The organism is Mycobacteriales bacterium, assembly GCA_035504215.1.
In the GTDB taxonomy this organism is placed as follows: domain Bacteria; phylum Actinomycetota; class Actinomycetes; order JAFAQI01; family JAFAQI01; genus DATAUK01.
The window spans coordinates 1-57,671 of sequence record DATJSI010000062.1 but is presented as its reverse complement, the minus strand read 5'-3'; the positions used below and the strand labels follow the sequence as shown (position 1 = coordinate 57,671).

Here is a 57,671-nt window from a genome sequence, read left to right as displayed (position 1 = left end):
GCCCAGCCATGGCTGGCGAGGCGACTGGTGCGGCCGATCACGTCCGCTTGAAGGATTCGCTCCCGCCGTTGCCAGTCGGTCTCGACCGTGTGGGTCCAGACCCAGTGCATCAGCTCGGCTGCCACCGGCGCGAGCCGAGCGGAGCGCATGGTGGTGGGCAACGGACGGCCCGCTGCCTCCTGCAGGTCCGCGCGCAGCTCGGCCTCCGGCATGCGCTCGACAGCGGCGATCTCGTCGTCAATACCCGCACCCGGTCGCTCGGGTGGAGCGCACAGGTAGTTCGCAAGCCAACCCGGCTGCCGGCCGCGAGGCGGCCGGGAGCTGTATCGGACGATCAATTCACTCCGCCGGTCGCGGGCCAGCATGGCGGCAAACGCCTCGTGGTGGGCGGCGTGGAACGCACGCTCGGTAGCGTCCGCCGGATTGACCAGCGCCGATAGCGCACAGATGATTTCGGCCTTCGCGGAGATCGTGAAACGGGCCTTCGCCAAGAGATCGGCCGGAATGTGCCAGGTGCCCATGTTTCGCCTCCAGGCGAAACAATAGACGGAGCCGTGAAGGCCCCACAGCATGATTCTTGTGCGTACCTACCGCGAGTTGTACGGCGTACCCGAGTTCCGCGTGCTGTTCGCCGCACAGTGCCTGGCGGTTGGTTCGTCGGCGGTCGGCAGCCTTGCGCTCGGCACGATCACCTACGCCGTAACCCACAACCCGGTGCTGACCGGGCTGTCGATGTTCGGCGGGCCGCTGGTGCGGCTGGTCGCGTCCTGGTTCCTGATCTCAGCCTCAGATCTGTTGCGGCCCCGGACCGCACTCGGGATCACCGCCGCCGTGGGCTGCGTCGCCGATGCGCTTCAGGCGATCCCCGGCATGCCGTGGTGGATGAGGTTCGTCATCCTCGCGCTGCCATGGGTCGCGATGTCCGCGACCGGCGGCTCCGCGCTCGCACTCGTCGCAGACATCCTTCCGCCCGGCAGCTTCGTGTTCGGCCGCGCCACTCTCAACATCGCGGTCGGCGGGATGCAGATCGTCGGCTACGGGCTCGCGGGCCTCCTCCTCCTCGAGCTCACGACCACGGATCTCTTCCTCGTCGCCGCCGGCGCATCCCTCATCGCACTCGTCATCACCGTAAGTGGAATCCGCGACCATCCGCCTCGGGCCACGAGCGATTCGGCAGTCCGTCGGGCGCACGCGGTCAACCTCGCTTTGCTGGGTTCCCGCATGCTTCGCCCCGTTTTTCTGGCCGGCTGGGTGCCGAACGGTCTGGTCGTCGGGTGCGAGTCGCTGTTCGTCCCGTTCGCCGGACGGCACGCCGGATACCTGTACGCCGCAACGGCTGCGGGCATGCTGCTCGGCGATGTCGTGATCGGCCGCTTCACCTCCGACCGGACCCGCGACCGGCTGCTCGAACCGTTGCGGTTCCTGCTCGCCATCCCCTACATCCTGTTCCTCGTGCACCCGTCGCTCGAGATCGGCATACCGCTCGGCTTCGCGGCATCATTCGGGTACGCCGCCAGCCTCCCGCTGCAAGAACGGTTGGTCACCTACACCGACCAGGGCGTCCGCGGGCAAGTGCTCGGCCTCAACTCCACCGGCATGATGGCGATGCAAGGCATCGGCGCCTTGCTCGCCGGGCTCGCTGCCCAGCACCTCGGCACCGGACCGTCAGCCGCAGCCACGGGAATCGGTGTCATGGGCTGCGCATCGCTGACGGTTACTGTCCTGCTCATCCCCGGGCTGCGTCGCACTCGCCTGGCGGCCGCTCACGCGGCCGGCGCACCAGCCCATCAACCCCAGCACGGCCATATCGACTCGCTGGTCACCTGAGTCACCGGTCGCCAGAGCCGCGATCTACTCCGAGCCACTCAAAGCGCTTCATTTCTTCACGGCGGTGGCGATGTTGGAGTGCATAACCGCCTCTACTGCCTCGCCCGCCATCACCGAGCTCAGGTGATGAGCGATCCGCTGGTCGAGAGCGGCTCGGTCTTCGGCGGGCATGCTCGCCACCTCGGCGGCCACCCCCGAGGCGGCGAGGCTGGCGCTCAGCTGGGCCACGCCACCCGGAAACACCGCCGTCAACGCTCGCTTGTCCACCTGCACCTCGGCGAAGCCGGCGGCGTGCAGCAGCTCCGCCAAGCTCGAGCCGTCCGACAGGCCCCACGGCCCGGATCGATACCGGTCGGCGATCTCGTCGCCGAGCTGGTCGCGCAGCGCGCGTTCGAGTGCCGCCATGCTCGGACACTGCTCGATCGTGGCCCACACGGCCACACCCAGCCGGCCGCCCGGACGAAGCACCCGGGACATCTCGTCGAGTGCAGCGACCCGATCAGGCATGAACTGAAGACCCTGCTGGCAGGTCACGATGTCGTGCGACTCCGTTGCGGCCGAGAGCGGCACCGCCGGTGACTCGACGTACTCGATCGGGGCAGCGTCCGGTTGGGGCGCCGTCGCTCGCGCGATCTCCAGCATGGCTGGGCTGATGTCGCAGGCGGTCACGCGTCCGGACGGTCCGAGCCGGACCGCTGCCGCCTGGGCGACCGTGCCCGGCCCGGTTGCGACGTCAAGCAGCTGCTCGCCCGGCTCCGGCTGGACCACATCGAGCATCAAGCGCGCCCATGGACGGAAGACCGCCTCTAACAACGTGTCGCGGTAGGCGCCCATCGCATCCGCGCTCCCGGCGCGAAACGCCTGTCCCCAGCCCGCGCCGGCAGTCATGGTGCGGACCTTAGTTGATCCGGCGTCGCCCGCGGCGACAGGCGGCGGGAATTTCTGGCATCCGACCGCTGTCAACGCGCGGCCCGTGCCAGGCGTCGGATAGACAGGTATGCAGGATCGGTCCACAACGGGGAGACACACGATGCGCCAGCGACGGCTCGGGACGACGGCCGCGGCAGCGGTAACAGCCGCCCTCACGGTATGCGACCTGATGCCGCCGGCGGTTGCAGCGAGCAACGCAACGCGCTCGCTCACACCGACCGGCGCCAGCACTCAGTCGGACGACGTACGAGCGCTGACCGGCTCCCCCGCGCTGCTGGTGTTCGACCGCCAGCACCGCCTGGCGCGCGACGTGAACCTCGGCGCGGCGACAGATCCCGATGGATCCGGCGACCATGTCCTCTACACGCGTACCGGCACCGGTACGACGAAGAAGCTCGCCACGGTGCCGACCACAGTCGAGTACTTCGTCAGCGGGTGGTCGCTGACCGGCTCCACCCTTGCGGCCGGCGAGAACAACGCCGACGACGGCTACCCGGTCTACACCGACGCGGTGGTCTGGACGGTCCCGAGCGGCAAGCGGACGACGATCCACCTCGCGGCCACCGACCAGTACCTGGCCGCCGCGCCCGGCGGGATCGTGTACTCGACGGAGCACGGAACGGTCAGAGAGCGCACCACGTCGGGCTCCACCGTCACGCTCGCCACCGCGCCGCTCGGTGTCACCCCGAGGCCGCTGGTGTTCGGCGGTGCGGGCCCGGACGGCGTCGTCGTCGGTGACACGACCGGCCAGGCCGCGTACATCCCGTTCGCCGCGCCGCATACCCCGGTCGTGCTCGACACCGGCTCGACCGACCCTGTCCGGTGCGCCGATGTCACCAGCACCTATGCCGCGTGCACCGGTGAGCCCGCGGAGGACGACGGCTACGGCGCGAGCGGCGCCTACCTGGTGCCGCTGGACGGGTCGGCTCCCACCGTCGCGCCCGAGCGCAGCGGCCAGCCGGCGGATGCGGCCGCGGTGGCCGGGTCCAGCCTGATTGCCGGATATCTCGATCAGGCCGACGCCGACCACGCCATCTACAGCCAGGACGTCTACACGCAGCCGGCCGGCTCGACCACGCAGACCAAGGCCGCGAGCGGGTTGTGGTCGGACCTGGTGTCCGCGACCGGTGTCGCTGTTGCCGGCACCGTCGACCACACCAGCCTCAGGGCGATCTCCTCGGCGGGCTCGGCGCAGACCGTCGTACCGAAGCGGGCGTCGCCGGTCAGCGTCGACACCTTCGCGCTGGCGTCCTCCCGGGTCGTCTACGCCGATGACCAGAAGGTCGGCTCGCGGCCCGGCAGGGTGGAGTCCGCGTTCGCGCGCACCCTGAGCACGAACAAGGGCCAGGCGCACGCGGGCAGCGCGACGTTGCTGAGCACCGGGACGGGCAAGGTCACCGGCAACCTGGTCGGGGCGTCCGACGCGATCACCGTCTACGCGACCTACGGCGGCAAGCCGGTCACCGTGACGCTGCACGTCCACAGCAAGTCCGGTGACACCGCGACCGTGCCGAACGTCCTCGGGCAAGGCATCCTGCAGGTGTCCGGCAGCGAGGTGCTGTTCCAGCGGACAGTCTCCGGAGGGTCACACGAGGACGTGTACGACGCGAACACTGGCAGGACCTACCTGGTCCGCAAGATCTCCGGCGGCATCGACTACACCGGGATCGCGCTTTGCAAGAACCACATCGCCTACGCCACCCGGCACGGCGCCATCTACCGCGAGAACTTCCGCACCCACCAGAAGGCGCAGCTCGCCAAGGCTCTCCCGCATGACGTTGGTGGTGTGCAGTTCTCGGTCTACATGCACGGCAGCTGGGTCGGCTGGAGCGCGCTGCCGGTGTCGCACGAGCTCTCGAAGCCGGAGAACAAGCTGCGCAACGCGCACACGATGAAGCCGGCGATCTCGCTGTCGCACCGGCTCTACTCGCTGACGTCGGCGGGTGCGCTGCTCGACACGACGGCGACATTCCGCGACGGGTTCTCGCAGCAGGGCCTGATCGTGAGTGCGACGTCGTTCTGGCTACGCAGCTACGACGGGCACACCAGGAAGCTGTTCGACCAGCGGACCTACCAGGCAGGCCCGGAGATCGCGGGCGGCCGGATCGCGTGGGCGGCCGACGACGGCGTACTCAAGGTGAAGCGCCTCCCGGGCTGATCGGCTAGAGAAGGACGGCGGCTCGGCCGGGCAGGAGCGGGAAGGACCGGTCGGCGCGCGACGGCATGATGTAGTTCGCGCGCCGGCGTACCTTGATGAACGCGTTGATGCCGTTGTGCTTGGTGGCCGTCACCTTCTTGTTGATGTTGTGGGCGCCGGTGGCGTTCATCGCGTTCCGGGTGACGACGAAGTCTTCGATCGAGTGCTGCACCGAGACGAAGTGCAGGCCCGCGTAGCCGTCGTCGGCGGTGTTGAAGTCGCGACGGATGATCAGCGGGCTGCCGTGCTTGCGGGCCTGGGCGGTGGCCTGGGAGTGCCCCACCTTGCCGTACTTCTTGATCGCCGTCACGATCTGCTTGGTGTCGGCGCTCGTGTCGGTCTTGTCCTCGATGATCTTCTGCACCCCGGCGGCGTCGGTCTGCGGCGAGTACATGAGCCCGATGCGGTCCTCCTGCGAGAGCTTGTCGTACCAGCCGTCGAGGGTCTCGCGCATGTAGCTGACGTGCATCGTGGTGCCGTCGGCGAACGGTCCGTGCTTGATCGTGACGGCGTCCTCGCTGGCCTGGTTCTTGCGCAGGCCGGACTTGAAGCCCATGAACAGCGGGGAGCTGTGCGGCACCGGGTGGCCGGACGGGATGCCTTTGGCGCCCTGGTGCGCGGCAGGAATGCCGACGCCGGTGAAGCCCGTCCGGGTCTCGCGCCAGTGCAGCGCGGTCTTGACCGAGAGCGAGCCGCTCACGCCGGGAAGCTTGTGCCCGTGCACCAGGGCGGCCTCGACCTGCTTGAGCCGCTTCTCATCGTCGCTGGCGAGGTGGATGCAGACGTCGTAGTTGTCGATCAGCGGGTGCTCGAAGCTGGACAGCTTGGTCGCCTCGGGAATCGGCGAGTGGACCCCGAGCAGCCGGAAGTAGCTCGGACCCCAGCTGACCGTGAAGAGAAGGCCCGTGTGGCCCCAGTGAAAGTGGCGTTCGAGAGTCCGCAGCCGCGACTCGAGCAGCCGGGCGTGGGCCGGCGTAGGAGTGCCTCGTACGTCGAAGAACAGCAGCCGGTCGTACTTCGGCGCATTCGCGTTGCCGTAGGGGTCCTTGGACAGGTAGTGGTGCCACGCGTGCTGGCGCTTGGGCAACCCGTGTGGCTGCTCACCGAGCGGCACCATCCGCGGTCGGGGCTCCGCGGACGCCTGCGTGGTCCCGAGCCCGACGGCGACCCCGCCGGCTGCCAACGCCGATGCCCCGACGACGAACCGCCGGCGGGTCAGGCCGGAGCCGTCCCCGTCCAAGATCTCTCGCATCCGCCGGACCATACACGAACCGGCGGTAGTCGATACGCTGCCGCCAGAGCCACAAGGACCGACCCTCAGGAGGCCGTCATGGAACGCCGCGCCACGCGCCGCGGAGCCGGAACACGCAGGCAGCTGGTGCTCGGACTGGCAGCGGCGGCCGCGCTCACGAGCACCGCCGTGTTCGCCGCCAGTGCGACGGCCGCAGCGGGCGGTCGGCCTTCGCACACCAAGCCCACCGTGCGGGTCGGCCACACCGACGTGGGACGGCTGGTGGTCAACGGTTCCGGCTACACGGTGTACATGTTCGTGCGCGACAAGCACGGCAAGGACGAGTGCCTGAAGATCAAGGGCTGTGAGAAGGACTGGCCGGCGGTCACGACCACGGGCAAGCCGGTGGCCGGCCCGGGGATCAAGAAGTCGCTGCTGGGCTCGATCCCGTACCGCGGCAAGCCCAAGGGCAAGCTGCGGGAGGTCACCTACAAGGGCCACCCGCTGCACACCTACCGGTTTGACACCACCAAGGGCTCGGTGATCAATATCGGAAACCGTCAGTTCGGCGGGGCGTGGTATGCGCTCAACCCCAACGGTGGCGTGGTCAAGTAGTCCCGATCGGATACGGCCCCGGACGAACAGCCGGAGCGGAGGGAGAACGTTGTGCCAGTGCGTCGGTTGAGGAGTCTTAGCTGGGCGGCGGTCGCGAGCTGCCTGGTGCTCGGGTTCGGGTTGACCGCATCGGCGGGCGCCACCGCGTTGCGGGGTGGCGGGTCAGCAGGCGCCACGGCACCGCGGGCGAGCGCGGCGCACGGCGTCCGCGTGCTGCGGGTCGGCACCTGGCACCACATCAAGGGGCAGTTCAAGACGATCCAGGCTGCGGTCGACCACGCCCGTCCCGGCGACTGGATCCTGGTCGCGCCGGGTGACTACAAGACGACGTCCAGCCGGGCCCCTAAGGGCCACTCCGACATTCCCTCCGGTGTCCTGATCACCAAGCCCGATCTCACGATCCGCGGGATGAACCGCCGGACGGTGGTCGTCGACGGCACGAAGCCGGGTTACGGCAAGTGCAGCAAGAAGGCGGCGGCGCAGAACTACGGCCCCAAGCAGGGCAGCTCGAACACCGGTCTCAACGGCATCGTGGTGTGGCATGCCAATGACGTCAATGTCGAGAACCTCACCGCGTGCAACTTCCTCAGCGGCTCGGGCGACACCGGCAACGAGATCTGGTGGGACGGCCTCAACAAGAAGAACAAGATCGACGGTTGGGGCTTCCTGGCGAACTACCTGACGGCGACCTCGACGTTCTATGACAGCGAGACCGACGCGGCGGCGTACGGACTGTTCTCCAGCGCGTGGCAAGGCGGCGTCTTCGCCCATGACTACGCGAGCAACTTCAACGACTCCGGCTTCTACATCGGCGCCTGCCACCAGCTGTGCACCCAGATCATCAGGGACAGCCGTTCGGAGTACAACGCGCTCGGCTACTCCGGCAGCAACTCCGGCGGCACGATGCTGATCGAGCACAACCTGTTCGACCACAACGAGGACGGCTTCGACACCAACAGCCAGAACGGCGACAACCCGCCGCCGCAGAACGGCGCCTGCCCGAAGGGAATCAAGCCGCCGATCAAGGGCGCGCACACCTGCTGGGTGCTCTACAAGAACCGTTTCATCAAGAACAACGACCCGAACGTGCCGAAGTCCGGATCAGCGGCGCAGGGACCGGTCGGGACCGGAGTTTCGCTCTCCGGCGCTCGCAACGACACCGTGATGGACAACACGTTCATCAGCAACGGCGCCTGGGGCACGATCGTGGTCCCCTACCCGGACAGCGGGCCGCCGTGCACGGGCGGCATTCGCAACGACCCGATCACCGGCCCCGGCAGCTGCCTGTACGACGAGTACGGCGACGCCCTGATCGACAACACCTACACGAACAACGGGTTCTTCGGCAACGCGACAAACGGGGCGTTCGACCAGCTCAACCTGGCCGGCCACGAGGCGACCGACTGCTACCACGGCAACAAGGGGAAGCTGAGCTCGGATGCGAAGTCGCTCGAGTCCTCGTACCCGAAGTGCAGCGGCAAGAAGGTGCCGGCCAACCTGAACATCACCTTCCTCAATGAGGTGCTGTGCGACACGCAGGTCTCGCTCTCGGGCTCGACGCCTCCCTGCGGGTCCGACGACCACTACCCGCGGCAGACCAAGGTCGTGATGCACCCGCTGCCGAAGCAGCTCCCGACGATGCCGCACCCCTGCGCAGGCGTCCCGAAGAACCCGTGGTGCCCGAAGGGGTAGCGCGAGCGGTTCGCTAACCCACGACCAGCTTGTACCTTCTGGTCGCGTCGTTCGCGTGCTTGGCGGAGTCGGTGACCTTGACGGTGAAGGTCGACGTACCGGCTGCGGTCGGCTTGCCGGAGATCGTGCCCTTGGCGGAAAGCTTCAGGCCAGCGGGTAGTGAGCCTGCGGTCTTCTTCCACCGGTACGGCTTCTTGCCGCCGCTCGCACCGAGCTTCACGTGGTAGGCCGTGCCCACGTTGGCCTTTCGCAGCGAGGTCGGGTGGATCGCCAGGTGAACGGTCAACCGGTAGGTGCGGCTCACGCTCGCCGCGGTCTTGGCCGAGTCGGTGACCTTGACCACGAAGGTCGAGGTGCCCGCGGCGTGCGGCTTGCCGGAGATCGTCCCCTTCGAGGACAGCTTGAGGCCCTTGGGCAGCGAGCCGGAGGACTTCTTCCAGTGGTACGGGCCGGTGCCACCACTGGCCGAGAGCTTCGCGTCGTACTTCTTGCCGGCTGTTGCGCTCGGCAGCTTCGCGGTTGAGATGGCGAGCCCGGCCGGGCCGGTGTGGCCGAAGATCTCGTTGCCGGTGTCGTCGCCCGCAACACACAACGACGAGGTCGGGCAGGACACCGCGTCCAGCCCGCTGAAAGGATCGGCGTGCGCCCGCTTCCACCCTGAAGCAGCGCCCTTGGGCGCCGACGTGCTGACCGCGTTGCCGGCCGCGTCGACAGCAACGCAGTGGGTGGAGCTGGAACACGAAACAGCGGTCAGGTCGTTGGCGGGGTTGGCGGCACCGACGATGTCGATCTTGACCCGCTTCCAGGTTGACGCTGCTCCGGTGGGCTTGGTCGACTCCTCGACGTTGCCGGCGGAGTCGACCGCGACGCACAGTGTCGTCGTCGGGCACGAGATGCCGTTCAGCCAGTTGATGCCAAGGTCGATATCGGCCGTCGATGTTGCTCCGACCGCGCCCGCAGAGTTCAGGTGGACGGTAGTGACCGCGCCACCCTCCTGCCCGGCGAAGCACAACGTGGCCGACGGGCACGAGACGCTTGCGTAGTGCACCAGCAGGTCGTTGTCGATCGGTGTCGTCGTCCACGCGCCGATGCCCCCGGTCGGGTTGGTGGACACCACGGCGTCGCCGGCGAAGTCCACCGCGACGCATAGCTTCGTCGACCGGCAGGTGATCGCGGTGAACCCACCTGCGTTGTCGACCTTGGCGGCCTTCCACGTGGGTGACCCGCTGCCCGGATCGGTCGACGTAAGGACGTTGCCGACATCGTCGACCGCGACGCACAGGCTGGTCGACGGGCAGGAGATCCCCTCCAGGAAGTACGAGCCACCAGGGTTGATCGCGATCCCGCTGTCGACGTTCGTGCTCCGCCAGGTCGCCGACTTGCTCCCGGGATCCGTCGACGTCGAGATATTCCCGGCGTCGTCGGCCGCCGCACAGAACGAGCTGCTCGGGCAGGAGATTCCCTCGATGTCACTCGATGCGGTGTAGCCGGTCGTCGTCCAGGTTGCCGTGTTGCCGTCAGCCGGATCGGTCGTACTGTCCGCCTTGGACCCCGCGCCGGTCACGACGCAGAGAGAAGCCGACGGCGTACAGGCAATGGTCTGCGTTGCGCCCTCGACGGCGGTCTTCTCGACCCAGGTCGGGCTCGACGTGCTGGGGTTCGTCGAGGTGAACACGTTGCCGAGCAGGTCGGTCGCGTCGCACAACGACGTCGTCGGGCACGAGACTCCGACCGCGTCGTCACTGGCCAGCGTGGTGTCGTGCCAGGTGGCGCTCGCACCGGAGGACGCATCGCTCGAGAGCGCCGCCTGACCGTGCTCCCCTACCGCGGCGCACGCCGACGTACCGCCGCACGAGACCGCGATGAAGTCGGTGCCGACGGTCGAGCCGACCTGATGAGCTGTCCAGCTCGTGGACTTCGGGTCCGTCGCGGTCCATACCGCACTGATCCCGCTGTCGTTCTCCCCGGCCGCGACGCACAGGGTCGTGGTCGGGCAGGCGAGGGAACCCGGTCCGTCGGACGACCCGAAAGCACTGACGGAATGCGGTGTCCAGGTGGCTTTGGCGCCCTTGCCCGGGTCGGTCGAGATCAGCGTCACGAGGCCGGTCGTGCCTCGTCCGATCGCCACGCACAAGCCGGACGATGGGCACGACACCGCGGTCAGATCCACGCCGCGATCCGCGGAGCTGAGCGACCAGGCGGCGATCCCTTTCGCCGGCGTGACGGAGCTCGCCACGTTGCCGTTGGAGTCGACCGCTACGCACAGCGTCGAGGACGGGCACGAGATCGCGTTGAGGGTCGGGTCGTTGGGCTTGGTGGGATAGTTCCCATCGACGTCGACGACCTGCCATCCGGCCGCCGTGCCGTGTTGAGCCCCGGGGTCGGTGGTCGTCTCGATGTCGCCGTACCCGACCGCCACGCAGAGCGATGCCGACGGACACGCCAGCGCCGTGATCGGCTCACCGGCCGAGAGCGGTGCGCCGTGGTCGATCGGGTTGACCGCGGACCAGGTGGTCGCCGCGGCGGCGGCCGCGGACGAGGGCAGGAATGCCGCCGGCAACCCCGCCGCGGCGAGCAGCGCGCCGATAGCGAGGGCTACTCCGAAACGTCGTGATCGCACCGTTCACTCCGATCCTCAGCCAGCGGTAGCGGCACCGTATCCAGCACGTTCCGCTGCCGTCTAGAGAAGCGAGAGTTGACCGAAAGGTCGCGTAAATCACGAACGACCGCGTCGCGCCGGCCGAGTCGGCAGCACGGCAATTCCCAGAAGTTGCCGGCGGTTCTCGTGAGGCCTACGTGCCGTGGATGACTTCCAGGCCGTTCGTGTAGTTCCCCGAGAGGTAGAGGTCGTTCGACGAGATGTATGTCCGGTTCGTGGCCGGGTCGATCGCCATCCCGGTCTGGCCCTGCTCCTCGCCGTAGTTGCCGAGAATCCGGCCGGTGCCGGTCTTGACGATCGAGACCTTGATGCCCCCCTGGTCCGCGCCGCTCCATCCGACGTACATCAGGTGCTTTGCCGGGTTCAGCGCGATCATGTTCGGATAGCTCCCGACCGAGATGGTCGTGCGGATCTTGTCGGTCTTCCCGTTGAGCACGACGACCGCGCCGTAGGCGTAGTCGAACACTACGTACACCCGGTCGGTGGTCGGATCGACCGCCACGCCGTACGCCGAGCTACCCGACTCCTCGGCGGGTTTGACCAGGCGCGTGACCTTGTTCGTCCTGCCGGAGATGACAGCCACTCCGGCATGGAAGTAGTAGGTCGCGCCGCTCCGCGAGCCCGGGACACCCTCGAAGGTCGCGTAGACCGTCCCCTTTCGCACGTTTACCGCGACCGCGTTCGGGTGGTGGCGAACCTTGATCGTGTGAGTGACGTGGTCGTTCTTGCCGTTGATCACCGAAACGGTGTTCGACCCGAAGTTGGCGACGTAGACAACGTTCTTCTTGGTGTTGACCGCGATGCCCAACGGGTCGTGGCCGACCTTCGTGGTGTGGGTGACCTTATTGGTCTTGCCGTTGATGACGGTGACCGTGCCCGAACCCGCGTTGGCGACGTAGATCCGGTCCCTGGTCGGGTCGACCGCCACGTAGCCGGGTTCCTTGCCCGAGTCGGCGATGGTCGCGGTCACCTTGCGGGTCGCGCCGTCGATGACCGAGACCGTTCCTGCGCCGCTCTCGTAGATGGTGTCCGTCTTCGGATCGACCCCGACTCCACCGCCACCGTGCGGCACGACGATGAACGAGTACGTCGGAACCCCCGCCGCCCCGGCCGGCGTACCCATGAAGGCCACGCCGGACGAAGCCAGCGCCAGCACCGCCGCGCCGCACACGACCCGGCGTTGCCGGCCAGCGCGGCCGACCCGCCACGCACCCGCCGAACGGTTCAGCGTCAACGAAACAGACATTGGTCCCCCCATCACCGGACGCGGCGAGGAATGCTCGCACAGCCATCGGCACCCCTGCAACACGGGCGATGCAGGGGCGATGCAGGGCCGTGCATGGACAGCGAACCGGGCTTCGACCTCGTGATCCGACGGCGCTCGCGCAGCGGGCATCAGGCCCACACCAGCACCGCCGCGACGAAGAGCACGTAAAGGGCCACGATGACCCCGCCGGCGGCTCGCGGCAAACCTCGATAGCGGTAGGCGAGAGCCACTGTCACCCCTGTCAGGCCGAGATACCACCCGGCAACGAGCAGGCCCGACGTCGACCGATGACCGAGCCCGACGATTGCCGCCGGGAGCAGCAGGCCGACCGCCACGTTGAGAGCGTTGGAGTTCATCGCCGTACTCAGCGCCGCTGCTCCCCTGCCACGACGCGCCAGGTACACCGCCGCGACGGCGTTGGGCAGACTGGTCACCGCGGCGAGAACGAGCCCTCCGGTCACGATCTCGGCAATCCGGTAGTGCGCACCGAGCGAGGTGGCGCCGCGCTCCATTTCGATGCTGGCTGCTACCACGACCGCCAGGGCTCCGAGCGCGACCCACGCGTCGGGGGCCCGGCCACGTCGCGGACGGATCGCCTCCGCCAGCTCCGTCTCTTCCTCATTGATCGCCCGGACCAGCCAGCTCCGCCAGGCGGCCGGCAGACGAAACGTGTCGCAGCACAATCGGGGCGCAGCCAGTACCGCGGTGAGCGGGACGAGGACGGCGAGGACCAGAGCAAGCGCGCCGATGACGGGAACGACCTGGCTGACCGCAAGCAGGCAGAACACAGCGATCAGCACGGCCGTGCCGCCGCTGAGTGCCGTCACCCGCCGATGCAGCCGAATCCCGCCCGCAACGAGAGCTCCCAGCCCGAGTAGCGCCGCGAGGTTGAAAACGTTCGAGCCGATCGTGACACCGGCTCCGACGGCATTCTGCCGGTGGGCCAGCGCCGTGATCGACGCCGTGATCTCCGGCGCATCAGCAGCCAGTGCCGCGACCATGCCGAGCAACGCTTCGGAGAAGTCAAGGCGCTCGCCGATTCGCTCGAGCCTCGAGACGAGCAGCCAGCTCGTGCCCAACGACACGACGGCTCCGACGGCGAAGGAGACGGCAGGTTCGGCGACCGCCAACACGCCTCCTCGGACACGACTCGATATCGCGCCGACCAGGCTTCCCGGCTCTCCGCCGGCCAGTTTACCGGCTTGCGCCTTGACGGTCGGCGCACGGAGCGGCCCGAAGAACCGCGCCTCGCCTATCGAGGCGGAGTGGTGGTATGCGGTGCAGTCGGCTCCGGCGGCGGGCTCCAGACACTGACCGCATCCATGATGTGGAGGCGCCAGGCGAGAAGGACCCCTGCGACCATGAAACCGACGGCCGTCCAGAACAGCGGCCAATTCCACTCGATGAGCGCGATGCCACCCACAACCGAGCCGAGCCCGATGATCGTCACGGCGGCCCATTGCCATCGGGTAGCGGCGTGCAGCGAGTCACTGGTCGGACCGGGATTAGTGGGCACGAGGCAGGCTCCCGCCGCGGTCGGAGCGTGCCGGCGGGTCGGTTCGAGCGACCGCATCGCCGGCATCAGGCACCGTGATTTGTGCGGCCGCAAGCGCATCACGGACCAGCGGCCCGATCCGGTCGTCGGTAGTCACCAGAGTGAGCGCACCGCGGCTCTCGTAGAGTAGGAACCGTACGTCGTCGACGGCGGCAACGCGGTTCTCGCGCAGCAACGCGTATAGGTCACCGCGAGTCAGCCCGACCCGGGCGAGTTCCCGCTCCTGCGGCTTCCCATCTGCGATCAGGACGCGAGGGGGAGCATCGACGAGCGCGCCGATCCAGTGATGCCGGCGGAGCTCGGTGACCGCGCGGTGCGCGAGGAGCAAGGTGACGAGCACGACCGCTCCGGTGGCGAACGACGTGGTCGACGAGGTCGCGGTGCGGGCGATCAACGCACCGACCGCGACGGCCACCGCGAAGTCGAAGGCTCCGAGCTGCGCCAGCGTGCGCCGCTCACCGAGCCGCAGGCCGCCCACCGCGACCACGAACATGAGGACGGCCTTCAGCGCCGCCCATCCCAACGCGGCGCCGCCGACGGTCAGCTCGGACACGGCTCGCTCCTCGATATCGACGTGGGCGAGCCATCAGCACGAACGTCGCTGTTGGCGGCTGGCCGTTCGCCCGACTCGGCCTGCTCGCTGAGGCTGGTTGCGGCGTTGATCAGCGCGAGGTGGCTGAGTGCCTGTGGAAGGTTGCCGAGGAACGAGCGGTCGGCGGCGATCTCCTCGGAGAACAGGCCGACGTCGTTCGCCAGGCCGACGGCTGCCTCCATGAGTCCTTCGGCACGGTCGCGCTGGTCGGTGTGGTGCAACGCGTTGACCATCCAGAACGTGCATGCGACGAACGCGCCTTCACGCTCGCGAGTGCCGCTGTAGCGCCAGACCAGGGGGCCCTCCACGAGCTCGGACCCGATCGCAGCGATAGTCGAGGCGAGGCGCTCGCCACGATCGAACCCGACCTGGCCGGCCAGCAAAACGGCAGCATCGAGATCATCGGTTCCCGCGTAGAAGGTGTAACTACGACGCTCATTCGACCAGCAGTGTGTGTCCACCCATTGTTTGATTGCGTCACGCTCCGCGACCCACCGGCCGACGTGCGTCGTCGCGACCTGCTCGGCGTTGTGCAGCTTGATCGCGCGATCGAGCGCGATCCAGCAACCCATCTTGGACACCGTGTAGTGGCGCTGATCGCTGAGCTCCCACAGCCCCGAGTCGGTATGTCGCCAGGTGTCGCAGCATTGGTCGGCGTAAGCAGCGAGGGTGTTTCCGGTCCTGACATCGAGAACGTGGTCGTTGCGCACGTACGTCCAGATGGTGTCGAACAGATCTCCATAGGTGCCGAGCTGACGCTGGCCGACCGCGTCGTTGCCACGCCGAACCGGTCGGCTGTTCCGATAGCCGGGAGCGTCGATCTCAGCTCCCGGTTGCGCGGGAGCGCCGTCGAGGGTGTACATGACGCGAAGGTCCGGGGCGCTCTCTCGGACCGCGTGCAGTAGCCACGACACTACGGCGTGGGTCTCTTCCCCGAGGCCGAGGCGCATGAGCGCGTCGGCGGCATAGGCGGTGTCGCGCACCCACATGTACCGGTAGTCCCAGTTCGCCTGCCCCCCGATCGATTCGGGCAGCGAGGTCGTGCCGGCCGCAGCGATGGCTCCGGTCGGCTCGTGGACCAGCAACTTCAGCGCCAACGCGGAGCGGATCACCGCATCGCGCCAACGGCCCTCGTAGTGAATCTGGCTGGCCCAGTCGACCCACCGGTCGCGGGTCCGGTTCAGCCGGGCCAGCATCGAGCCTCGATCGGGCAACCAGACCTGGCCGGCGTCGCTGCCCGTGACGCCGAGCGTGGCCGTCTCGCCCTGGCACAGCAGGACGCGGCCTCGAACGGCGTGCGGGTCGATCGTCATCGGCCCGAAGTCATAGGCGCGGACCCCGAGAACCTGGCTGCCACAGTGCAGCGTGACCCGATCGCCGAGCTTGCGGGTCCAGGGTCCGGCGCTACCGGTCAGGTCGCCCGGGGACACCCACCACAACAGATCGACTTCACCGGACAGAATCTCGACCAGGCGGACCAGCTCATTCCACGGCAGCGGCCCGGAGGTGCCGACCGTCAGAGCATCGGTGAGACGTGCCACGCCCGAATCGGTGGTGAACGTGGTCTCAACGATGTTCGTGTTGGGGAGGTATCGACGGCGGGATTCGAACGGTGCAGTCGGGCGTATTCCGATCGTGCCGCCCTCGGCGGGATTGAGGAGACCGGCGAACACCGGTTCGGCATCCAGAACCGGTGTCGCGAACCAGTCGATCTGTCCGTCGGATGCGACCAGCGCTACGGTGCGACCGTCCCCGAGTACGGCGTAGTCCTCGAGTGGAACCGGCTCGAGTCGGGGGCACGCCGCATCAGCAGCGGTCACCGGGCCGGTCCGGATCGCAACAGCAGCAGATCCTCGACGGCGGCTCCCCCGGCGATGCCCGCATCAGCGGCGGCGAGCCGCCGTGTCTCACCCGACCGCAGCACAGCAACACCGACCATCGAGACCGCATGAGTGGCGTCGATCGCCGCGCCGATCCGCAAGGTATTGCGCGTGGGGCGCAGCAGCGTGGCGAGCCCTTGCACGGCGTGCCGCGTAACCAGCAAACCCACTACCACTCTTCGGGGCCGTGAACAATGTGCCGAACCGTGGCGTCGTGATAGGAGCAGTGCGGCAGCCCAGCCCAGCCGAAGCACGGCCGTAACTCTGGCGGCTCGACGCTGGGCGAGCTGAACCAAGGCGAATCTCCCTTTCCCTGTCCATCCTTCCCTTTGCCCTGCTGCATGCAGATAAACATTGGTTGTACTAATGCAATACTGGCTGCTGTGCAGCGACCAAGGCCCGATCCGGTGGAGGACTCCGCCACCGAACTGTTGGTCTCGGCGAGCCGTGCGCTCGTCGCGATCGCGGCGCGGTCGCTCGGAAGGGTGGAGGATCAGGTGACGCTGCCGCAGTACCGTGCCCTGGTCGTGCTCGCTACGCGTGGCGCACTCCGTCCGGTGGACCTCGCAGACGCGCTCGACGTGACGCCGTCGACGGCAACCCGGATGTGCGATCGCCTGGTCCGCAAGGGGCTCATGGAACGCGCCCACCGGGACAGCGACCGCCGGGAGGTCGAACTGCGCCTGTCCGCCGAGGGCAGGCGGCTGGTCAACGAGGTCACGGCACGACGTCGACGGGACCTGCGCCGAGTGCTGTCCCGCATCTCCGCGAGTGACCAGGCCAGCCTGATCCAGGCGCTGCGAGTGTTCACCGATGCGGCGGGCGAAGCGACGGATACGGCGCTCGGGTTGGGCCTATCGCTGTGAGCACCCCCAGCCGGAGGTTCGCGCCCGGAGCTCTGCCGGTGCCGCAGGACTGGCGACGGATCGCCTCGGACTGGCTGCGCGGATCGGCGACAGGACTGGTCCCGCTCGCGCTCGTCGTGGGGGCCGGCGCGGGCGCCGGTGCGGTCCTCTTTCGCTACCTCATCCTGTGGGTGACCGAGCTCGCCACCGGCCGGCGCGACTACAGCGATGCCGGCCACGTGAGCAGCCCGCACCTGCCCGGTCTCGGGATCTACTTCGTGCTGCTGGTGCCCGTGATCGGCGGCCTGATCTACGGACCGCTGATCGACCGGTTCGCCAAGGAGGCACGCGGCCACGGTGTCCCCGAGGTGATGCTCGCGGTGGCCGAACGCGGCGGTCGGATCGGCCCGGGCGTTGCCATCGTGAAATCGCTCGCCTCGGCACTGTGCATCGGCACCGGAGGATCGGTCGGCCGCGAAGGCCCGATCGTGCAGATCGGCTCCGCGCTGGGCTCGACAATCGGGCAGCGACTCCGGCTGCCTGAATCACGACTCCGGTTGATGGTGGCGTGTGGCGCCGCCGGCGGCATCTCGGCCACCTTCAACGCCCCGATCGCGGGGGTGTTCTTCGGGCTCGAACTGATCCTGCAGGACTTCGCCGCTGAGTCCTTCGGGGTCGTCGTGCTGTCCTCGGTCACCGCCGACGTGATCGGCCGAGCGGCCTTCGGCAGCCGGGCGTTCCTCGCACTGCCCGCGTTCAGCCTCGCCTCGGGCTGGGACTACCTGCTCTACGCGCTCCTCGGGCTGGTGGCCGCCTTCGTCGGCGTCGCCTTCATCAAGGTTCTCTACGGGATGGAGGACCTGTTCGACCGCTGGTGGCCAGGCCCGGTATGGCTCCGTCCGGCGACCGGTGGGCTGCTCCTCGGCGCACTGCTGCTCGCCCTGCCCGAGATGTACGGCGTCGGCTACCCCGTCCTAGAAGCCGGCGTCCGCGGGCACTACCACGGCGGCTTCCTGCTCGTGCTGATGGCCGGCAAGCTGCTCGCGGTCAGCCTCACGATCGCCATCGGAGGCTCGGGTGGCGTCTTCGCACCCTCGCTGTTCATGGGCGCCATGCTCGGCACCGCGTTCGGCGATCTGGCGCACGGCTTGTTCCCCGGAACGTCCGGTCCGGCGGGGGCGTACGGCCTGATCGGGATGGGCGCGGTCTTCGCGGGTGCAGCCAGGGCGCCGATCACCGCCGTACTGATCATCTTCGAGCTGACCGGCGACTACCGCATCGTGTTGCCGCTGATGGTGGCGATCGTCCTCGCGGCGGGGGTCAGCCACCTGGTCAGCTCCGACAGCATCTACACCCTCAAGCTGCGACGACGTGGCATCGACATCATGCGCGGGCGGGCGGCCAACATCATGACCCTCCTGCGGGTTCGGGATGCGATGCAGCCGGTGCCGCACCCGCTTTCCCAAGACGCCACGCTCGCTGACGTTATCGGGAGCCTCGACGCCGCCAGCACCGACGCCCTGCCGGTTGTCGACGGGTCCGGGATCTACCGCGGGAGCGTCACGACCGCCGAGATCGAGGCCGCGGCTCGGGACAACAGCCTGGACGCGACCGCCGGCGATCTCGCGATCCTCACCCCGACGATCCATCCCGACCAGACCCTCGAAGACGCCCTCAAACTGCTCGTCGCCAACGACCGTTCAGGCCTGCCCGTCGTCTCGCGCGGGGGACAAGGGGTCGAGGGTTGGCTCACCCATCGCGACGTGCTCCGCGCGTACAACGAGCACCTGCATGCCGGCGTCTCGAGCATCGAAGCCGCGTCGCAGGCGAGCACGGCACCGCCGGAGCCAGGCTCGGAGCCGATCGCACTCCCTGAGCCACAACTTCGGGGCTTCCGCATCGTCGACTTGCTTCTCGACCGCGACACTCCACCCGTCGGGCAGAGCGTCGCGGCGGTCGCATGGCCGGCCGGCAGCCTCCTGCTTGGGGTTCGGCGCGCGGTTGAGAGCCTCACCGTCGAGCCCGACACCGTGCTCGCGCGCGGCGATCGGCTCACCGTGCTCGTGAAGGCGGACCAGGTCGGCGACCTCTCCTCGATCATCAGCTCGCCCGCGCCGCCCGCGGCCCCGCCGGCCCAACCACGTCGGCGATCGAAGAACCCGCAACCGCCCTCCGGCGCAGCCCGATGACTCGCACCCGGCTGGCCGGCCCGATCATCGCCCTCGCCGTGACGGGGGCGCTGCTGGCCGGATGCGCGGGCACGACCTCCTCCGGCCGGATACCGGCACCGTCGGCGCGGATCGGCGCGCAGGCCGATGGAGCGCTGCCCACCGACCTAGCCACCATGCCACTGACCGAAGCCAACGGCACGACCACAACCCTCGCCGCCTTTCGTGGCAAGGCGGTCATGATCGCGGACTTCATGACCCTGTGCACCGACATCTGCCCACTGATTTCCGCGAACACTGCGGCCACGGCCCGAGCCCTCGCTGCCCAGGGTGCCCAGTCGCAGACGGCGCTGCTCGAGATCACGCTCGACCCGCACCGCGACACGCTGCACCGGCTACGCGCGTACCAGAAGCTGTACGGCGCCGAGCCGAGCAACTGGATCCTGCTGCGAGCGAGCCCTCCCGACACGCACCGGCTCTGGCACTACTTCGGCGTCTACGACCGCCGGGTCAAGGAGGGAACGCCCGCCGACACCGACTGGCTCACGGGCAAGCCGTTGACCTACGACATCGTGCACTCCGACGACCTGATCTACCTCGATCGCGAAGGTCGCGAGCGGTACGTCATCGACGGGAGCCCCGACACCCAGGGCCTGGCGCCACCTCGTCGCCTTGCACGTTTCCTCGGCTCCCAGGGACAGGCCGCGCTCATGCACCCCAACCCATCCCTCGACTGGACCGTCCCCGACGCGCTACGAGTCTTCAGCTGGCTGCTCGACCGGCGAATCGTCGCGAGCGGCGCGCCTTAGCCGCCCTGAGGTCGCACCGTCGCGCGAGGGCTAGGGAACGACCACCACGGGCCACAATCGCCGGGCGACCAGCCGGGCGCCGACCGAACCGATCCACCGATGCCGCAGCTGCTCGGACGCTCCAACAACGACCGCCGCTGCACCGAGATCACAGGCGATCCGGGCAAGCTCGGCGGCCACCTCGCCCTGGCCGGTCACGTATTCCACCTCCATGCTCGCCAGGTCAACCTCTGTACCCACCTCGTGCCACAGGTCAGCGACCGCTTCGTCGTTCGCCGTAACGCCCGACGCGACAAACGAGGGTTCGATCGCCAGATTGGGCCGCGACGCTACGTGCGCCAGCACGAGGCAGGAGCGTTGACGTCGCGCAAGGCCCACGGCGTAGGCGCCGGCACGCATCGAGGTTCGGGTGCCGTCGATGCCGGCGAGAACTATGGCGCCGGCACGATGTCCAGACATCGCCCGCGCCGAGTAAGGCGTCGAACGCGGCGCGCCAGTCATTGCCGGGAGCCGGTCAGTGTGTCCATGCCCGAGTCGATCCCCGTTCGACGCGGTGCCTTGCCAGCGTCATTGCCCGCCGGCCGCTGCCAACGGCCGGGTTCCCAGCGCCAGAGCGAGGCCGGAGCGTACTTGGGTCGGGCACATCGTTGCTCTATGCATGTGTGCATTATGCACCTATGGGGTAAGGATCGAACATGACCGCACGCCTAGCACCATCTTCATGACCGTCGCACGATTCGAGTCGCCCGGCGGGACCCCGGAGACACAGGCACTGAACTGCTTCCAGCGACTGAAGGACTTCCTCGACAGTGTCGGCGGTCGGTTCGACTCCATGGGCTACCTGACCGTCGAGGTCGCCGAAGCGAGCAGCATCGAGCCCGTGATGAGAGCACGCCGGATCGTGTTCGGCGACCACCCTCCCCGATCGATGGCCAACCGGCTCGCCGAGCTACCGCCTGGAGAGCAGGTTCGAGTCACCGCCCACCTCGACCGGGCCACGCCAGAACCGAGACGCCGTACCCGGAGTCGCAAAAACACCCGGGGTCGCAAGAGCGAAGGGTGAGCCGTCATTGTTCGCGTTGCTGCCGGCGTTCACACAATGAGTGCCTGGAACGAGGACCTTCCGTTCGCGGAAGTCGCGTACGACGACACACTCCTCCTGCAAGTGCGCGGCGAGATTGACATCGCCAACGTTGCGCAGCTCAAGGGCCAACTGATCCGAGCTGTCACCGGTCCGTGGCGGACGGTCGCGCTCGACCTCTCCGAGGTCGCGTTCTTGGGGGTGACCGGAAGCCATCCGATCGAAGAAGCCGCGACCAGCTGCGAACGTTCCGGCCGCCGGCTACACATCATCCGACCACAACCCCAGGTCCGCTGGCTTCTCGAACGAGTCGGCGTCGCCGAAGCCATCGTCACGGACGTGCAATGATGCGCGCTCGGAGGCTGACGACGGCGTCTGCCTCGCCTCCCGAAGGGCCGCCGGCAAAGCCGGTGCGCCTCAGCGACGTCATGACGCCGGACCCGGTCACGCTCCCTGTCACGGCCTCACTTTCCGATGCGGCGCAACGAATGACATCAGCCGACGTAAGCGCCGTCATCGTGCTGGAGGCCGGCACCATCCGCGGTGTCCTGACAGATGGCGACATCATCGTGCGCACCATTGTGGAAGGACGCCACCCGGCCCGGACCAAGCTCGGCGACATCTGCCGCCGGGTCGCCGCGGTCGAGCAGACCGCGACGATCGCCGAAGCCGACCGGCTGATGCGCCGGCAGTCGGCACATCAGCTGCCCGTGACCGCCCGCGGCAGGCCGGTCGGGATCGTGTCGGCCGGCCGGCTCGCCATGGCGAGCTCGGTGCCGGCCTGTGAGGACACGGCCGTCAGCCGGCTCGCACGCTACCGCTGAGGCCGCACACCGTCCCGGGCCCGACAGCCGGCCGGACATCAGTGGCGGAGACAGCGGTGGAATGGGCCGAACGGGCTATGCGGAGTCCATTTCTGGAGGTCGACACCCCATTTGTCCATGCATTATGCATCTAAGTTGGGGAGCACTGCGCATGCATCCGCCGAGGCGCCCGACGAGGAATCCCGAGGGCGGGTTCTCGTTGATCGAGTTGCTGGTCGTCATCATCATCATCGGCATCCTCGCCGCGATCGCCATACCCGTCTATCTCCATCAGATCTCGACGAGCTACGACGCCCAGGCCAAGAGCGATCTGCACCATGGCGCGATTGCCGAGGAGGACTACATGGTGTCGACCGGCGAGTTCTCGACCGACATCGGCACGACGGCGAAGTACGCCGTGCAGTACGAGAAATCCGACCACGTCAGTGCCATCAAGGCGTATCTCACCGATGACAACGGCGAACGGGTCTCCGGCAAGACCGGCTCGACCGGCTTCTGCCTGACCGCCCAATCCGACTCGGGCTCGTGGTTCGCCTACGAGAGCACGCTCGGCGGCCTGCAGGCAGGCACCTTCACCTCGGCTGCCAAGGGCTGCCCGAAGTAGTCGAGCGAGCCGGCGTCGCCGGCTGAGTGCGGGCGACGCGATGCTGCACGTCGCCGGATGCTGTACCGGCTCGGCGACCCGGTCGATGCCGGCCGCGCCTGACGTCAGTCCGATAGGACGATGAACGCGTCGACGTCGACCCTCGGGTGTCCCTTCGTGCCGAGCACACTGATCACGAGCTTGTGCGAGGCGGACGACGTCGAGATGACGTCGACGATCCATCCGGCCTCGGCGGTCGATGTGTGCAGGCTGACCTTGGTCGCCTTTCCGGAGCCGATCTTGACCTTCGCCGACCCGTACTTCGGGCCCTCGGTCGACACCCAGGCGACCTGCGACCCGTGGAAGGAGAAGGTCGCCGTGCTGCCGCCGTGTTTCGCGGACTTCACGTGACCTCCGCTGGCGCCGGACAGCGAGTGCCGCTTCCAGCCCGAGGAGTAGGCGATCGACTTGGACGTCTCCTGCACGCGGGTCAGCGTGTAGGTCTTGCCGGCCTTGGTAGTACTGGTGTTGCCGGCGTTGTCCGTCGCCGACACCTTGAACCGGTACTTGTGACCCGTAGCCAGGTGCAACGTCAATGACGACGATGTTGTGACGCCGTACTTGGTGAACGAGCCGCCGCCCTTGCTCTCGTAGAGCGTGTAGTGGTTCACCCCGCTGGTCGCGTCTGTCGCATGCCAGCGCACCGTGACCGGGACGCTCGACCCGAGATGGACGTTGCTCTGGATGCTCAGGCTCGGCGCCTTGGTGATCGACGGTGGGACGCTGTCGTAACACAGTGGTCCGTCGGTCTGGTCGCCGGACTGCAGCCCCATGTTGTCCCATGCCTCGACGTCGACGGTGTTGCAGCCCTGCCCCTCAGAAGCCAGGTCGAGGGAGGCGGACGTTTCCTTGACGAACTCGGGACCCGCGTAGAAGGGGTTGCCCGAGCCAGGAGTCGCCTCACTCGCGGGATCACCGGGATCGGCGTCCCACGCATCGCTGAAGCCAGCGACACCGCTCGCCGGGAAGCCGCCACCGGTATCAGCGACATCTATCCCGATCGTCTGGTCGGTGCGGTACCACACACCCGCCGTCGGGCCGGTGAAGGTGACGTCGGGCCGGCCGTCGTCGGCGAACAGATGCCAGTTCATCGCCCAGGCGAGCTGGAGCATGTTGGCCGAGCCCCACCCCGTCACCAGGTCGAAGCCGGTGCCGGCGCAGTACCCCGTGCCGACGTCGTTGGAGTTGCAGCCCGACGTGATGTCGTAGTACGGGTTGTGCGGCGCGCCATCGATCCCCGACTCGTAGATCGGGTAGTTGGCATTGCCCATCGGCGCGCAGGGCGACGAGCCGGACCCACAGATGCTGCCTTCGCTCAGGAGATAGGAGTCCTCCTGTGCGAAGAAGCCGGCCAGCTCCGGCGCAACGATGCTGGTGCCACCGTTGCCGCTCAGCGATCCGTCGAAGTAGAAGTTCTGGGGGGTGTGGTACCAGTCCGCGTTCAACGAGAGGTCGGGCACGGCGCGCGACCCGCTTCCGCACGGCTCGTTGCTCTGGTACGACGGCGCGCTGTACACCGCACTGCAGCCGCCGCCGGAGCCGCCGTCGTTGGACCCGCATCCGTCCGGGCCCCCGCTCCACGCCGATTCGCTCACATACTTCGAGCTCGAGCTCAGGCTCAGCTCGGTCCCACCGGCACCGACGACGTTCGGGTCCGAGGCCGGGAAGCTCACTGACAGGTGGGAGCAGTCGTCGAAGGCGCCACGGTCTCCGGTAGCCGCCACGAGCGTCCAGCCCTGGCCGACCATCTCGCTGAAGATCGCATCTCGCGTCGACATCTCGGACGAGTTACAGCCGAAGTTCTCCGTGCACGACCAGCTCGTGCTGAACACCCTCGCGACATTGTCGCTCACCATGTCGTTGTAGATGTCGGTGAAGGTGGCGTCGTTGAAGTTTGCGCCGTCGTACAGATAGACCTTCGACGTGTTCTGCGACGCGCCGAAGCTGTTGGCCATCGCCGTAGCCCACTCCAAGTCCATCGTTCCCTCGGCGTCACAGCACGCGGGCGAGCCGTCGATGTTCTTCTCCTGGAAGGCGTATGCCAGGTAGGGGTACTGGTCGTGGAACCCGACCATGTCGCTCGTCTGTTGCGAGCCGAAGGTCGCGATCGCGATCGACGTCTGCGCCGGCGAGTTCCCCGAGTTGCCCAGCGGGTTGCAGCAGTCGCTCTCTCCGGCAAGGGCGGTGAAGTCGTAGGCCTGGGAGCTGTAGAGATCGGTCGGGTCGTAGGCGCCGTCGGTGATGTTCGGAGTCATGCCTCGCGACGCGCGCATGGCGTGCTTCAAAGCGGACCGGCTGCCGTTCGCGCTGGCGTGCGCACCGTTGGAGACGACCGGACCGGGAACGTAGGCCGGGCTGGCCGGCTCGTGCGCGGTCGGAGACGCCGGGAACATCGTCTGCAGGCTGCTGAGCCCCTGGATCGACTCCACGAAGCCGGTCAACGATGCCGGCACGGCCGGAGCCTGGGCGTTGGCGAAGAAGGTCTTTCCGTTCAGCCGGTAGTTGTTGATCTGGACCGACAGCGCCTTCTCGATCGTCCCGACGGTGCCGGACAGATCCACGACGAGACGGTTCGGGTACAGGTGCGTGACGGTGAGCCCGGCCTGCTGGGCCCACGACACCACCGCTTGCTGCGCCGCGGGGCTCGGTCCGAAGCGAGCTGTCCACGCCGGCTCGCTCAGGAACCGGTGGAACTGCGGCGAGGACTTGTCCTGGACCGCGGCCAGGAACTGCTGCTCCGCCGCCGGGTGCGGCAGCTGCAAGCCGACCGCGAGGCGGATGGTCTGGGCCGGGGTGTACGCCCCGAGGTCTCGAGCCGCGCCGTCGCTGACCGGATGCGGCACGCTCGCCACCGCCGGCCGGTACGTCGCGGCCGCGGCTGAGGTGAAGGTCGGCAGGACGAGTGTTCCCGCGATGGCGACCGCAGCCGATGCGATCACCAGGACGTGCGTGCGTCGAAGCAGAACCCGGGTGTGCATGAAGTGCCCCCATATCGAGCCAGACATGACCCAATGAATGACGGCGCAGCCCCCCCGGGCGATGCACGAGCCGCGTCATCAATCGGCCGTCGCCGCGAATCCTAGGTTCCGCCGGTACGCCGGACAATAGGCCTGGAGAGTGCCTCCCCGACCGCGGCCGCGAACCGCCGAAATCGCCGGAATCGCCCTGAAAACCGGTGCTAGAAGATGCTCTCGATGTCGTCGCCCACGTCGTCGGCGGCGTCCTCCACGTCGTCGGCTGCGTCCTCGACCGCGCTGCCTACGGCACTCGCAGCGTCGGAGACTCCGTCTCCGACCGCGCTGGCAACGTCCTCAGCCCCCTCACCGACGTACTCCGCACCCTTCACCGAGTCGTCGACGACATCCTCGCCGAGGCCGAAGGTCTGCACGCCGAGATCCTTCGCCGCCTCCAGCCCGTCACCACCGAGGTTGTAGACGCCCTCGAGCAGGTCTCCGCCGTCGTCGGCGGCGCCGATCGCGACGTCACCCACCGCCCCGAGGACGTTGCCGCTCTCGATGTCGCTCCCGGCGTTCTCGAAGGCCGACGCCGTGTCGTCGACGACGTTCTCGCCCGTGCTCAACGTGTCCGAGACCGCGTCCTCGACCGCCGGCGCGATCGCATCGCCGACGAAGTCGCCGACCGCCGAACCGAGGAACGTGCCGGCCGGCCCGAGCACGGCGGTGCCGGCCGCGCCGAGCGCGATCGCCATCCCGGTCTCGATCCCGGACTTCTCGGTGTCGGCGTAGAGGTTGCCGTAGTTGCCGTCGATCAGGTCGCCGATCACGGCACCCGCACCGTTGATACCGGGCAGCTCCGAGGAGGCGGCCCCGATCCCGAGGTCGAGCGCGACCGAGCCCGCCTGCCCGAGTGCGCCGTCGTAGTTGCCCTCGGCGAGGTCCTCGAGCCCTTGTACGGCGTCGCCGACCTGCAGCCCGTCGCCGGTAAGACCGGCACCGAAGTCACTGGAATCGTTGAACCCGATGTTCTCGGCGTCGCTCATCGCGGTGTTCAGGTCGCCGGAGTCGCCGCCCTGACCGCTCGCCGCGTCCTCCGGTGCAGTGTCGAGCTGCTCGAACTGCGCCCCGAAGGGCTCGGCCTCCCCGAACCCACCGAAGCCTTCTCCAACCGTCACCGTGAGCTCCTTCCGCTCGCTGTCCCACAGCCGACTACGTACGTTGCGGTCGCCGGGTTCTCGGTCACGCAGGCGCGATGCTGACCTGCCGGCCGGTGAGCGCCGGGCTCAGCAGACCGTAGGCCTTCTTGTAGGGCATGCCGAACACGTACTCGTTGCCGTCCGGCGTCGCCACGCCCAGCAGCTTGCTGTTCACGCGGAAGCGCCCCGGCTTGATCGAGACGCCGTTCCCGAAGCTGACCGCCCGTGAGTTCTCCGGCGGGTTGGCTGCCCACTCGGCGGCGTGCTTGCGCGCGATCATCTCGCCGAAGATCAGGAACGGGACAAACCCCACCAGGAGGATCTTCAGGTAGATCATGTTCGGGCTGACGTGGACGACCTTCTCGTCGGTGACGATCAGGTACCCCCATTTCGCCTTCTTGCCTTCGACCCGAATGCCGGGCTTTGCGTACAGGACTGTGCTCATCGAGCTCCCACCGTTTCGTCGTTGATCGGTCTGATCGGCATCCCCGCGCCTGCGGTCACTGCGTCCCCTCCGCCAGGCTGCCCGCGACTGGCTGCCGGTCGGCATCGCTGAGCTCGCCCGCCACCTCGCTGACCCGGTTCGACGGCACGGCCGCGAGCCGCGCCACCTCGAGCGCGGTCTGGATCGTTTCGGCCTCGAGGAGGACGAAGCAGGTCTCGTCCGCGGCGACGTAGATCGAGCGCAGGTAGCGCGCCACCCCGCCACGCATGGTGACCAGCTCGGCAGCCCGGCGGACGCTGCCCGCGCCCGTGCCGGCCGCGCTTGCACCGTCGGCAGGGACGTACAGCTCGAGCAGGTACTCAGGCATCGGCGCGAACGCTAAGGCCTGGCCGGCCACCCCTCAATAACGGGAAACCTCAATGTTCAACCGGACCCCTCGACCAGGTCGGGCTCAGCGATCAGCCTGGCTCGGCCGGGTCCGGCTGATCAGCATCGGGCAAGCGCAGCCGAGCGGCCAGCCGCCCGCGGGATGCCACTGCGAGCTTGGCGTAGACACGCGAGAGGTGCACCTCCACGGTGTGTACCGTGACGCCGAGCTCGCGCGCGATCTCCTTGTTGGACATCCCCTCGGCGGCGCGTTCAGCGGTACGCCGTTCCGACGGCGTCAGCAGACCGGCGGCGGTGCTCCCTCGAGCGGCGGTCCGATCGCGCTCGGCGCGGGCGTCGCCGGCCCATCCGGTCGACCCGATCCCGTCGAAGATCGTCGCGGCCTGCTCGAGCGCGGCCCGCGCCGACCCCCACTGGCGGAGCCGACGCTGCGCCCGGCCGAGGCTGAGCAGGCAGCGGGCAGCGTCGAAGCGCAAGCCGAGGCGGTCGTACTCGGCGGCTGCGGCTCCGAGTCGGTCTGCGGCGCCGCGATGATCGCCGTCGGCGTCGGCCAGCTCCACCAGGCTCGAACCGCGTTGCTCCGTGACCGACGCCCAGGGGTGAGCATTGGCCGCCGCGAAGGCCCGCAACCGGCTAACGACGTCTGCCGCCCGATCGACCGCGCCGATGTCGACCAGCGCCTGCACGAGGTCGGGAGCAACCGGGAACACGCCCGGTTCGGCGACCCCCTCAGCCGCACAGGACTCCCACACCTCGCTCAACTGCTCCGCGGCGCCGCCCGGGTCGTGGTTCAGCAGCATCCCGATCGCGGATGCCCGTAGCCCTTCGAACTCGTCCCAGCGGCATCCGGTCTCCCGGCCGCGCGCGATTGTCAGTCCCGCCCACTCGCTGGTCTCGGCCGCGTCCCCCCGGCCGACCGCAAGAAGCGCGCGGCATCGCTCGTACTTCGGACGGAACATCAGCTCGCGGTCCGCCGACTCGGCCCACTCGCTCAGCAGCGCACCCGCGGCGTCCCACTCCCCAACCCGGAGGTGCAGCTCGCACAGGTGCAGGCGCATGAGCGCGTAGGACTCGACCTCGCCGCGCTCGTCGGCAAGCGCGAGCAGGCGCTCGAGAATGGCGCGGCCGGCAGGGATCTCGCCGCGCCAGACGTGTCGCTGGCCGGCCACCCGCTCCGGGGTGACCGCGATGTAGGCGTCCACGTCAGAGGTCGCGCGCGACAGCGCGCAGAGGTCCTTGAGCGGTTGGCCGCTCATCGCCCTCGTCCAGGCAAGGGCGTAGAGCCCGGCGCGCCGCAGCGCCGGCGCCGCGGCTTCGGTCAGGGTGACCGCTTCCGCCGCCCACCTCGCAGCCTGCGGGATGTTCGTGATCGTGCTCGCGGCGGCGTTCGACGCCTGCTTCGCCAACACGCGTGCGCGCACGACCGCGTCGTCGGGTGCCTCGGCCAGCGCGAGCCGGCGCATCTCCGCCAGGTCGGCGAGACTGCGCGACCCCGGGCCCTCGGCCAGCATCAGCCACGCGCGCGCCCGCTCGGGTCCCGGCGGCAGCGCATCCATCTCTGCGGTGAGGACATCGGTCATGCGCTGCATCTCACCCGCGGTCTCGAGGCACTCCGCGAATGCAAGCACCCGCTCGCTGCGGTACGCCGACTGCGGCGGCGTGAGCCGAAGCGCATGCCCGGCAAGCTCCGCCGCCTGCTGCCTGGCCCCGCGCGCGGAGGCTCGTGCAGCCGACCGGGCCAGGGTCCCGGACAGCTCGTGGTCGGTCGTCGTACTCGCCAGCGCGAGATGCATCGCTTGCTGCTCGGGGTCGGTGATCGTGGCGGCGAGCGAGAGATGCAGCTCGCGGCGAACCCGCTGCCCGGCATCGCGAACCGCGGCCGCACCGAGCAGCGGATGGGTGGGACGGACGCGATGGCCGTCGACCTGCACGAGACGGAGGTCGACGATGTCGTCGAGCGGGTCCGGTCCGACCAGCTGCGCCAGGCCGTCGAGGCCGAGGTCAGGGCACAACGCGAGGAGCATGAGCGCCCGCCGCGCACCCGGTGGCAGCTCGTCGACCCGCCGCTCGAGCAGCTCCTCGATCCGGGCCGGGATCGGCAGGTTGTCGACGCTGGGCGGAGTCTCGAGGGCGAGCAGCTCCCGGCCCAGCTCGAGCAGGAACAGCGGGTTGCCACCGGTGACGTCGACCATGCGGTGCAGCACCGAGCGCGGAAGGCTGAGCCCGAGACGGTCGAGCAGCAACCGGCGCACCGCACCGAAGCTCAGCGGCCCGACCGCCAACAACTGCACGGCGTCGCTCGCGAACGACCGCTCGATCGTTACTGGTGCCTCGGAGCTCCTGGTCATGACGAAGCACACCTGCTCGTGCCTGAGCCGCCGGGCGAGGAAGCTCAGCACGTCGAGCGAGGACGGGTCTATCCATTGGACGTCGTCGATGGCGATCAGCATCGGCGCGGACTCGCAAGCATTCTGAACGACCGCCCGAAAACCGAGCGCGATGGCCCGGGGATCGGGTGGCTCGGCGTCATGAGTGCGCCGCAGCAGCGCCACCTCGAGCGCGAGCCGTTGAACATCGGGCAGGCGGGCGAGCTCGTCTCCGTCGATGTCGTCGCAGAGCTCGATCAGCGCCGAGAACGGGCGCGGCGCCTCGGTGCTGCTGCCGCCGGTGGACAGCACCCGGTGGTTGCCGGCACCGGCGATCCGGATCGCGGCCTCATACATCGTCGTCTTGCCGATTCCGGGCGGCCCGGAAAGGACCAGCGCACGCGCTCCCCCCTCGCCGAGAAGGGCGTCGTGGACGGCGGCAAGCTCGCCGTCACGGCCGACCACCCAACGAGCGGTCGAGCCAAGGTCTAGCGTCCCCAAGCCAGCCAACCCATCCGTCACCGCGGCCGCTGCACGATCCCGCTCGCAATCGTAGTGGCGCAGGTGAGCCGGATCCGGCGTTGCCGAAGTGCGCGGGTTACCTCGGGCTGGTCGCGGACAGCAACCACCGGTCGGCGAAGCCGCTCAGGTTCTTGCCACTGATCCGGTCGAGGTAGCCGACCCACTGCTGGCGGTCCGCGTCAGCACGCGTTTCGGCTAGCCGAGCTGCCCAGCGCGGCGCATGACGTCCGCTGCCGCGTAACCGTCGCGCAGGTCGACATCGTCGATGACGCGCCCGTCTCGCAGGCGGATCATCCGTTCGCACCGCGCTGCGACCTGAGGGTCATGCGTGGCCACGATCATCGTCATCTGATGGGTCTTTCGCAGGCCGGCCAGCAGCTCAAGGATCTCGGTGGCGGTCGCCGAGTCGAGGTTGCCGGTCGGCTCGTCCGCGAGCAGGAGTGACGGCGTACTCATCAGGGCCCGGGCGATCGCCACCCGCTGCTGCTCCCCGCCGGACAGGTGCGACGGCAGCGAGTCGGCCCGGTCCGCCAGCCCGAGTGCGGTGAGCAGCTCGAGCGCGCGGTCCTTCTTGCGGTACCCGGTCTTGTACGGGAGCACCGGCGCGATGACGTTGTCCAACGCGGTCAGCGCCGGAAGCAGGTTGTAGCGCTGGAAGACGAACCCGACGGTACGCCGGTAGTCGGCGAGCGCCCGACCGCGCAGGCCGGTGATGTCGACATCACCGCTTCGGATTGTTCCGGCGTCCACGCGCTCGAGCGCGCCGATCAGCTGAAGCAAGGTCGACTTGCCCGATCCGGACGCGCCGGTGAGCGCCACGAACGAACCGGCTTCTATGGTCAGCGTGACATCGTGCGCAGCGTCCACCTGGTGATCGCGGCCGAGCCCGTAGGACTTGGTCACCCCGTCGAGCTCGAGCCGGGCGCTTTCGCTCTGCGTCATCGAGATCACTCCTCCGCCAGGAGATGGGAAGCCGGAAGGCGACGCAACACCTGCGCCGGAAGCAGCGCGGCCGCCGCGGTGATGATCACGCCGGCAACGACCTCGACGGCGGCGACCGCATACAAGCGGCCGGGAAGCTGCCCTGCGAAGTGCGCCGCGACATAGAGGCCGACACCTGCGCCGAGCGCCGATCCGATCAGCCCGATGATGGCGCCCTCGGTCACGACCAGGCGGCCGAGGACGCGCTCCCGCCAACCGAACGCGCGAATCGCCGAGAGCTCCGGAGCCCGCTCCCGGATGTTGAGCACGATCACGTCCGTGACGCCCACCACGCCCACGGCGATGGTGGCGATCGCTGCGACGTAGTCGACGCTGCGGACCTGAAGCGCGATCGCATTGCCGAGCAACGTCCCGACGAGCACTCCGTGAAAGGCAAAGCTGACCGCCGCGAGCACGGTGAGAGCCACCACCCCCGCGGCCAGGCTCAGCGCCGCGACGACGACCCGCACCGGAGTCCGGATGGCGTTCGTGGCCGCGAGCGCGGTGACACCGCGGGGATGGTGCGCGCGTCGCACCGACAGGACGGCCGGCCGCACGGACGCGATCGCATCGGCGCGGGCCGCTAGCGCGGCGGGAACCAAGCCCGCGAGCACAGCCACCCCGACGGCGACCGGGACCGCGAGCACGGCCCGGCCGGTGGATGCATGCAGCCCGATGGTCGGGGCGAGCAGCCGGGCGCCGAAGGCGCCCACGACACCGGCAACGAGGCCGACGGCTGCGAGCTCTGCCACCACCGAGAGGAACAACCTGGGTCGGGTCCAGCCGAGGCAGGCGAGGATGCCGAGCTCCTGGCGCCGCGACCGCACCGCGGCGGTCGCCGAGTTGGCGACGAACAGCGCACACACGACGAGGATCAGGACGTACAGCGCCACACTGTTTCGGTCGACGGCGTGGAGGATGCGGAGCCCGACGCCTTTCTTCACCCAGTACTCGGTGACCCGCAGCGGCGGCTCCCCCAGCCGGCTGGCCGGCAGCGCAATCGTCGTCGGCATACCGGATACGCCGTCCACGATGTCGACGTCGAGATGCGTGCGTTGCTGGATCTGCTGCGCGACCTCACGGACCCGCGCGAGTGACAGCGCGTTGGGTCCGGTCACGCCGTGCACCCGCACCCGGATCACGCTGATCGGGTCATGCGTGTGGAGGTTGCCGCTGTAGCGGTCGGCGACCTGAAGGGCAGGAAGCGCGGACAGCGAGGTGATCAGGTTCGCCGGCTGCGCGACGTAGCCGCCGAGGTTCTGGTTCGGCACCAGGTCGTTGCCGCCGAGCAGTCGGCTGCTGGTCGCTCCGTCCGGGCGCGCGACGGTCGAGGCGTACGCGCCCAGCGGTAGATCGGCGAGCTGGTCGAACGTGGGGATCTTCGCGGGGTTGAAGACCCCGACCAGCCGGGGTGAGGCCAGCGGATCGGTGTCGGGCGAGTACTTGTTCGAGGCATGCGAGTGCGCCTTGATCGCCCGGTACTGGGTGTCGGCGTTGTCCATCGGGGGGTTCGAGGTGAGCGGCGTGTGCCAGACCGAGGTCTTGTTCGTCACCTGCTGTGGGACCAGCGCAGCGCTACCGTTCTGCCGGTAACGCACCGGGCCGACGTTCCAGTACGCGGTCAGCCCGTTGGCGAGCCCTCCAGGCCGGCTCAGGTCAGACAGCAGGTCGGCGTACGCCTGACCGGCGGACGCGCGGTGGGTCGCGATCGGGTGCCCGGGCGCCTGCGCATGCCTGGCCCTCCAGCCGAGGGTCATGTCAGGGGCCGAGTGCGGGCTGGCCAGCGCTTGCAGCGTCGTGTCGGCGTACTCGTCCATGCCGATGCCGGTCGAGGCCAGCACCGGGAACGTGGTGGTGTGGCGCGAGACGGTCCGCAGCCCGCTCGACGCTGACGAAAGGTAGCTGCCGCGAACGACCGCCCGGTTGAGGTGGTCGAGCTTCGCCTCCGCGACCGGGTCGACAGCCGCGATCAGGACCGGCAGTGACCATTGGACGTACACCCGTGCGCCTCCGGCCACCGACCGGTACGGCGGATCGCCGTCGACCTTGGACCAGCAGACGGCGTCGGACTGGGCAGCGAGCCCGAACGGGTTCTTCGGCCGGCTGAACCGGACCGGGCAGGCCGGGCGGAGCCGGCCGCCGGGAGCCACCTCGTACGTCACCAGCGAGGGGTTGAGCTTTCGCTTGAGCCGGGCCGGCGTCACATACAGGTACGACGGCGGCTGCTTGATCCGGCTTGCGCCGGACTCGCTGACCCACGTGGTGTTCACCCGGTAGAGCTGGCGGCCGCGGCGGTCGTAGGCCGCCTTGGGCACCGGGAAGTCGGTCGTGGTCATGAGCAGCGAGTAACCGACCATCGCGATCGGCGCGGCGACCGCTACGCCGGGGGTCGACTCGATCCGGTGGTAGTCCGCCATCGTGATGCCGCCGTAGATGCCGGACAGGAAGTTGGGCTGGACGGTGTGAGTGCGCGCCTCGAGCGCCGTGCGCGCGCCCTTCGGGCGGACCAGGATGTCGTACGCCGGCACGAAGTGTGAGGTCACCGTGCCGACGGTTCGTAGCTGCGAGGTCTTCGCGGCCGCGGTCAGAACGGTGAATGCCGACGTGGCCAGCACGAGCCCGACCAGCAGGGTGACCAGCCGCACCGGCCGGTAGCGGAGCTGGGAGAAGGCGAGCCGGCCCACGGGCCCCACCTCGTTCCGTCGTACTGTCCGGATTCTTACCTAGCAACAATGCAAGATCGGCGCTACCTTACCTAGTAACTAGGCAAGCCGAAATGAACTTGTTACCAACGGCCGGGAGGTGCACGGATGCCGTTGCATCACGCCGTCCTTGCGTTGATCGCGGACTCGCCGACGCACGGCTACGAGCTGCGCTCCCGGTTCGAGGAGGCGGTCGGCGACCAGTGGGGCGGGCTCAACATCGGCCACCTCTACCAGGTGCTCGACCGGCTCAGTCGTGACGGGCTGATCGAGTCCGAACGCGAGCCTCAGCCGATCAAGCCCGACCGGGTCGTGCACCACGTCACCGAAGCGGGCCGGCGCGAGCTCGACGAGTGGCTGGCCGAGCCCAGCTCGCGACTGCGCGGCTATCGGGACGACTTCTTCCTCAAGATGATGGCGGCGACGCGCACCGGCGACCGCGACGTCCTCGACGGCGTGCTCAACCGGCAGCGCAGCCATCTGATGAGGGAACTACGCGCGCTCGCCGATGCGCGCACGCCCGACACGGCCACGGTCGACGACCTGCTCATCACCGCCGCGGAACTGCACATCCGCGCCGACCTCGGCGTCGTCGACGCTGCCGAGCAGCGGCTCGCCGGAACCCTGACCACGCCGCCGCGGGCCGCCGCCCGATCCGGCCGCAACCCTGCCCGCAGACGGGCCCGCGCCGCCGGCGAGTGACCGGGCACGGGCACACCGGTCGTGCCGCCGCGCCGTGCGCCGCGCGTGCGCTCCGTTGATCCGCGCCGTGCGCCGCGCGTGCGCTCCGTTGATCATGAGGTGAGAGCAGTCGTCCGGCTGGGCAGATCGACTGTGTCCAGGACGGGCCTTCGGGCACCGGCGGACGGCGAACTGGCGGAGAAGGAGCAAACGTCGATGTCGACGGTCGCGTGGGTGCTCGGCGGTGGCGGGCTGCTCGGCGCAACCGAGGCGGGCATGGCGCAGGCGTTGCTCGAGACCGGCATCGTGCCCGACCTGGTGCTCGGCACCTCGATCGGCGCGATCAACGGCGCGGTGTTGGCCAGTGACCCGACCCCAGCAGGTGCGGTGGACCTCGCCACGATGTGGGAGCAGATCGCCGGCGCCGACGTGCTCGCCGCGTCGGCGGTCGACCGGATGAGTCACTGGGTCCGCAACCGCACCTCGCTGCACTCGAACGACCGTCTCGCCGCGCTTCTCACCGCGCACCTACCCGCAACCTTCTCCGACCTCGCCGTCAGGTTCGAGTGCGTGGCCGCGAGTATCGGCGGCGCGCGGGAGACCTGGTTCAGCGAAGGACCGCTGGTCGAAGCGGTGCTCGCGTCCGCCGCGCTGCCGGGCGTCTTCCCTGCGGTGCAGATCGGCGACGAGCACTACTTCGACGGCGGGCTGGTCAACTCGGTGCCGATCGGTCGCGCCCTGCGGCACGGCGCCGACACGATCTGGGTGCTGCACGTCGGGCGGGTCGAGGAGCGACTCCATCCGCCTAGGTTCCCCTGGGAGGTCGGCTTCGTCGCCTTCGAGATCGCCCGCCGGCACCGCTTCCATCGCGACCTGTCCGAGCTACCCGACGGCGTGACTGTGCACGTCCTGCCGACCGGCCTCGAGGCGCGCGACGCCGCAACCTGGTCCGCGCTGCGCTACCGCAACCCGCGCAGGATCGGCGACCGGGCCGAGCGCGCCCACCGGGCGACCGCCGAGTACCTGCAGAGAATCAAATGAGCAACCCGCTGCGGCTCCTGACGACAGGAGTCCTGATCGTCGTCGAGGTGCTGCTGCTTGCGGTCTCACCGCTCGCGCTCGTGGTCGCTGTCGTGGTCGGTCTGCTGTTACGAACCAGCCGGCCGGCGCGCTCGGTGCTCCTGGTTGCCTGCTATCTCGCGCTGGAGCTGGCCACCATCGCGCGGATCGCCGGCGGCGTCGATGACTGGGACGAGCTGGTGCGGCGTACCTTGCAGCGCGGCTTGGGCGCGCTGAGCCGCTCGCTCGACCTCGAGCTCGAGCTCGAGCCGGGCTCGGCCACCGCTGAGGCCCTGCACACGGAGCCGGGCGTCGTGGTGCTCGCCCGGCACAGCGGACCGGGCGACTCGGTGCTGATCGCCTGGCTGCTGACCGTGCGCTACGGGCTGCGCATTCGGGTGGTGCTCAAGGCGGCGATGCGCTGGGAACCGCTGCTGTCGGTCGCCTCACGCCACCTGCCGCTGTACTACGTCCGGCACGGCTCGGGTCGCGCGATCAACGGCGTACGGCGGTCGGCGAGCGACCTGAGCGCCGGCGAGTGCCTGTTGCTGTTTCCCGAGGGCGGCAACTTCAGCTGGGAGCGTCGCCGTCATGCGATTCGCTGGCTGGCCACGCACGGCGAGCTCACGCGGGCGCGGCGGGCGATGAGACGGACCCACACTCTGCCGGTGCGGACCGCGGGTGCGATCGCCGCGCTACAGGCCGCACCCGAGGCCGCGGTTCTGCTTCTCACCCACTCCGGGATGAGTCCGGACGGCCGCAGCCGATCATGGTGGCGGCTGCCGATCCACCTTCGTGTCGACGTACGCACGCTGCTGATCCCGGCGCCGAGCATCCCGCGCGACGAGGCCGCCATCACGGAGTTCCTGGAGGAGGCGTGGTCGGTGGTCGACACCTGGGTGGAAGGCCATGCGGCACTCGAGGAGTTCCAGCGCGACCGCGGCTAACCAGATGCGGCGGCTCAACCCGAAGGCGTCGGGCGGTTGCGTCCGTGCTGCTCGTGGCTGGACACCCAGTCACCGTGGATGACCGCGCTGCTGAGCGACGTCTCGCCGGCGAGGACGACCGCCGCACAGATCTCGGCCAGCTTGCGCGCCTTGCCCGGCCCGCGGCACCCGAGCATCTCGAGGCACTCGCGCTGGGTTGCGAGGCCGGTGCCGCCGCCGACGGTGGCGACGATGAGCGACGTCAGCGTCATCGACCAGTAGTAGTCACCGTTGGCGAGCAGCTGGGTGTAGGAGACGCCGGCGTGCGACTCGGCGATGTTCGCGACGTCCTGGCCGGTGGCGATGAACATCGCGGTCAGCCCGTTGGCCGCTTGGGCACCGTTGTTGGCCGACCCGACCAGGAACGAACCGGCCATCTGCACCTGCCGCGCCCAGAACAGCGTCTCGGTGTCGACGCCCATCAGTGACTTGAGCAGGTCACGCTTGATGGTGGCCTCGGCGACCACACGCTTGCCCCGGGTCTCCAGCATGTTGATCCGGGAGTGCTTCTTGTCGGTGTCGATGTTGCCCGACAGCAGGTAGCGGACATCGGCCGGATAGTTGTCCTCGATCCAGGTGCAGGCGGCGAGCGTGGCCTTGCCGGTCATGTTCTGGCCGGCCGCGTCGGCGGTGGTGTAGTTGAAACGCAAGTAGCGGACCGGCCCGATCGAGTAGTGCCGGATGCCACGCAGCAAGCCGGCCGAGGTTGTGGCCTCGGCAACCTTCTTGAGCTGGTCGAAGTTCTCGTCCACCCAATCGCCGAAGCGATGCGCCTCACGCGCGTCATCGAACACGAAGGCCGGAGCGCGCTGCATCGCGTCGTCCACCACGGTCGTCTTGACGCCACCGCTCTCGGTGAGCAGGCGCATGCCGCGGTTGTAGCTCGCGACCAGCGTTCCCTCGCTCGTTGCCAGCGGGATGTAGAACTCGCCGCGGGCATGCTCACCGTCGATCCGCAGCGGGCCGGCGACACCGATCGGAACCTGCGCAACGCCGGTGAAGTTCTCGACGTTGCCCCTCACGACGCCGGGGTCGAACGAGTAGGCGGCGAGGTGGGTCAGGTCGGCGCCGGTGCGTGCGGTGACGAACTCCCGGCGCGCAGCGGCCAGCTCGTTCGTGTAGTCGTCGTACGGGTCGCGAGGGACACGGTGCCGTGCACCGCCGCTAACACCGTCAGGCATCGCGGACCGCGCCACGAGGAGCCTTGAGGGTTTCCTTGGCGATCTTGCCGGTCGCGTTCTTCGGCAGGCTCGCCCGGAACTCGAGCTCGCGCGGGTACTTGTACGCCGCGACCCGCTCCCTGACGAAGTCGATGATCTCCTCCGCGGTCGCACACGCACCCGGCCGGAGCTCGACGAAGGCCTTCACGTCCTCACCGAGCAGCTCGTGCGGCACCCCTACGACAGCAGCCTCCGCAACTGCCGGGTGGGCGTAGAGGACTTCTTCCACCTCGCGCGGATAGACGTTGTAGCCGCCGCGGATGATGAGATCCTTGATCCGGTCGACGATGAAGATGAAGCCGTCCTCGTCGCGGTAGCCGAGGTCCCCGGTGTGGAACCAGCCCCCGGCGTACGCCTCGGCAGTCGCCTCCGGGCGGTTGTGGTAGCCGCGCAGCGTGTTGACGCCGCGGATCACCAGCTCGCCGACGTGTGCCTCGCCGGGCGGGAGCGGCTCGCGATCGTCGTTCCAGATCTGCACCTCGACGCCCCAGATCGGCTTGCCCACGCTGTAGATCCGGCGCTCCTCGGCGCTGATGTTGAACGTCGCCGTCGCCGCCGTCTCCGTCATCCCGTAGCCCTCGAGCACGACGAAGCCGAGCTTGCGTTCGACGGCGTCGAGGACCTCGGCGGGGATGGCCGCGCCGCCCGAGATGCCGACGCGGAGCGAGCTGAGGTCGTAGTCGTCGATGGTCGGCTCGTTGAGCAACGCGATGTACATCGTCGGCACGCCCTCGAAGACGGTGACCCGGTCGCGCTGGATGACCTCAAGCACCTTCTGCGGCTCGAATCTCGTGACCAGGGACATCGTCGAGCCGAACCGAACGCACACGTTCAGCTGGCTGCACAGCCCGAACACGTGGAACAGCGGGAGTGCGACGAGAACGACGTCGTCGTCACGAACACCGAACAGCCGGCCAGGGGTCTCCGCGTTCATGTAGATCTGGAAGTGCGTGAGCTCGGCGCCCTTCGGCTGCCCGGTCGTGCCCGAGGTGTAGATGATCGCGGCGACGTCGTCGGGCGAGCTCTGGTGCATGACCGAGGTGGCGGGTGGGTCGCCGGCAAGCAGCTGCTCGAACGGCCGGCCGAACTGGTCCTCGGGAATGCCCGGTGTACCGAGGACGTAGACCCGCTCGACGCCCGCGTCGGCCGCCCCCTTGGCGGCCTCAGTGGCCACGCCGGCCCAGGTGATGAGCAGGCGGGCACCGACGTCGGCAAGCTGGTAGGCAACCTCCGGCGCCTTCAACAGCACGTTGAGCGGTACGACGACAGAGCCCGCTTTGAGGATGCCGAAGTAGGCGATCAGGAACTGCGGAACGTTGGGCAGCTGGATCGCGACCGGGTCGCCGGGCGCGACCCCAGCCTGTGCCAGCCCGGCCGCAAACCGGTCGGACAAGGCGTCGAGCTCGGCGTAGGTGAGTCGGCCCTCGTCGAACAGTGCGACCGGCTTGGCGGGGTAGCGCTGCGCTGACTCGCGCAGGATCGTGGCCAGGTTGAAGCTCATTGCATGTCCTCCTGTTGACCGGCACGGTAGGTCTGCAGGTCGCGCCTCAACAGGGCAAGAAGTCCTGTTCCACGTCCCGAACCGCACGCGGCCTGCGTCCGCCCCGAGAGGGACTCGATCGGCGGCAGATCCGTCGGCGGGCTGACGATCGCGGCCGCACCGCGGTCGTACGTTTCAGGCCTCACCGAGCCGCTCCTGCGGCCGTTCAGTTCGAGGAGGTCGGGATGACCGGAACCGTGGCGATCCTGCTGGCGCTCTGCGCCGGCCTGATGGCGAGCGACCGCCGAAGCACGGCAGTCGCCCTTGGCCTGCCGTTCCTTGCGGTGCTCGGGCTGCAGACCTGGGGCCTGTGGGCGGGGCACGGCGTGAACCCTCCGAGCACCGTCAACGCGTTCCCCGGCGCGATCAGCTACTACGTGGTCCAGATCGTCATCTTCGGCCTGGCCTTCGCGGTCGCCGACCAGCTACGGGCCGCCCGCGAGCTTCGTCGACCGGCGCCGCGCCGCCCGGAGCGCGCCTTGCGGATGGCGACCGCGGCCAACCTCGTCATCGCCGCCGCAGTCGTGGGTCTGTGGCAAGCCGACCGCGGGCTGCTCGACCCGGGCAACGTTCACACGCACACCGGGAACGGCAGCCCACCCGTGCTCGGCGTGCTCGGCATGGGCGCGCTCGTGGTGGCCTTCGCCGTCCTGACCGCACTGTCCCTTCGCCGCAGGCTGGTCGCCCGCCGTACTGTCCGGACCGGCGTTCCGGCGGGAGGATGATCACGAACAGGTGGCGGGCGACGGGAGGCCGGGTGCGCTGGCAGCGACTGACGAGCCGCGTGCTCGGCCTTCCCGACGTCGGGATCGCCGACCTGGCGTTCGCGACGCTGCTCACGGTTCTTGCGGTGATCAGCGCGTCGGGCCTGACCCACCCGCACGAGGCCAACACCGGAACAGCCGCGGCCCTCCTGGTCACCCTGATGACGGCACCCGTGGCCCTCGCCCGTCGCTATCCGATCGGCGTGGCCGTCGTGCTCGCAGCGGGCTGCGCGATCAACTGGCTGGCGATCGGTCATCTGGTCCGCTGCGGGGCGGCGCTGCCCGCCGTGTTCTACGCCGGCTTTGCCGTCGGCATGAAGCTGGCCGACCGCAGGCTGGTCGCTCTGGGCGCCAGCCTGGTCGCCGTCGACGTGATCTGCCAGTGCTTCACCGACCCGCGGCTCGGTCGCGGCGTCGCGCTCTACTTCGTTCCCGTTACCTGGGCGTTCTTGGGCGCGGGCCGGCTGGTGAACAGCCGCAACCGTTCCGCGGCAGAGCTGCGGGAGCGCAACGCCGAGCTGCGAGAGCAACGTGATCTCAACACCCAGCTGGCGGTGGCCGCGGACCGCGCGCGGATCGTCGCCGACCTCGACGGCTACCTGCTCGGTCAGGTCGGCGCGATGTCGGCCGCCGCCTCGACCGGCCAGGCATCGACGACCGCGGCGGGCGAGTCGGAGGCGGCGTTCCACGCAATCCAGCACACCGGCCGGGAGACCTTGAAGCGCATGCGCGACGTGGTGAGCAGCCTTCGCGATGCGCCGACCGAGCCGCAACCCGTGCTGGCACAGCTGGATCGGCTGATCAGCGAGGTCACCGGAGCGAACGGCCGGCTGACGGTGCTGGGCGACGCCCGCCTGCTGCCACCCGCCCTCGAGCTGTCGGGCTACCGCATCGTCGAGCACCTGCTCGACACGATCGACATCGGTGCCCCGAACGAGGTGGACGTAGCGGTCGAGTTCGCGCCGGACTGCCTCCGGCTGACGGTCGTCGGCACTCCGATCCGGGCCGGGCGTACCCGGGCGCGCATCGCGGCCGCCACCCAACGAGCGACCGTGCACGGCGGTTCCCTCGTGTCGGAACTGGCCGATGGCCGTCGTACGACGCTCGTGCGGCTGCCCCTGGTGAGCGGCAATGCCTGAGTGGGCGCGGACCGCCGCAGCGATCCGCCGCAACGGCGACTACGTCGCCGCCGCGGTGCTCGCCGTGACGTCGGTCGTGCTTTGTGGGGTCTACGGGCTGTTCGGATCCCTGGTGGGCGTCGGCGACACCATCTGCTGTGTCGGACTGGCCGGCCTGGTCGCGGTCCGGCGGCGTTGGCCCATGGCGTCGGCGGTCGCCGGTGCCGCCTTGATGGCCGTCCCGAACTTCACCAGGTTCGGCGACACCGTCAACAACGATGTGATCTCGCTGCCGGGTGCGCTTGCCGTCTTCCTGCTCGCGTTGGCGCTCGGTTCGGACTGCGAGTGGCGCCGGTCGATCTTCGGCGTGCTGGCGCTCGCGGCCGGCATCGCAACCAGCACGAGCATCACCAACCCGATCATCGAGATCGCATCCTTCGGGCCCTGGCTGGTCGGGCTGGTGATCGCGTCGCGACGCCGGGTCACCGACGAGCTCGCGCTTCGGTCGCAAGAGCTGGAAGCCGAACGCTCGCTGTTCGCCGAGCACGCGGTGCGCTACGAGCGCGCCCGCATCGCGAGGGAGTTGCACGACATCGTCGCTCACAGCGTGAGTCTCATGGTCGTGCAGGCCAACGCCGGCAGCTTCCTGGTGCACGACGACCCGGACGCAGCGGCGGAAGCCTTCGCTTCGATCGGGCAGACCGCCTCGCAGGCGAGCGCCGAGATCGCCCGGCTGGTCGAGCTGCTGGATGGCTCGGGTCCGCCGCGCCCGGCGACCGGGCTCGCCATCGTCGCCGAGCTGGTCCGGCGGGCACAGACGTCGGGCGTGCAGATCAGCTGCCATATCGCCGGGGACAGCGAGTCGATGTCGAGTGAGACCTCCGAGACGGCTTACCGATTGGTGCAGGAGGCGGTCACGAACGCGATGAAGCATGCGCCCGGCGCCGCGATCGCGATCGTCGTCAACGGGAGCGACGCGACCATCGACCTCGAGATCAGCAATGCGACACCGGCCGCATCGCGGTCCGGGTTGGAGCGACTAGGCGGCGGGCACGGCTTGGCCGGCATGCGCGAGCGCGTCGCCCGCTGCGGCGGGCGAATCGAGATCGGCCCCGCAGCGACCGGAGCCTGGCGGGTATCGGCGCAGATGCCACGCTTCCCGGGCCGACCGACCTTCTCGACCACGAGCTGACCGGCGGACATGGCCATCGACATCGTCATCGCGGATGATCAGCGCCTCGTCCGCGCCGGCTTCCGGGTGATCCTCGACCGCGAGCCGGACATGACCGTGATCGGCGAGGCGGCCGACGGCCTGGAGGCGGTCGAGCTCTGCCGCAGCCTTCGCCCCGCGGTCGTTGTCATGGACATCCGGATGCCGAACCAGGACGGGCTCGCTGCCGCGAAGCAGGTGCTCGGCGAGACGCCGACGAAGGTCTTGATGCTCACGACCTTCGACTCCGACGAGTATGTGTACGCCGCGCTTCGCGCCGGGGCGAGCGGCTTCCTGCTGAAGGATGCTCCGAGCGAGCAACTGGTCTCGGCGGTTCGCAGCGTGGCGACCGGCGACGCGCTCATCGATCCCACGATCACGCGCCGGCTGATCCAGACCTTCGTGCTTGCCGCGCGGCCGCGCACCGAGGCGCCGCCCGAGCTGGCCGAGCTCACGCCGCGCGAAACCGACGTGCTGAGGCTGGTCGCCCGCGGGATGTCGAATGCCGAGATCGCGGAGGAGCTCGTCGTCGAGGAGAGCACGGTGAAGACACACGTCGCGCGGATCCTCATGAAGCTCGGACTGCGCGACCGGGTGCAGGCCGTGGTCACTGCCTACGAGACCGGCTTCGTCGTACCGGACCGATCCGATCTTTGACCGCCAGCCGACCGACGATCAGCCGGGACCGACCAGACGCCGCCACTCACCGAGGTTGATCTCGGTGCGGGTCATCCGCTCTTCAAGTGCTCGACCCATCTCCGGTGTCGTCTCGACCAGCCGGATGAACGACGGCCGGTCCATGGTCAGGAACACGCTCGGCGCAATCGTGCGAATCGTCGCCGTACGCGCCCGATCCTGCAGCAGGGCGACCTCGCCGAAGTGATCGCCGTCACCGAGGGTCTCGTACAGGTGCAGGTCACCCTCGGAGGTCGCCGTCTCGACCGCGACCCGGCCGCGGGCGATCAGGTAGAAGCGGTCGCCCGGGTCGCCTTCGCGGAACACCACCTGATCCGCCTCGTAGTACTCCGATGTCAGGCCCTCCGCGATCCGGGACAGCGTCGAGTCGTCCAGGTCGGCAAAGAGATTGACGTGGCGCAGCCGACCCGCGTCGACGGTCGCCTGCCGGCCGTCCGCGCTGACCGCAAAGCCGCTCTGCTTCTCCCAGAGCCGTGCGTAGGCCCCGCCCGCGGCCAGTAGCTCGTCGTGGCGGCCTCGTTCGACGATGCGGCCGGCCTCCATGACGACGATCTCGTCCGCGGTGCGCGCGGCGGCGAGCCGGTGCGTGGCCGCGACGACGGTCCGACCTGCACCGGCGTGGGCGAGCATCTCGTGGATCGCGGCCTCGGTCACCGGGTCGAGCGCCGTGGTGACCTCGTCCAGCAGCAGGATCCGAGGGTCGCGAATCATCGCCCGCGCGATCGCCAACCGCTGCTGGAGTCCACCCGACAGCCGCCCGCCCGCCTCGCCGACCACCGTGTCGTAGCCGTCCGTCATCGCGAGCACCGCTTCATGGAGCTCCGCGCGCCGAGCACCGGCCTCGACCTCCGCGTCGCTTGCTCCGGGCCGGCCGATCCGGATGTTCTCCCGGACGGTGTCGTTGAACAGGTAGTTGCCCTGCAGGACGACACCCATCTGCTCGCGAACGGATCGCTGAGTGACATCGCGAAGGGCGATGCCGTCGATGCTGACCGTGCCGTGCTCGGGGTCGTAGTAACGCATCAACAGCCGCAGGAGCGTGCTCTTGCCCGAGCCGTTGGTGCCGACCACAGCGACATTGGTGCCGGGCCGGATGGTGAGCGACACGTGGTCGATGGCCTTCCGGGACGAGCCCGGATACCGAAAAGAGGCGTCGTCCAGCTCGATCGAGCCGCGCAACGGCGGCAACGACGGAGCCGCCGGCGGATCGGCCACGACCACCGGCGCGGCAAGGAACTCGGCCAGCCCCTGGCGGCCCCGTCCGGCCTCGGCGAGCAGCGGCAGATCCGTCTTCACGAAGTCGTAGCAGGACTTCGCGAGCAGGGCGAGAATCGTCGTGAAACCGACCAGCGACTCGATCGGCAACCGCTGATGCGCCGCCAGCTCGGCGCCCACCACCGTCACGATGACCTGTACGAGCAGCACCGCGAGCCCGGCGCCCTTGCCGGAGACCGCCCCGACGCCGCGGACCCTCACGGCCTTCTCGTGATGGGTGTCCAGGAGCCCGTCGAAGCGCTCGGACAGCTCGGGCTCGAGGTGGAAGATGCGCACCACCTCCTGCGCACGCACCGTGTCCTGCAGGGCGGCGAGCAGTGCGAGCTCCGATGCGCTCTGCTCGTCACTCGCCGCCATCAGCCGCGGCAGCAGCCGGTCCGCGGCGAAGCCGACAAGGGGCAAGGTGAGGCAGGTGATGAGGGCCAGCCGCCAGTCGAGGATCACGAGCAGCGGTACGGCGATCGCGGTCTCGACCACCAGCGTGTAGGTGTCGACGAAGGCTTGGACGTAGCCGCCCTCGACGTTGCGCAGGTCGCTGGTGAACTTCTTGGTGATCTTCGCCGAGGGGTTGGTCAGCAGGTAGGCCGGTGCGAGCCGCAGCACGTGCTGGTAGACCTCGCGACGCAGATCGTTGGTCAACCGGGCCGCAAGCCGCGCCACCGCCCGCTCTCCCACCACGGTGGCAGCCGCCGCCAGCACGAAGCCGGCGCCCAACACGACGAGCAACGCGGCAAGGTCCGCCTGCGGTTTGTGCTTGGTGATGTCCGCGACGAGGATCTTGAGGCTGAAGGCGAACCCGATCAGGAAGGCCTGCTGGATCGCGACCGCGACGAGTGCGACCGCAGCCGGAGCGGGCTGGCGCCGCCACCACCCGGCCGCCTCCCGAAGGGTCGCCAGGTTGCCGGTGCCATGCCGAGCCGCGGACACGACGCTCCCCCTCCCGCCGACCGTCTACCGCGCGCGCCCGGCGCGCACGGCATGGTCGATGGCTTCCTCGAAGCTCCACCCCGAGCCGGACGCTCGCGCGGCGTCATACGCGTCGTCGGGGAGCGCTGCGCGAGCCGGCTGCAGGCGGGCGTCCAGCAGGCGCACGCTCTCGGCCGGTAACGGCGCTCCGATCGCGACCCGCAGGGCAGAGCCAGCCGCCGCGAGCTGCATTGCCTCGGCGGCTCGACCCTCGCGCGCGCAGAGCACGGCGACGTCCTCCAGCAAGTAGCAGACCAGCCACCGCTCATCGAGCTCCTGGGCGAGTGCCAGCGCCTCGTCGTACGCCGCCGTCGCCTCGGGATGCTCGCCCAGCTCGCGGTGCGCGTCGCCGAGGTTGGAGAGGAAGTTCGCCAGCATCGACGGGTCGCCCACCTCACGCTCCAGCGCAACCGCGCGCTCGAAGAGCGGGAGCGCCTCTGCGGCTGCGCCTTGGAGCAACAGCGCGTAGCCCTGGTTGTTCGTCACCGCCGCGACCCCCCACTGATCGCCGATCTCGACATTGATCTCCAGCGCTTCGGCGTAGAGGTTCGCCGCACGCCCCAGGTCGTTCTCGTACTCCGCCACGATCCCGAGCCCGTTCAGCGCGCGGGAGACCCCGCGCCGGTCGCCGACCGTCCTTCGGATGTCGAGTCCGTCCTCGAAACGCCGACGAGCGAGTGCGGTGTCGCCGCGCTGAGCGGCGAGCGTTCCCTCGAGATGCAGGACCTCGGCCACGCCGGCGCGATGGTGCTCGGCCTCCAGCCGGTCCCGCGCGGCGGCGAAGTCAGCGGCCGCTTCGTCGTACCTGCCCTGCTTGCGATGCAGCTCCCCCTGCTCGGTCTGAGCTCGCGCCTTGAGGACCGCGTCGTCGCGCTCCGAGCCGGTCGCGAACGCCTCGGCGAAGGCGGCGGCGGCCTCGTCCAGCCGCCCGGTCAGGGAGAGTGCCCGCCCCAGCTTCAGCAGCACGTCGCCGCGTTGTTCCGCGCCGAGCAGCGGCAGCACGTTGCTGAAGTACTCCGCGGCGGCCCGGTTCGCCCACCGCTTCTCGGCGGCCTCCGCGGCGCGCAGCACGTAGGTCCGGCGGCGCTGCTCGTCATCGCCGCGGGCAAAGTGGTGCGCCAGCAAGTCGAGCACGCGGTCGGTCGCGTCACCGGCACGCCGCTCCAGCGTCCGGCCGATCCGCCCGTGAAGCGCGGCCCTGGTCGTCTCCACGATCGTCGAGTAGGCGACCTCCTGCGTGATCGCATGCCGGAAGCCGTAGCGGCCGTGCTCGACGTCCTCGGCGACGATGAAGTCTGCGCCGCGCAAGGTGGCAAGCGCGCTCGTGACCAGTGCGTCGCTCCCGAGCTCGGCATGCACCTCGGGAAGCAGGTCCGCACCGAACGTTCGGCCGACCGCGCTGGCAACCTTCAGCACCGAGCGCGGTCGCTCGGCCAGCCGGTCGATGCGGCTGAGCACCAGGCTCTGAAGCGTGGAGGGGAGCTCGGCGAGCCGTTCGGGGTCAAGCCCCCCGGCGCCGATCTCCAGCAGGTAGTCGAGCAGCTCCTCGACGTAGAACGGGTTGCCCTCGGCCCGACCGGCGAGGCTGCTGACCGCCTCCGCCGTCGCTCGCGAGATCGATACCGACTCGAGCCGGCGCCGGATCATGAGCTCGACCTCGTGGTCGGACAGCCGGTCGAGCCGCAGCTCGCGGAAGTGCGGCAGGCCGTGAATGGCCAGCGCCCCACCTTCGGCCGCGCTCCGCTGCCGTTGGGTGACGAGGAGCAAGACCGGCAGCTCGCGCACGACGCGTCCGATCGCGGTGAGCAGGTCCTCCGACAGCGGGTCGATCCAGTGGCAGTCCTCGAGCACGACGACCACGGGTCGATCGATCTCCGCCCTGAGCCACTCGACCAAGGTGGTCTCGAGCGCGGTCTTTCGGGCCTTCGCATCGAAGGAGGCGGTCAGCTCGTTGTCGGGGGCCGCCGCACCGATCACCGGCCCGAGGACGGGCAGCCGATGGGCGAGCGCCGGGCCGGCGACTTCGAGCTGCTTGCCGACCGCAGCCAGGCGAGTGGCCTCCGAGTCTGCTTCGCCGAGACCGAACAGCCGGCCCCAGACCGGCTGCCAGACCAGATAGCTGCTGTTCACGCCGTACGACGGGCACTCGCCGTGGTGGACGGCGATGCCCCGCCGCTCGGCGATGCCCGCCAGCTCGGCGACCAGCCGGCTCTTGCCCATACCCGCTTCTGCCGTCACGGCGACGATGCGGCCGCGACCGCCGACCGCCGCGTCGAGGTTCGCAGCGAGCGCAGCGAGCTCATCCGCGCGGCCGAGCATCGGACCCGGGTCCGCATCGGCGGAGGGACGACGCGGCTGGGGTACGACGGCACGGCTGCCGACGAGCTGCGCCACCGCGATCGGCTCGCGCTTGCCCTTCACGGTCAGCTCGGCCATCGGCGACCAGCGGAAGCCGTCCCCGGCGGCTGTCTGCAACGCCCGCGTACACACGATCTCGCCGGCCCCTGCGGCCTGCATGAGCCGGGCCGCGAGGTTGACGGTGTCACCCAGCACGCCGTAGGTCCGTCGCTCGGTGCCCCCGTAGGACCCGGCCCGCAACCGTCCGCTCGCCAGGCCGATCGAGACCGGGTCGACCAGCTCGGGCCGGCCCGGCACGCCGCCGAGCTCACGCAGCTCGAGCGCGGCTAGCAGTGCGCGCACCTGGTCGTCCTCGTGGGCCACCGGCGCGCCGAACGCGGCGTACAGATAGCTGCCCTTGTCCCCGATCGTCAGCTGCACGAGCGTCCCGTCGTAGGACGAGAGAACTGCTTGCACGGTGCGGACGATCTCGTCGAGGCGGTCAAGGGCGGCCGGGTCGTCCTCGAAGCGGATACCGGAGATCCGCATGAACAGCGCAGTCGCCGGTCGAAGCTCGGCGAGGAAGTCACCCTCACCGGCGGCGAGACGCGTGAACACCGCCGGGAGCAACCACGCGCGAACCGCGTCGAGGCCCTCCTTCGTCTCGTCCGGCGCAGGCCAAGGGCTCGGCTCGGCGCGGCCCTCGTACCACTGAAGCGCGCCTCGCGCGTCGGTCCGCACCTGCTCGCCGACCGCCGCGCGGGTCGAAGGCGCGAGCACGATCTGCCCCGGCTCCGCGTCGTGACCGGCGGCGGCCAGCTCGTCGACCAGCGCGCCGGCGAGTCCCTCGAGCAGCTGCACGCGCGGGTTGCCGACCAGGAAGCGACGGGTGCGACCGGTCGCCAGGGCGACCTTCAGCTGGGGCGCCGGCAGACCCCCGCTGACCTCGCGCGCGTTCGCTCCCATCCACTCTTGTAGAGCCAACCCGCAGGCGATCCCGCGCCGGCCGTCATCGCCGTCCAGCCAGCAGGAGAAGGCGTCTCCGGCGAAGCCGAGGACCGTGCCGCCGTAGCGATGGACGCACGTGATCAGGCCGTCATACATGAGGTTGAGGCGGCGGGCGAGCTCCTCCGCGCCGCGTTGCTCGCCGTATCGGTCGGCGAGCGCCTCGGTGAGTGCCGTGAAGCCCGACAGGTCGGCATCAAGAGCGGTGCCGGTCACCTCGGTCGGCAGGTCGTGCCCGGCCAGCAACGCGAGCCGGCGGTCGATCGGAAGGTACGACGGGGCGGTCTCCCCGTGCGTGGTCACGCGGTCACCGGCCATCCCGGACGATCAGGCCTGGTCGGCCGCCCGCAGCCGATCGGCCCGCGTCTCGACGATCTGGCGGAGCCGGCTCGCTACCTCGGGAAGCTCCTGCTGCATCTGCCGGAACCGGGTCCCGAACATCGTGTAGACCCGTAACGGGGTCTCGGGGACGATCGTCGCGGTGCGCTCGCCGTCCGGCGCGAAGAACGCCATCTCACCGAACACCGCACCCGGCTCGAGAACCTCCAGCACCTTGCCGTCGGCCTCGGCATGAGCGCGGCCTTCGTCGAGGATGAAGAAGGCGTAGCCGGACGTGTGCTCGCGCAGCATCACGTGCCCGGCCGGGATCTCCTCGACCTCCATCCACGCGGCCAGGTGTTCCCGGTCCTCGTCGGACAGGTCTTGAAAGAGCTCGACACTCGCGAGCCGGGCAGGGTCAGGTGCAGTCACGGCGTGAGCCTAACGGTGGTCTGGTCATGGGCAATGTTGTCTTCATCAGAAGTTCACTGGCGTCGCGCACTGGCCGGAGCGCGAGCCGCCGACCTTGTTGGGCTGGCCGGCGTCGGTCGGCGCCGGCTTGTTGCTCGAACAGGCGAGAGAGCCGGAGATGTTGCTACCGGCGATCTCGACCCCGCCGGTGTTGCTGGACAGCGACACCGAGCCGACCACCTTCGTCGGGCTGCAGAAGTCGCCGCCGATGAACACCTGGCCGGTCGCGGCGCTGCTGCTGATGCTCCCGTTCACGTTGGCGCCGCAGAGCATGAGCTGCGCGGCACCGGACGCAGACAGCGACCCGATGACCGATCCGGTGATCTCGACCGCACCGCCGGCCTTGACGGTGATGCTGCCGTTCTCTGTCCCGGAGATGAGCACGGCCTGGTTGGCGGCCACGGTGAGCGCGCCCTTCGACGTACCGGCGACCGTGCTGGTGAACGTCACCGGCAGCAGTCCGATGCCCAGGCTCCCGATGAAGTTGTTGTCGCCGCCGTAGACCGCGCCGAGCGCGTTGGGTCCGCCGGGCAGGTTCGCCACCGTGAGGCTGGCGGTGCTCGGACCCGATGAATGAGTCGTCAACGACGCGGTCCCCAGCGCGTGCAGGCCGTCGTAGAAGGTGACCGTGCCGGTCGGCTTCCCCGCTCCGGGCGCGACCGGGGCGACCGAGACGCCGAGCGAAACGGAAGTGCCGAACCGAGCCGATGCGGGCACGACCAGGCTGGTGGTCGTCCACGCCGGAAGAATCAGGACGGTGCCGGAAGCACTGCTGTTGAGCAGGTTGCTGTCGTGCGAGAACGTCACGCCCACGCTGTGCTTGCCGACGCCGAGCCCGCTGAGCTTGCAGCTGCCGGTCGCGGACGAGCCGACCACCGTGACGGGCACGGTGCACGCTGCGGTCGTCGAACCGTCGACGAAGAAGGCAAGCTGCCCACCCGCGTCTGTGGGGGTCACCGTCGCGGTGACGGTGACCGGCTGCCCGAACACACCCGGCGGCGTAGCCAGCGTGGTCTGGGTCGCCGCTTGACTGATCACGGTCGATGCGCCGTGCTGCGAACCGACGTAGTTGGTGTCTCCGGAGTACACGGCCAGCCAGTTGTGTGTCCCTGCAGCGGGAATCACGCCGCCCTTGGGCAGGGTGAGCGTCGCATTCCCGTTGACCGCGACCGGCACCGGTGAGCCGACCGGGACGTTGCCGTCGTAGAACGTGACCGTCCCTGTCGGATTTGCCGCGGACGGGTTCGATGAGCTCGGCGAGGGCGTCACGGTCGCTGACAGCTGGATCGTCCCGCCCCAGGTCGACGATGCGGGTGCGGTCAACGTCGTCGACGTCGAGGCCTGGCTCATGGTGACGGACAGCGGTTGGCTCATGCTGGACTGATAGTCAGTGGCGCCTGAGTAGCTCGCCACGGCTTGGTATGAGCCGGCGTTCCATGCCGGGATCGTGCACGTCGCCGTGTCGCCGCTGCTGCCAGGGGTCAGGGACTCCTGCCCGCAGCCGCTGATGGTCGTGCCACCCACCGCGAACGTGACGGTGCCGTTTCCGCCTGCCAGTGCGACGGTTGCTGTCAGCGTCACCGGCGAGCCGTAGGTCGGCGTGGTGGTACTCGCGGTGAGCTGGGTCTGGGTGGGCTCGATGCCGTGCACATGCGTGGTTGCCGTCGACCCTTGATAGCCGGGTTCGGACGCGTCGACGACCGCGCCGCCAACCTGGACGCCGCTCTCGTCGAAGCTTGCCGTGACCGTGTTGTTGCCGGGCGCCACCTTGAGTGCGCCCATGTGCGCGGTGCCGTTTCCGTCCGTGGTGCGCACCGTGCTGCTCACGGCGTTGCCCTGGCTGTCGGTGACGAGGAAGGAGATCGGCTCGCCCGCGAGCGGCTGCCCGTTGCTGGTGAGCGTCGCGGACACGCCGGTGTCGGTACCGTCGACGACACTCGGATCGGTGCCGTCAGAGGGACTGATCGTCAGGTTCGTTGGCGGCGGCTGGATCGTGTACGTCTGGGCGGCCGCCGACGACGGCAGGTCACCGCTGTCCCCCGAGAAGCTCGCCGACACGGCGTACTGGCCGGGGACTGCGAGCAACGGAATGCTCGCCTGAGCGGTACCGGTTGCATCGGTCGATGCCGACACGTTCACGGCGCCGAGGCTGAAGATCACCTGCTGCCCCTTCAGGGGCGTTCCCTGGGCATCCGTGAGTACGGCGGACAGCGCCGCCGTCCCGCCGTACGTGCCGGTGGTTGTCGGGAGGTTCAATGCGAGTGTCGTGGCAGTGGAGGTCGCCGATGAGAACCCCGGCATCGTGCCGGGCGCATAGAGCGAGCCGCCGTTGTTGTCGAGCGCCACGACGCCGACCCCGTTGACCGCCTGCACCATGAAACGCAGGTCGGCCGCCTGGGTCGGATCCGCCGGGTTGATGGTGCCGGTCCAGAGCGTCGAGTCGCTCCCGTTCTGGGTCAGGTCGACAGAGTGCCACGAGCCGTAGTCGGGATCCCCCGCGCTCTGTCCGGTGTAGGTCACCCAGACCTCGTGCACGCCGGCGGAGGGGTCGCCGGCGACGTGTGCGGACACGGAGATGCTGCCGTCGCCGTTGACCTGGGATGACACTTCGCTGATCGTCGGCGCTGCCGAGAGCGCCGGCACGTTGTCGCCGTACTTCTGGGTGTTGCCGCTGTAGAACAGGTGCAGCGAGACGTGCTGATAGGCCCGCAGGACATCGGTGGTCGCGCCGTCCGCTTGCAACTGGGCCGGCGTGATCTGCAGCGAGGTACCGCCCGATCCGGCAAGCGCGCCGTAATAGTTCGGCGTCGCCAGCGTCTGGGGGAAGAACACCGGTGACTCGAACGGGACGTGCACCTGGCTGGTCTCGGTGGCGGGAGCGCCCACCAGCGGAATGGTGCCGCCCGTGTCGGTGTAGCTGCCGCCCCAGAAGCCGACGCCTCGAAGCACCGTGCCGTCGGTCGAGGTCACGTCGGCGGTCTGCAAGGGCAGCGCGGGCTGGCCGGGCTGCGTGGTCACGCCCTGCGGCCCCGAGAGCCAGGTGAACTGCTGCCCGGTCGGGTTGCCGTTGGTGTCGGTGATCGCCTCGTTGTGGGTCTGCAGCTCGGGGTCGGTGGAGAAGTCCTGCTCCTCGAGACCGAGGGTCGCGCCGGGATCCTGGGTGACCGGCGTCGGGGTGACGCTGCCGTTGCCGGGCGGTGTGGTCGACGCCCGGCCCGCAGGCATGTCGATGCCGAGCATCGGCAACCCGTAAAGCGTCGTCTCGAGCAACGCCTTGGTGTCCATCCCCGACATCTGAGGAACCTGCTGCAGGTACTGCTGCTTCGCCGCCTCCAGGACCTGCCCGATCGCGAGCCGGCCGGTGCCGGCGTGCAGCTGCTGGGCGACGTCGGTGTAGAGCTTGTCGCTGTAGGCGACGAAGTCGGTGTCGCCGTACTGATACCCGGTGCCGGAGATGAGCGTGGCTCCGGCCGAGCCGAACTCTTCGGGCCAGTCGAGGCCGAGCGTGACGCCGGGCACGCCGTCCTGGTCCTGGATGTTGTAGCCGGCGTGGCAGCCGGCACTGATCACCAACGTGTTCTTGAACAGGTTGGGATTTGCCTGGACCGCTGCTTGCATGTCCGTCGTGACCAGCGTGGTCGTGTAGTCGGCCGCCAGCGTGTTGTTGGCGCTGAAGTGCCCGCCGAGGAAGACCAGATCGTGGTGGGAGCCGAACAACGCGTTGCTGAGATCGGTCGCCGTCCACGAGTGGTTGCGATCGGGACCGGAGGCAGTCGTCGTCTGGCTCGGCGGCACGCCCTGGTTGGTGATCAGCTGGTCGTGCTGAGTGCCCGGGCCCATGCCGGCCTCGAACTGCGACTCGACCTGGTCGGCAACCGGTTGCAGGAAGTCGTAGCCGGTCACCAGCGACGAGGCCGGGGCCGGCAGGCTGCCGTTGTCGGCGAGGTAGTCGTTGATCTGCCCGGTGATCTCCGGCGCGGTCTCCACCAGCCGGCCGACGGCCAGGTCGGGAATCGGGATCTGGAGGTTCTGGGTGTCGAGGATCGTGCTCGCGCCGTACGGGTCGTCGGTGAGGTAGTCGTTGGACTCCAGCGCGGCGCCGGTCCTCGAGGTGCTCGACAGCGGGGGGACGTAGTCGCTTTCCGGCGCCAGCCCGGCGTCGTCGGCATAGCGGAAGTACGGGATGACCCGGTCACCGCCGACGAGCACGACGTACTTCAGCGATCCACCCGCTCGGTAGCTGGTGATGATGTCGCGGATCGCGTTCGCCACCAGATTGCTCGCATACGGACAGGATGAGTACAGGTCGGCCTGCGTCTGGAGGTCCTGAACCTTCTGGCTGTCGGCCAGATCGACGACCACGCCGTTCGTGGTGGCGGCCAGGTTCGTGAGCGCCGTCGTCAGGTCCGGCGAGCCGAGCCGGCTCGAGTCGGTGAGGATGACGGTCTGGTAGTTGTCGCCGGGCGATGCGCTGATCGTCGAGTCACCGCTGTAGGAGTTCAGGCTGATGTTGTTGCACGGGCCCCCGGTCGTTGTGACGGTCAGCGTGAACGGCGTCGTCGAGTACGCACCGTTCTCGCCGGTCACGCGGACATAGAAGTTGCCGGTCGCATTCCACGTGTTGACGGTCACGGACTTCGGGGCCGCGCCGGGTTGGGACGACACCGCGAGCAGCGAGCGGACCTGTGCACTCGAGTACGCCGCAGTAAAGGCGCTCGGGGTGAAGGCGCTGGGCGTGAACGCAGAAGGCGTGAACGCCGATGGCGTGAACGCGCTGGGTGTGAACGCGGACGGCGTGAAGGCACTCGGCGTGAACGCGGATGGGGTGAACGCGCTGGGTGTGAACGCGGACGGCGTGAAGGCACTCGGCGTGAACGCTGATGGGGTGAATGCGGACGGAGTGAAGGCCGAAGGCGCGAAATCCGCGGGCGCGGCGGTAGACGACGGTTGTTGGGCCGCGAGCTCGGTGAGCTGTGAGGTGTCCGCGGTGCCCGAGCCGAAGGTGTCCAGGTCCTGTTGGAAGGCCTGGCCGATGTCGGAAAAGACCGCGACGTCGGTATCGCTGGTCAGGCCGCTCACGTTCACCGTGACCTGGCTGTCCGGTTGGACCGGAAAGTCGTACCAGCGGTCTTCGCCGGGCGCGTCGATCGCATCCGTGCTGACCGAGTCGTTTGCTTTGAGCGCGGTGGCGTTCTGCCACGACGTGTTGCCGGTGGGTGGCGAGATCACCGGTGAGGAGTTCGGGTACAGCTGCAGCGTGCCGCGCAGGAAGTTGTTGGAGTCGAAGTTCGAGCCGCCGAAGGTGAAGCCGTAGACGTCGCCCTGCTGCAAGCCGGTGAAGGAGTACGTGCCCTGATAGCTGAACCCGTTCGAGGGTGCGGTGCAGCAGCTCGTCGGTCCGGCATTGACCAGCTGGGTGGTGGTCGTTCCGCTCGGCGTCGTGATGAAGGCGTTGAGGTCCACCGTGACCTCGAACCACGCGTGCAGCCCGGTGTACTGCCATGGGACATCGACGGTGAGTCCGTTGCCGCCCGTCGCCGCCTGCTGCTCGGTGGTCGAGAACGTCCAGCTGACCGGGCTGAAGCCGGCTGACTCGTCGTCGTACTGGAACGAAGGCGGGCCGCTGGTGCCGTCGTTGATCGTGACCGTGCCGGGCCCGGACGAGCCCGACCAGACGCCGTACTGGGGAGTTGCATTCGCCGTTAACGCCCCGGTCACGTCGCTGAGCGCGCAGAGCGCCATCGTGAGCCCGATCACGAGGAGGCGACGTGCGGAGCGCGAAGCACGGGCCCTCGCGATCAACATCACTAAGCGGTGATAGTGCATCCGGCCCGTGGCCGTTAAGCGATGCGCCCACGTTCATCTGGTGTTCGCACGACCTAGATCGGGCGCCTGGCAGCAAATAGCTGGAGATCGCCCTATTTCGGGCGGCCGCCCCGATCGGCCGCTGGTCGCGGCCGGCGGCTGGGGCGCACCTGCGGGCTGACCGTCGAGGAAGAGCAGCCGGATGCCGGAAGCGGGGCCGGCGGGTCATACTGTCGGCGCCGAATCGATTCGGGGAGGGATGGCGACTCATGACGGGGACCCATGCTGCGTGGCGGCGGACCGCAACGATCTTCGGCGCCGCGGTGCTCGCCGTCGGCGTGCTCACCACTGTCGCCGCCAATGCGTCGCCCTCGCGCGACACGGCGTCGACGAGCACCCGCTACGTCAAGGACGTGCGGGTGTGCCCGGGGCAGACCGGCCCGCACACGATGCAGTGCTACGCGATCGCTCAGGTTCCTGCCGCCAAGAGCGCACCGGGCGCTCACGCGGTGACGGTGCACAACAGTGCTCGTTCCAACGCCTCCGGCGCGGCTTGCACGGGGAGCAACTCGGTCGGCTTCGGGCCGAGCGGCCTCGGCTACACACCCGCCGACATTGCCGCGGCCTACGGGTTCAATGCGAGCACGAGCAGCTCGAACCAAGTGGTGGGCATCGTCGACTGGTACAACGACCCCGACGTCAAGACCGATCTCAACAGCTTCGACGCGTGTTACGGGTTCCCCGCCGAGACCTCCAGCTCGTTCCGGGTGGTCAACGAGAGCGGGAAAGCATCTCCCCTGCCGAGCAAGAACGACCAGGAAACCTCGGTCGAGATCTCGCTCGACGTGGAGGCGGTCCGCGGCGTCTGCCACACCTGCCGGGTCCTGCTCGTCGAGGCGAACGGCCCGAGCGACAGCGATCTCGCGACCGCCGAGAACACCGCGGTGCGGCTCGGCGCGACCGAGATCAGCAACTCCTTCGGCCGGCCCGAGGGCGGCGCGACGAAGTCCACGCTGGCCGGTTTCAACCACCCCGGCGTCGTGATCACCGCCTCGACCGGAGACGACGGCTGGTTCGGTTGGGACTTCGCCTTCGACAGCAATGAGGACGGTTCACAGAACGCCGCGTCGTTCCCCGCAACGGACCCTGACGTGGTCGCCGTCGGCGGCACCAGCCTGGACATCAACACCAGCACCGGCGCTCGAACCGCAGAGACGGTGTGGAACAACAACGGAACGGAGCTCGACCCGGGTGACGGCGGTGCGACCGGTGGTGGTTGCAGCACGCAGTTCACGGCGCTGGCGGCGCAGTCGCACTACCCGGGCTTCTCCGCGGCCGGCTGCGGTTCGCACCGCCTGTCCGCGGACGTTGCCGCGATCGCCGACCCCGAGACCGGCTTCGACATCGTGGACTCCGACGCGCCGTCCGACTTCGGCCCGCCGTGGTTCCCGATCGGCGGCACGTCGCTGGCCTCCCCGGTCACCGCGGCGATGTTCGCCCTCGCGGGCGGCTCCGGCGGTGCGGCGTACCCGGCAACGACCCTCTACACGAACGCGCAGCTCTCGCCGAGCGGGCTGAAGGACATCGTTCCCGCGACCATCACGACGTCGCTGCTCGGAACCGTGACCCAGACCGGCAACTCGTACTGCGACGAGGTCAGCGTGTCGACCTGCGGCACCAACCTGTTCGCGGAGGCCGGCACTCACAACCCGAACGCGTTGTTCTACACCGACTCGGGTGACCCGGTCGGGCTGATCGACTGCAGCTGGCCACACACGACCGCCGACGTCAATGAAAGCGTCGACAGCACCGAGTGCAACACCGCAACCGGCTACGACGGGCCGAGCGG

43 protein-coding genes (1 of these 43 running past the window's edge) are annotated in these 57,671 nt (G+C 69.0%); 19 read left to right on the top strand and 24 right to left on the bottom strand.

Annotated features, from left to right (window positions below):
- Positions 1–521: the 5' end (the start) of a winged helix-turn-helix domain-containing protein gene (locus VME70_07860; GenBank protein ID HTW20108.1), read on the bottom strand. 535 nt of this gene lie to the left of the window's left edge; the window shows 521 of its 1,056 coding nt (coding positions 1–521); the start codon lies at positions 519–521; its stop codon lies off the left edge, out of view.
- 49 nt (positions 522–570) lie between these two features.
- Between VME70_07860 and VME70_07855 the strand changes: the two genes are divergently transcribed.
- On the top strand, positions 571–1,827 hold the full coding sequence (locus VME70_07855) for a hypothetical protein (protein HTW20107.1): 1,257 nt from the start codon (positions 571–573) through the stop codon (positions 1,825–1,827).
- Positions 1,828–1,875: 48 nt separating this feature from the next.
- Here VME70_07855 and VME70_07850 read toward each other — a convergent pair whose 3' ends face one another.
- Positions 1,876–2,715: a class I SAM-dependent methyltransferase gene (locus VME70_07850; protein ID HTW20106.1), complete on the bottom strand. Its 840-nt coding sequence runs from the start codon at positions 2,713–2,715 to the stop codon at positions 1,876–1,878.
- A gap of 142 nt (positions 2,716–2,857) precedes the next feature.
- On the opposite strand from VME70_07850, the gene VME70_07845 reads away from it, so the two are divergent.
- On the top strand, positions 2,858–4,915 hold the full coding sequence (locus VME70_07845) for a hypothetical protein (GenBank protein HTW20105.1): 2,058 nt from the start codon (positions 2,858–2,860) through the stop codon (positions 4,913–4,915).
- A 4-nt stretch (positions 4,916–4,919) separates the two neighbouring features.
- Here VME70_07845 and VME70_07840 read toward each other — a convergent pair whose 3' ends face one another.
- Positions 4,920–6,206: a hypothetical protein gene (locus tag VME70_07840; GenBank protein ID HTW20104.1), complete on the bottom strand. Its 1,287-nt coding sequence runs from the start codon at positions 6,204–6,206 to the stop codon at positions 4,920–4,922.
- Between the two features lie 78 nt (positions 6,207–6,284).
- Here VME70_07840 and VME70_07835 point away from each other — a divergent pair, with 78 nt between their 5' ends.
- Positions 6,285–6,800, top strand: a complete 516-nt coding sequence (locus VME70_07835) for a hypothetical protein (GenBank protein HTW20103.1) — start codon at positions 6,285–6,287, stop codon at positions 6,798–6,800.
- A 51-nt stretch (positions 6,801–6,851) separates the two neighbouring features.
- Positions 6,852–8,492, top strand: coding sequence for a hypothetical protein (locus VME70_07830; GenBank protein ID HTW20102.1), 1,641 nt, complete (start codon positions 6,852–6,854; stop codon positions 8,490–8,492).
- Positions 8,493–8,505: 13 nt separating this feature from the next.
- Here the strand turns inward: VME70_07830 and VME70_07825 are convergent, their stop codons facing one another.
- The 7 genes from VME70_07825 to VME70_07795 all read right to left on the bottom strand — a co-directional run bounded on the left by VME70_07825 (position 8,506) and on the right by VME70_07795 (position 16,615).
- A complete protein-coding gene (locus tag VME70_07825) occupies positions 8,506–11,112 on the bottom strand; it encodes an Ig domain-containing protein (protein ID HTW20101.1) in 2,607 nt (868 codons plus the stop codon).
- Between the two features lie 172 nt (positions 11,113–11,284).
- On the bottom strand, positions 11,285–12,397 hold the full coding sequence (locus VME70_07820; protein ID HTW20100.1) for a YncE family protein: 1,113 nt from the start codon (positions 12,395–12,397) through the stop codon (positions 11,285–11,287).
- Positions 12,398–12,546: 149 nt separating this feature from the next.
- Positions 12,547–13,548, bottom strand: a complete 1,002-nt coding sequence (locus VME70_07815; protein HTW20099.1) for a hypothetical protein — start codon at positions 13,546–13,548, stop codon at positions 12,547–12,549.
- Between the two features lie 122 nt (positions 13,549–13,670).
- Entirely contained in the window at positions 13,671–13,934 is a 264-nt protein-coding gene (locus VME70_07810; GenBank protein ID HTW20098.1) for a hypothetical protein, read from the bottom strand.
- Positions 13,924–14,526, bottom strand: coding sequence for a YetF domain-containing protein (locus VME70_07805; protein ID HTW20097.1), 603 nt, complete (start codon positions 14,524–14,526; stop codon positions 13,924–13,926). Before VME70_07805 ends, VME70_07810 begins: the two co-directional genes overlap by 11 nt.
- Positions 14,514–16,385 (bottom strand): glycoside hydrolase family 15 protein, encoded by a 1,872-nt coding sequence (locus VME70_07800; protein HTW20096.1) that lies wholly within the window; start codon positions 16,383–16,385, stop codon positions 14,514–14,516. The genes VME70_07805 and VME70_07800 overlap by 13 nt, the downstream gene beginning before the upstream one ends.
- Positions 16,382–16,615 (bottom strand): hypothetical protein, encoded by a 234-nt coding sequence (locus tag VME70_07795; protein ID HTW20095.1) that lies wholly within the window; start codon positions 16,613–16,615, stop codon positions 16,382–16,384. Before VME70_07795 ends, VME70_07800 begins: the two co-directional genes overlap by 4 nt.
- 237 nt (positions 16,616–16,852) lie before the next feature.
- On the opposite strand from VME70_07795, the gene VME70_07790 reads away from it, so the two are divergent.
- From VME70_07790 to VME70_07780, 3 genes are read left to right on the top strand one after another with little or no spacing between them, the layout of a single operon-like run.
- On the top strand, positions 16,853–17,311 hold the full coding sequence (locus VME70_07790) for a MarR family transcriptional regulator (GenBank protein HTW20094.1): 459 nt from the start codon (positions 16,853–16,855) through the stop codon (positions 17,309–17,311).
- Positions 17,308–19,479: a chloride channel protein gene (locus VME70_07785; protein HTW20093.1), complete on the top strand. Its 2,172-nt coding sequence runs from the start codon at positions 17,308–17,310 to the stop codon at positions 19,477–19,479. Before VME70_07790 ends, VME70_07785 begins: the two co-directional genes overlap by 4 nt.
- Positions 19,476–20,267, top strand: a complete 792-nt coding sequence (locus VME70_07780) for an SCO family protein (GenBank protein ID HTW20092.1) — start codon at positions 19,476–19,478, stop codon at positions 20,265–20,267. Before VME70_07785 ends, VME70_07780 begins: the two co-directional genes overlap by 4 nt.
- A gap of 30 nt (positions 20,268–20,297) precedes the next feature.
- On the opposite strand, the gene VME70_07775 is transcribed toward VME70_07780, so the two are convergent.
- Complete coding sequence (locus VME70_07775; GenBank protein ID HTW20091.1) at positions 20,298–20,726, bottom strand: universal stress protein; 429 nt, start codon at positions 20,724–20,726, stop codon at positions 20,298–20,300.
- A 262-nt stretch (positions 20,727–20,988) separates the two neighbouring features.
- Here VME70_07775 and VME70_07770 point away from each other — a divergent pair, with 262 nt between their 5' ends.
- The 4 genes from VME70_07770 (at position 20,989) to VME70_07755 (ending at position 22,776) form a co-directional block, all read left to right on the top strand.
- Positions 20,989–21,330 (top strand): hypothetical protein, encoded by a 342-nt coding sequence (locus VME70_07770; protein HTW20090.1) that lies wholly within the window; start codon positions 20,989–20,991, stop codon positions 21,328–21,330.
- A gap of 36 nt (positions 21,331–21,366) precedes the next feature.
- The gene (locus VME70_07765) at positions 21,367–21,696 is read left to right on the top strand and encodes an STAS domain-containing protein (GenBank protein ID HTW20089.1); all 330 of its coding nucleotides are present in this window, start codon (positions 21,367–21,369) and stop codon (positions 21,694–21,696) included.
- Positions 21,693–22,172 (top strand): CBS domain-containing protein, encoded by a 480-nt coding sequence (locus VME70_07760; GenBank protein ID HTW20088.1) that lies wholly within the window; start codon positions 21,693–21,695, stop codon positions 22,170–22,172. The genes VME70_07765 and VME70_07760 overlap by 4 nt, the downstream gene beginning before the upstream one ends.
- Before the next feature lie 151 nt (positions 22,173–22,323).
- Positions 22,324–22,776: a prepilin-type N-terminal cleavage/methylation domain-containing protein gene (locus VME70_07755; GenBank protein ID HTW20087.1), complete on the top strand. Its 453-nt coding sequence runs from the start codon at positions 22,324–22,326 to the stop codon at positions 22,774–22,776.
- Positions 22,777–22,880: 104 nt separating this feature from the next.
- On the opposite strand, the gene VME70_07750 is transcribed toward VME70_07755, so the two are convergent.
- From VME70_07750 to VME70_07720, 7 genes are all read right to left on the bottom strand, one after another.
- Positions 22,881–25,820 (bottom strand): protease pro-enzyme activation domain-containing protein, encoded by a 2,940-nt coding sequence (locus tag VME70_07750; protein HTW20086.1) that lies wholly within the window; start codon positions 25,818–25,820, stop codon positions 22,881–22,883.
- A 173-nt stretch (positions 25,821–25,993) separates the two neighbouring features.
- Positions 25,994–26,947, bottom strand: coding sequence for a hypothetical protein (locus VME70_07745; protein ID HTW20085.1), 954 nt, complete (start codon positions 26,945–26,947; stop codon positions 25,994–25,996).
- A gap of 64 nt (positions 26,948–27,011) precedes the next feature.
- Positions 27,012–27,413 (bottom strand): hypothetical protein, encoded by a 402-nt coding sequence (locus tag VME70_07740; GenBank protein HTW20084.1) that lies wholly within the window; start codon positions 27,411–27,413, stop codon positions 27,012–27,014.
- Between the two features lie 55 nt (positions 27,414–27,468).
- The gene (locus VME70_07735; GenBank protein HTW20083.1) at positions 27,469–27,780 is read right to left on the bottom strand and encodes a hypothetical protein; all 312 of its coding nucleotides are present in this window, start codon (positions 27,778–27,780) and stop codon (positions 27,469–27,471) included.
- Positions 27,781–27,871: 91 nt separating this feature from the next.
- Positions 27,872–30,631, bottom strand: coding sequence for an AAA family ATPase (locus tag VME70_07730; protein HTW20082.1), 2,760 nt, complete (start codon positions 30,629–30,631; stop codon positions 27,872–27,874).
- A gap of 252 nt (positions 30,632–30,883) precedes the next feature.
- Positions 30,884–31,630 carry an ABC transporter ATP-binding protein gene (locus VME70_07725; GenBank protein HTW20081.1) on the bottom strand — a complete coding sequence of 249 codons (747 nt, stop codon included), beginning with the start codon at positions 31,628–31,630 and terminating at the stop codon, positions 30,884–30,886.
- Between the two features lie 5 nt (positions 31,631–31,635).
- A complete protein-coding gene (locus VME70_07720; protein ID HTW20080.1) occupies positions 31,636–34,353 on the bottom strand; it encodes an FtsX-like permease family protein in 2,718 nt (905 codons plus the stop codon).
- Between the two features lie 126 nt (positions 34,354–34,479).
- Here VME70_07720 and VME70_07715 point away from each other — a divergent pair, with 126 nt between their 5' ends.
- The 3 genes from VME70_07715 (at position 34,480) to VME70_07705 (ending at position 37,058) form a co-directional block, all read left to right on the top strand.
- Positions 34,480–35,073 carry a PadR family transcriptional regulator gene (locus VME70_07715; protein ID HTW20079.1) on the top strand — a complete coding sequence of 198 codons (594 nt, stop codon included), beginning with the start codon at positions 34,480–34,482 and terminating at the stop codon, positions 35,071–35,073.
- A gap of 195 nt (positions 35,074–35,268) precedes the next feature.
- Positions 35,269–36,093 (top strand): patatin-like phospholipase family protein, encoded by an 825-nt coding sequence (locus VME70_07710; GenBank protein ID HTW20078.1) that lies wholly within the window; start codon positions 35,269–35,271, stop codon positions 36,091–36,093.
- Complete coding sequence (locus tag VME70_07705; protein ID HTW20077.1) at positions 36,090–37,058, top strand: 1-acyl-sn-glycerol-3-phosphate acyltransferase; 969 nt, start codon at positions 36,090–36,092, stop codon at positions 37,056–37,058. Before VME70_07710 ends, VME70_07705 begins: the two co-directional genes overlap by 4 nt.
- Positions 37,059–37,072: 14 nt before the next feature.
- Here the strand turns inward: VME70_07705 and VME70_07700 are convergent, their stop codons facing one another.
- Positions 37,073–38,278, bottom strand: a complete 1,206-nt coding sequence (locus VME70_07700; protein ID HTW20076.1) for a hydroxymethylglutaryl-CoA reductase — start codon at positions 38,276–38,278, stop codon at positions 37,073–37,075.
- Entirely contained in the window at positions 38,271–39,818 is a 1,548-nt protein-coding gene (locus VME70_07695) for a long-chain fatty acid--CoA ligase (GenBank protein HTW20075.1), read from the bottom strand. The genes VME70_07700 and VME70_07695 overlap by 8 nt, the downstream gene beginning before the upstream one ends.
- Positions 39,819–40,042: 224 nt before the next feature.
- On the opposite strand from VME70_07695, the gene VME70_07690 reads away from it, so the two are divergent.
- The 4 genes from VME70_07690 to VME70_07675 are packed head-to-tail and all read left to right on the top strand — an operon-like array spanning position 40,043 to position 43,606.
- Positions 40,043–40,582, top strand: coding sequence for a hypothetical protein (locus VME70_07690; protein HTW20074.1), 540 nt, complete (start codon positions 40,043–40,045; stop codon positions 40,580–40,582).
- A 32-nt stretch (positions 40,583–40,614) separates the two neighbouring features.
- Positions 40,615–41,760, top strand: a complete 1,146-nt coding sequence (locus VME70_07685; protein ID HTW20073.1) for a hypothetical protein — start codon at positions 40,615–40,617, stop codon at positions 41,758–41,760.
- On the top strand, positions 41,753–42,931 hold the full coding sequence (locus VME70_07680; GenBank protein HTW20072.1) for a histidine kinase: 1,179 nt from the start codon (positions 41,753–41,755) through the stop codon (positions 42,929–42,931). The genes VME70_07685 and VME70_07680 overlap by 8 nt, the downstream gene beginning before the upstream one ends.
- A 9-nt stretch (positions 42,932–42,940) precedes the next feature.
- Complete coding sequence (locus VME70_07675; protein HTW20071.1) at positions 42,941–43,606, top strand: response regulator transcription factor; 666 nt, start codon at positions 42,941–42,943, stop codon at positions 43,604–43,606.
- An 18-nt stretch (positions 43,607–43,624) separates the two neighbouring features.
- Here the strand turns inward: VME70_07675 and VME70_07670 are convergent, their stop codons facing one another.
- Genes VME70_07670 through VME70_07655 form a run of 4 tightly spaced genes read right to left on the bottom strand, consistent with a single transcriptional unit; the run spans position 43,625 to position 55,774 of the window.
- A complete protein-coding gene (locus VME70_07670; protein ID HTW20070.1) occupies positions 43,625–45,847 on the bottom strand; it encodes an ABC transporter transmembrane domain-containing protein in 2,223 nt (740 codons plus the stop codon).
- A 24-nt stretch (positions 45,848–45,871) separates the two neighbouring features.
- Entirely contained in the window at positions 45,872–49,531 is a 3,660-nt protein-coding gene (locus VME70_07665; protein HTW20069.1) for a tetratricopeptide repeat protein, read from the bottom strand.
- Positions 49,532–49,555: 24 nt separating this feature from the next.
- Positions 49,556–49,978: a cyclic nucleotide-binding domain-containing protein gene (locus VME70_07660; GenBank protein ID HTW20068.1), complete on the bottom strand. Its 423-nt coding sequence runs from the start codon at positions 49,976–49,978 to the stop codon at positions 49,556–49,558.
- Between the two features lie 45 nt (positions 49,979–50,023).
- A complete protein-coding gene (locus tag VME70_07655) occupies positions 50,024–55,774 on the bottom strand; it encodes an Ig-like domain repeat protein (protein HTW20067.1) in 5,751 nt (1,916 codons plus the stop codon).
- Positions 55,775–56,091: 317 nt separating this feature from the next.
- Between VME70_07655 and VME70_07650 the strand changes: the two genes are divergently transcribed.
- On the top strand, positions 56,092–57,671 hold a 1,580-nt coding region (locus tag VME70_07650), incomplete at its 3' end, for a hypothetical protein (protein HTW20066.1).

Bases quoted from the DNA above. Each gene is read 5' to 3' on its own strand.
- VME70_07740 (HTW20084.1), bottom strand. From the start codon at position 27,413: ATGAGCACAGTCCTGTACGCAAAGCCCGGCATTCGGGTCGAAGGCAAG.
- VME70_07765 (HTW20089.1), top strand. From the start codon at position 21,367: ATGAGTGCCTGGAACGAGGACCTTCCGTTCGCGGAAGTCGCGTACGAC.
- VME70_07705 (HTW20077.1), top strand. From the start codon at position 36,090: ATGAGCAACCCGCTGCGGCTCCTGACGACAGGAGTCCTGATCGTCGTC.
- VME70_07760 (HTW20088.1), top strand. From the start codon at position 21,693: ATGATGCGCGCTCGGAGGCTGACGACGGCGTCTGCCTCGCCTCCCGAA.
- VME70_07835 (HTW20103.1), top strand. From the start codon at position 6,285: ATGGAACGCCGCGCCACGCGCCGCGGAGCCGGAACACGCAGGCAGCTG.
- VME70_07755 (HTW20087.1), top strand. From the start codon at position 22,324: ATGCATCCGCCGAGGCGCCCGACGAGGAATCCCGAGGGCGGGTTCTCG.
- VME70_07780 (HTW20092.1), top strand. From the start codon at position 19,476: ATGACTCGCACCCGGCTGGCCGGCCCGATCATCGCCCTCGCCGTGACG.
- VME70_07750 (HTW20086.1), bottom strand. From the start codon at position 25,820: ATGTCTGGCTCGATATGGGGGCACTTCATGCACACCCGGGTTCTGCTT.
- VME70_07675 (HTW20071.1), top strand. From the start codon at position 42,941: ATGGCCATCGACATCGTCATCGCGGATGATCAGCGCCTCGTCCGCGCC.
- VME70_07840 (HTW20104.1), bottom strand. From the start codon at position 6,206: ATGCGAGAGATCTTGGACGGGGACGGCTCCGGCCTGACCCGCCGGCGG.
- VME70_07710 (HTW20078.1), top strand. From the start codon at position 35,269: ATGTCGACGGTCGCGTGGGTGCTCGGCGGTGGCGGGCTGCTCGGCGCA.
- VME70_07725 (HTW20081.1), bottom strand. From the start codon at position 31,630: ATGACGCAGAGCGAAAGCGCCCGGCTCGAGCTCGACGGGGTGACCAAG.
- VME70_07845 (HTW20105.1), top strand. From the start codon at position 2,858: ATGCGCCAGCGACGGCTCGGGACGACGGCCGCGGCAGCGGTAACAGCC.
- VME70_07695 (HTW20075.1), bottom strand. From the start codon at position 39,818: ATGAGCTTCAACCTGGCCACGATCCTGCGCGAGTCAGCGCAGCGCTAC.
- VME70_07700 (HTW20076.1), bottom strand. From the start codon at position 38,278: ATGCCTGACGGTGTTAGCGGCGGTGCACGGCACCGTGTCCCTCGCGAC.
- VME70_07690 (HTW20074.1), top strand. From the start codon at position 40,043: ATGACCGGAACCGTGGCGATCCTGCTGGCGCTCTGCGCCGGCCTGATG.
- VME70_07715 (HTW20079.1), top strand. From the start codon at position 34,480: ATGCCGTTGCATCACGCCGTCCTTGCGTTGATCGCGGACTCGCCGACG.
- VME70_07775 (HTW20091.1), bottom strand. From the start codon at position 20,726: ATGTCTGGACATCGTGCCGGCGCCATAGTTCTCGCCGGCATCGACGGC.
- VME70_07770 (HTW20090.1), top strand. From the start codon at position 20,989: ATGACCGTCGCACGATTCGAGTCGCCCGGCGGGACCCCGGAGACACAG.
- VME70_07855 (HTW20107.1), top strand. From the start codon at position 571: ATGATTCTTGTGCGTACCTACCGCGAGTTGTACGGCGTACCCGAGTTC.
- VME70_07735 (HTW20083.1), bottom strand. From the start codon at position 27,780: ATGCCTGAGTACCTGCTCGAGCTGTACGTCCCTGCCGACGGTGCAAGC.
- VME70_07680 (HTW20072.1), top strand. From the start codon at position 41,753: ATGCCTGAGTGGGCGCGGACCGCCGCAGCGATCCGCCGCAACGGCGAC.
- VME70_07820 (HTW20100.1), bottom strand. From the start codon at position 12,397: ATGTCTGTTTCGTTGACGCTGAACCGTTCGGCGGGTGCGTGGCGGGTC.
- VME70_07850 (HTW20106.1), bottom strand. From the start codon at position 2,715: ATGACTGCCGGCGCGGGCTGGGGACAGGCGTTTCGCGCCGGGAGCGCG.